Raw genomic sequence first — 42,520 nt, 5'->3', positions numbered from 1 at the left:
CTACACAAAGAAGTGCTACACAAAGAAGTGCGTCTTAGACTTGATCTTCCTCATGAAAAACTACCTATTCTTGAAGATCTCGGGATTGAACAATTAGTTCTGATTCCTTTTGACAAGGAACTATCTAAATTAAGTGCAGAAATATTTGTGAAAGATATTTTAATAAATCAATTACAAGCAAAAAACATTTCTGTGGGTGCTAATTTTAAATTTGGGTTTAGAAGAAGTGGAGACATAAATACAATAAAAAATACAATTAAAGATACAGATATAAAACTGAAAATTATTCCAATTTTAGAAGACAAAGAAGGAAGAATCTGCAGCAGTAGAATAAGAGATCTTTTAGATAAAAGTGACCTGAAAAATGCCTCCAAAATGCTTAACAGGCCTTACAGTTTTAACGGAAAGGTTGTTAGAGGTAAAGGGATTGGGAAAAGTATAGGATGGCCTACCGCAAATCTTGAAATAGATGGTAGAAAATTTTTACCTGGAGAAGGAGTCTACGCTGCTTGGACAACTATAGAAAATTCCAACCAAAAAATTAAATCTGTTATGAATCTTGGCTCTCAACCAACAATAAATCCTTTATTACCATCTGCAGTTGAAGTGCACATAATTAATAAAGACATAGATCTATATGGTTTAAATCTAACTGTAGAACCAGTTGAAAAGCTTAGATCTCAAATCCAGTTCAATAATATAAATCAACTTTCTAATCAAATTAAAGAAGATAGAGATAATGCTCTAAGAATTTTAAAACAGAACAAAAAATAAGTTTCAAATGCAAAATTTCGATACCACAAATTCTGAAGATTTAAGAATTTATCAAATTATTGACGCTAATCTAGACAGAGCTAGAGAAGGATTAAGAGTACTAGAAGATTGGGCTAGATTTGCTCTAGGCAAAGAAAAATATGTTGAAAGAATAAAAAACTTCAGACAAATTTTAGGAAAAAATCATCTAGATGTTTATAAAGAATCTAGGAATCATATTGAGGACAAATGCAAAGGATTGACTCATAAAGAGCAAATCAAAAGAAAAACTCCTGAGCAAATTATAAGTTCTAATTCAGGGAGAGTTCAAGAAGCATTAAGAGTCATAGAAGAATTCTCAAGGATACATAATTATGAGCTTTCAAAAATAGCTTCGGGAATTAGGTATGAAATTTATACTATTGAAATTGACTTATTGAATTACAGCAAGTGTAAGAAGTCGGAGGAAATATTAAAAGAAAATGACTTATATGTAATCACAGATCAAAAAGACAATTTATTAGAAATAATAGAAGATATTTTAATTGCGGGAGTAAAAATTATTCAACATAGATTTAAAACTGGAACTGATCAAGATCATCTACAAGAAGCAATTCAGATTAAAAAACTATGTAGAAGATATAATTCTTTGTTTATCGTAAACGATAGACTTGATATAGCTCTAGCATCTAACGCGGATGGAATTCATCTCGGGCAAGACGATTTAGACTTAAAAACCGCAAGAAAAATATTAGGATATTCAAAAATTATCGGTATAAGTGCAAATAATGCAATTGATATTTCAAATGCTCTTAAGGAGGGTTGTAATTACATAGGAATAGGACCAGTATTTGAAACGACAACAAAAAAGAATAAAAAACCTTTAGGTATTGAAAATATCAAAACATTAACAAAGGATTTAAATATTCCCTGGTTTGCTATTGGTGGAATCAAGTCAAATAATATTTCATATTTAAAAAGAAATGGGTTGAAAAAAGTTGCCCTAGTTTCGCAATTAATGAATTCTGAAGATCCTAAAGAAGAGGCTATTATGATTATAAAAGAGTTATCTCATGAAAATTAAGGTAAATGGAGAAGAAAAAAAAATAGAACTTGAACAAGAGAATGCTCTACTATCTCAAGCTCTTTACCATATGGGATATAAACCAAACACAATTATAGTGGAGTTAAATAATTCAATTATAAATTCAGTGAGATGGGAAAAAGTGAAGCTTAAAGATGGTGATAATTTAGAAATCGTTTCAATAGTTGGCGGTGGTTAAAGGATAAATTCTTTATACATTAGAAATCTTCATAATTTTTTAAGTTTAGGCTTGAAACAATAACCAAATTTCTCCTGTTTCCGTTTTATATTTTTAATACTTAAGTATTACAATGAAAGAAAAAATTAATAGTAATTCCAGGTCCCTTAAATGGGAGCAAAATGGTGAGTTAGCACATAAAGATCTCTCTGAGCTAATTGAAAGATTAAAAAATGTAGAAAGTGAACATACATCATCTGAGCTGTCCAGATTAGGTACAAAATCAAACATAAAAGATTAAATTTGTTACTTAGATCTTGTTTTTATAAAAATTTGTACCAAATTAAAATTACTGAATATGAAAATAAATGCCAAAAAAATTTCCTGAATGGGTAAATACAGAAGTCGTGATAAAAGCAATAAAAATGAGAGAAGAAGGAATGCTATCAAAGCAACTTAATTTATGGATAGAAAACCTATTAGAAATAGAAAAAAAGTAATTATTTAGGAAATACTTTTAATAATTCTGAGAGCCGCCATTGCTGCTCCGTAACCATTATCTATATTCATAACTGCAATGCCTGGAGAACAACTTGACAACATACTATTTAATGCAGTTTCTCCATCCTTGCTAACTCCGTATCCAACTGAGACAGGTACTGCAATTATGGGTTGTGCCAACAATCCACCGACAACCGTTGCCAAAGCTCCTTCCATTCCAGCACAAACTATTAGTACATCATATTTATTAATTTCTTCTAACTGACTCATCAATCGATGAAGTCCGGCTACTCCAACATCTATAAAAGATTGACAATTCACTCCATAAATTTCAAGTGCTAATTGGGCTTCAAGTGTTACAGCCAAATCGCTTGAGCCGCCTGAAATTATAGCAACTTTTTTATTCGTACAAATTTTATTCAGATTTTTCCCAATTGTTAGACAATTTGCTTCTTCATAGAATCGTGCATCATCATACAAATCTAAAAGATAATTAGCCTTTTCACTATTAATCCTAGTAATAAAAACAACCTCATTTTTACTTAATACATTTTCAGATAATCTCTCTAGTTGGTCGATACTCTTATCTTGCCCCCAAATAGCCTCAATGAGTCCAAGCCTATCTCTTCTTTGAAAATCAAACTTGATATCAAAATTCATCTTTGCTTATCTAATTCTCCCTCATAAATCAATTCAAAAGGATTTTCGCCTACATTTAGAGCAGCTTTAATATTATCTTCAAATTTTTGTTGAACTACATTTACTTCTGACATAGGTATGCTTTTCCATAATTTCTTACTTTTCCAATTTACCAATATTAAAGCTTCTTCTTTTTCTTTATCCCAAAATAATTGTCTTCCCAAAAAACCATCTTGAGAAGATAACCATGGCTCCCATATTTCTTTTTCAGCATTTAACCAAGCTGCTTTTACATTGGCAGGTACTTTAAGTCTTAATTCCTCTATGACCATTTCACTTTGAAAATTATCCATTGTAAGAGCTTTTAAATTAGGAATATCAGATTGAAAAATTAAAACTACTAAGCAAATCAATAATAAACAAAATCTTTGAATTTTTTTTTTCAAATTTAAATTAAATCTCATTTTTTCTCAAGTAGAACTACTGAATGGCAACTTATACCCTCTTCTCTCCCTTCTGGACCCAATTTTTCATTGGTAGTTGCTTTAATCCCAATTAAATTATCATCAATATTTAAGATTTCAGAAATGTTTTTTTTCATTAGCTTTATATGTGGCATTATTTTTGGCCTTTCAGCAACAAGAACACTATCAATATTATTTATTTCCCAACCATCTTGTCTTATCAAGTCAATTACTTTTGATAACAAAAACAAGCTATCAGCATTTTTCCATTTTTCATCAGATGGGGGGAAATACTTTCCTATGTCACCCAACGAGAGTGCTCCCAATAATGCATCCATTATTGAGTGACTTAAAACATCAGCATCACTATGACCGTCTAAACCTAAATTTTCAGGATGATGCAATTTTACACCCCCAATAATTAAATCTCTATCCTCTACTAGTTTGTGAATATCGTATCCATTACCTATTCTAAATTTCATGAATTGATTATTTTCTTTTATTATTCTCTTACTTTTTGGGGATTTTTTGTAGTTTTCATTTGAAATTAAGTCACTTCTTCTCTCCAATGTTCTTTCAAAACTTTTTCTTCTTCTCCACGATTTAATCTCTTCATGATTACCGCTCACTAAAATATCTGGCACTTTCATATCTTTAAAAGTTAATGGCCTCGTGTATTGAGGATATTCTAATAAAGAAGAATTATGACTTTCATCAACTAAGGAGTTAGGATCACCAAGAGTTCCTGGTAGTAATCTAGTCAAACCGTTAATTATTGATATAGCAGGTATTTCACCTCCAGAAAGTACATAATCGCCTATCGATATCTCTTCATCAGCTAAACATCTAATCCTTTCATCAAAACCTTCATATTGACCACAAATAATTATTATTTGATCCAAAGTGGACCATCTCGCAAGATCCTTTTGCTTTAGAACTTTACCCTGTGGGGTCATCAGCAAAGTTTTACTTTTAAGTAATTTTCTAATTGATTCATATGCCTTATAAATAGGTTCAGGTTTTAATACCATACCTGCTCCTCCTCCATAAGGCTTATCGTCAACTTGTCTGTAAGAACCTTCGCCATATTCTCTCAAATCATGTAAATTTACATCGATCAAATTCTTATCTAGAGCTTTTGTTATAACCCCTAAATTATTTATTAATTCAAAAGCTTTAGGGAACAATGTAATTACATCAAAATTAAAACAACTCATCTAGAATTTTCCTCATAACCAAACTCAATTAACCTTGATTCTTTTTTTCTCCAATTTGGAATAACTTTCACAAACAACTCTAGGTGAACTGGACCATCAATTAATTTTGACATATTTGATCTTGCTGACTGACCAATCATTTTTAACATTGAACCTTTCTTTCCTATAAGAATGCCTTTTTGAGTTGATCTTTCAACAATAATAGTAGCCAAAATAGCTGTGAAAACTTTGCCATTTTTTCTTTTCATTTTCTCTCTCTTTTCTATCTTTACTGCAACACTATGAGGTACCTCTTCTCTTGTATTTTTCAATACCTGCTCTCTGACTAAATCAGATAATAAGTTATCTAATGGTTGGTCGCAAATGGTCTCTTCGCCATAAAGTTTTGGTCCCTCCGGAAGGAAATTAAGTACCATATCGACTAGTTCAGAACATCCCTCTCCTTGAGAAGCACTTACAATTTGAAAGTTTTTATTAATTCCAAAAAATCTTCTATATTGATCTAATCGTAAATTCCTAAATTCTTTATCAACCAAATCCCACTTATTTAATGCCACAATAAACTCAGTTTTATTTGCGATTAGAAAATTCAAAATATATTCATCACCTCTACCAGGTTCCTCACTTGAATCAATTACAAAAATTACCATATCAACTCCATTAATTGCAGATTTTGCGTTTTTTACTAATATCTCTCCAAGTCGATGATGAGGTTTATGAACACCTGGAGTATCAACAAAAATTATTTGCCCATTGTCTGTAGTAAGTATTCCTTTTAATTTATTTCTAGTAGTTTGCGCTATTGGAGAAGTAATTGTTATTTTTTCTCCAATCAATTTATTTATTAGAGTAGATTTACCGACATTTGGCCTTCCTAGTAAAGTTACAAATCCAGATCTATAATTGGCCAAAGACTTTTAATGCATCAATAATAAAATTCTGATCAAAAATGGAAAAAAAAACCATAAATTTAAAAAAAGCTTCGTTCACACAAGCAATAAACATATCCGCACAATGGTGCAAAGAGTGGGGCGAAGATTTTCTCAGCGAGGAGGTTTTAGCAGATAGAATCGCAGAGCTAACTAAAACAAGAAATGGGCTAAGAGGATTTTTTGCATACGCTTTATCAGATAAAGATTGTTTTTTGTTAGATAAACTTCCTTTTTCACTAATTTACAAACTGAACGAAGGTGGTGATGCTGTAACAGAAATAGTATTAAAAAATTTAATAATGAGTTCCGCTCAAATTATTATTCATCGAAGAGATAATAATCATGAATATGAGATATCATCAGAAAACATTTCAGATAGATGCAAGGCCATTTTAAGACTACTAGATACTAAGTCAGTTACAAAGTTGGTCAATAAAGTCCTTAGAGACTTAGATGATATGGGCAATAGTTTTGATAATTCAGTAAAGTATGACTCAGACCAAAAGGAATTCATAAAAAAACAAATTCTTGATATCGCACAATAAAAAAGCGTAGAAACAAATCTACGCTTTCGGTTAGTTATTTAAGTAATGTGTTTAGTCTCTTCTTCCACCGCCTTGTAGGGCAATCATTAATCTCAAAATAAAAACAAAAAGATTTATATAAGTTAAATACATACCTAAAGCCCCTGCAAGGTATTGATCATCATTATATCTTCTTGGCATTGTATAGAAATCGACGAAAGACATTGCAACAAATAAGACAGTTCCAAATCCTGCAATTATCAATTCGAGTCCTGAACCTCCAAAAACTCCTGGAGCAAAGAATCCTCCAATTAATTGGACAAACATTGCTATTAGGAGTCCTATCAATCCAAGACCAACTACTCCACTTAGTGCTTGACCAACACTATCACTCATTCTTTGGCCGGTGTAAGAGGCTATAACGAAAGTTATACCAGTAGCTAAGGCAGCTGTTCCAACAGAACCGATACCAATTGTTCCTATTGCTAAAGCAACTATTCCACTTAAGGTGAATCCAGTTAACAAACTAAATCCTGTCAACAAGGGCAGGGCCTTCGCATTATTTGCATTATTTGCAGCGCTTGTGGCTACAAAAAACAAAATCAATTCTGCAATTAATGCAACTATAGAAAGAGGCTGGAAAAGAACAGGATTTGTTGCTATGAGTGAGACACCTGCTAAAACGCCTAAAGAAGTTAGAACCATACCTCCACCTACATAAGGTAAGGCTTTTTGAACAACATTAGGTCCAACAATTGCACTAGTTTGTGCTTCACGAATAGCTTGATTAAAATTACTACTTGCTGGCATTTTTTTATTAAATATGACCTTATTCTACTTGATTTTTAAAATTTCAGGGTACGGATCTCCAGAGTTATAAAATTATTGATAAGCCTCAATAATTTTCTGAACTAAAGGATGACGAACTACATCTTCAATATTTAAATAACAAATTTTTATACCTTCTGTTTCAGAGAAAATTCTCGATGCTTCAATGAGGCCGCTTTGCTGATCTTTTTTTAAATCAATTTGTGTAATATCTCCGTTTACAACCATTTTTGACCTCTCTCCTAGTCTGGTCAAAAACATTCTCATTTGAGAGCAAGTAGTATTTTGTGCCTCATCCAAGATAATTAGAGAATTATCTAAGGTTCTTCCTCTCATAAATGCCAAAGGAGCAACTTCAATAATTCCCTTGTCAATTAACGAATTTGTTCTATCAAACCCGAAAATACTATGTAAAGAATCAAATAGGGGTCTTAAATATGGATCAACTTTTTGTTGCAAATCACCAGGCAGAAATCCCAAACTCTCTCCAGCTTCTACAGCTGGTCTGGTTAAAACAATTTTTTCAATTTTTTTCTCGTTCAATAGCCTTGCCGCGCAAACAGTTGCTAAAAATGTCTTACCAGTTCCAGCTGGGCCAATTGCAAAAGTAAGATCAAAGTTTTCAATTGATTCAACATATTCTTTTTGCCTTATAGTTCTTGGTCTTAAAAATCTTCCCTCTTTTGAACGCGCAAGAATTTTTTTCCCAAGTTCAGCATGTGAAGACGATTCGCCCATATTTAAAGAACTTAAAGCAGCTTTAAGGTCTACCTCTGGGACTTCTAACCCTTGTTCCCAAATTGGTCTTGTTAGTTCTACTAATGCAGAGGCTCTCTCAATTTTAGATATGACACCGTTCATCTCAAGTTGTAAGCCTCTTATAGTTAAAGAAACTCCTGTAAGAGACTCAAATTTTTTTAAGAAAGAATTACCAGGTCCAGATAATGCTGTAGCAGCATCAGAGCTTGGCAAATCAATTTTGAAGTGACCAGTTTTGGAAACTTCCTTCATCTAGTTATTGAATAAGAATAAAAATTTATCAAATCACTTGCTTTCAGCTTCATTAGTCTCGCTTTCAGCTTTACTACTATCATTTTCTTCGTCTTTAGTTTTAGCCTTAGCTAATTTTTCCTTCTCTAGCTTTGCTTTACCTATTGCAATAGAGGGTCTTTCTTTTTTTTCTAATAAACCTCCTTTTTCTAATAAAGTTCTTACAACATCAGTTGGCTGAGCACCCTGAGTGAGTCTTGTTCTTAAAGCTTCTGTGTCAAGCCTGGTTTCCTTAGTTCTTGGATTATAAAAACCTAGTTCTTGTAGAGGTCTACCATCTCTTCTGGAAGTACTATTGCATGCAACAATTCTGAAACTTGCCTCTTTTTTCTTTCCAAAGCGCTTAAGGCGCAATTTAATCATTTTAAATTAATGCGTTTTTAATAATAATATCATTTAAAGGTAAGGATATAGAAACTATAAATCGGCAAAACCTTTTTTCTTTTTATTATTTTTTTGTTTTTTCATTGGCTTATTACCACTCATCCCACCCATTCCTGGCATCCCACCCATTCCTGGCATGCCACCCATTCCTGGCATTCCACCCATTCCTGGCATCCCACCCATTCCTGGCATTCCACCCATTCCTGGCATTCCTCCGTTAGACATTTGTTTCATAAAACCTCTCATTCTTTGAAAATCAGCTAATACCTTATCTACATCTTTTGCTTCATAACCGCTACCCTGAGCGATCCTTTGTCTTCTGGAGGGTTGAGCGGCAAGAACTTCGGGTTTTTGTTTCTCTTCAAGAGTCATTGACGAGATCATAGATTCTATTTTCTTAAGTTGATCTTCTCCATCTTTTATCATCCCATCATCTATTTTATTCATTCCAGGAATCAATTTAATCAATCCACCAAGTGAACCCATTCTTTTAATTAATCTCATTTGCTTTACAAAATCATTAAAATCAAAAGTCGCTTCTTGAAGTTTCTTTTGCATCGCTTCTGCATCAGCAAGTTCAACTTCTTTTTGTGCTTTTTCAACAAGTGTCAAAACATCGCCCATTCCTAAAATTCTGCTAGCCATTCTCTCTGGATGAAATGGTTGCAGTGCCTCAATTTTTTCACCTACACCTATAAATTTGATTGGTTTACCACTTATTTTTCTTATTGATAAAGCAGCTCCGCCTCTTGAGTCACCATCCAACTTAGTTAATATCGCCCCTGTGATTCCTACTTTTTCATGAAATGACTTTGTTAAGTCTGCAGCTTCTTGCCCAATCATTGAATCAACAACAAGCAAAACCTCATCAGGATTAGAAACTTCTTTTATTCGAACCATTTCACTCATCATGGCATCATCAATTTGTAGTCTTCCTGCAGTATCAATAATTATCGAATTAAAATCATTTTCACTAGCAAAATTCAATGCTTCCTTTGCTATTTCTTCTGGTTTGCTATTTTTTTCTTTAGCTGAAAAAACTTCCAATTCATATTGACTTCCCAATGTTTTAAGCTGCTCTACAGCTGCTGGTCGATAAATATCTGCAGCCACCAGAAGAACTTTTTTATCTTTTTCCTTTAAATAAAGTCCTAATTTTCCTGTTGCAGTTGTTTTGCCCGCCCCCTGAAGTCCAGCCATCAAAATGACTGTAGGACTATTTTCATTTTCGTATAATGGAGAATTTTCATTCCCCATAATGTTAATCAATTCTTTATTTACAACTTCTATAAATTTTTGACCTGGGTTTACCCCCCTAACTACTTGTTCTCCAATAGCTTTATCTTTAACATCTGTTATAAACTCTTTTACTACAGACAAACTAACATCTGCATCAAGGAGTGCTCTTTTTACCTCCTTCAAGGCATCGTTAATGTTATTTTCACTAATTTTCGCTTCGCCTCTTAAACCCTTTACTGCGTCTTCAAAGCGTGACGAGAGTTCATCAAACATTATAAAAAAGTAATTTTAATTATTATAGATGATCTTGAAGTTTACAATTACAAGCCACTCACGAAATCAACTAATTTCCATGATTTATTTGAAAAACCCAAAATATATTTAACTTTAAGGGGATTCAATGATGTCTCATTAACAAACTCTCCAGAATTCTTTATTATTCTCTCTAGATAATTCAATTCAACTAAAACAACTATCCGAGATGAAGTTTGCGATTCCAAATCTATCTTACTAATTTGGGAGTTAATTTCTTTATAAATTCCCTTTTTAATATCATTCTGTCTTTCTTCGATTGTTCTATCGATTAGACCTTTACTAACAAACTTAGAAAGATTAATTTCACTCTTTCCCGCTAAGTAATTACTTTTACTTAGAAGCCATCCATTAATTAAATTCCTTAAATCTTCCAAAGAAGGTGAAGCTATATTAAGTTCTTTGAATTCATCAGAAATAATTGAAATAGATTTCCCAGGAATAGAATTCAATTTACTTGAAGGATTTTTTTTAATTTTTTGAATAATATCTTTCTTACTAGGCTCTTGATTTTTTTCTATCGAAATTAAGGGATTTTCAACAATAGATTCGTCCTGAATAGATTTTTTAAAATTATTTCTTAAAAATCCAATACCTATACCAAATGAAAATAAGATCAAAAACGCATAAATATAAACTAAATAAGGGGACCGATTAATAATCTCTTTATCCTTTAAGAATTCCCCAAAACTAAACTTTAGTTCAGCAATTTTTTCAATTAAAAAATTATAAAACTCTATTGGTTTTTTCTTAAAGTATTCCTCATTGAATTCTATTTCTTTGGTATCAATCTTTTCATAATCTTGTTTTATGCCACCAGGCCAAGGTAATCTTCTTTCTTCAATATTACCTAATAAATTATCAAAATCTTCAGTCTTTTTTGGAGAAGATTCCTTCTCAATTTGTTGGTTTTGAAAATTTGATCTAGATGCAATTTTATTTGATTTCTTATCTAATTTCTCAATAAATTCTTGGATTTCCCTATCTTCAAACCAAGAATCTAAATCAACTTCTTTTGAATCGATATCTCTATACCCAACTAAAACATCATTCTCTAACCAATTTTTACAGAAAATGCATATTGCTTCTAATTTATTTCCAGGATAATTATTGAGCCAATCTCGTAATTTTTCATCAGAACTGCTGGAGAACCTTGCAGAGGCCTGGTCTATATCTGCCAATAACAGATCTAGACAACCAATAAGAGGCATCGAATCAAGACCTGATAAATTAAGTCTCTTTAGTATTTTCCTCGCTTCAAATAATTTTTCCGGTTTCCTTCTTGAGAAGCCTATTGCTGTTAAAGATAGAAAAGCTAAAAAGCCTGCTTCTAATGATCCTCTTTTTTGTAAATCAAGAAACAAGTCTATCTGTTCTTGTACTGTCAAAAATGGTTTAATTTGTTGAAAAAAAGCCTCAAATTCTTGCTGATTTAGATAATCTCCATATTCAGATTTATTATTTCCTTCCAAGCCGCCTCTTTTGATTATTAGATTTTCCAACATACTTAACCCTTTCTTATGTGACTCCTGTTCACTTAAGTCTCTACTAAGAAGATCTAGTATCCTGTAGGGAAGCAGCGCAATCAGGTCTTCTTCAAGTTCTTTTCTTATGTCTATAAGCTTTCCCATCCTTTGAAGAAGCTGTATACCCTCTTGTAAAAAGTCAGCAGCGTTTGAGTAGGATCTAAGCTGTTGTTCTTGAATTGCAGAATCTCTAGCTGTTAAAGCAGCTAATAAAGTTAAATCAGCTTCTCTACTACTACCTAAAGCTGGAGTTTGTGGCGGCTGCAATGCTTTTCTTGTAATTTTAAAAGCTTCTTTTGGGGAACCCGATTCCCAAAGAAGAATTAAACCTGCTACTTCTCTATTTGAAGAAAAATCTAAACCTGATGACCCGTCTAGTAACAAATTTTCGTACTCTCTCCTGCTTTCTGGATCTGTGAGTAAATCAGCAGTGAGGCGAAGCAATTCAGATCTTTGGGTTAAAACTTCGTATGTAAAACCTTCATTAGGCGTTTTATCTAATCGTAATTGAAACGCCCTTAATATTTCCTCAGGTGTTGCAGAGGGGCTTACGCCAATTAAACGAAAATGGTCTAATGGAAGTTCCAAACAAATATCCTATTGAAAATTCTTAGACAAATTTTATCAAGTTAAAAAATTTTTTCATAAGGTCTTACAGAGTTATTAAAAAAAATCATGAAAATTGACCTTCACAGCTTAGAATGTTAACAAATCAAAACTTCATTAAGGTATTTTTTTGGAAACACACGTAGAGAGGATTTCAAATCTTCAAGACATGAAAAAAGCCGAACTAGATCGCGAAACCGGATTATTTCTTTATGAAGACATGACGCTTGGTCGTAGATTTGAAGATAAGTGTGCAGAAATGTATTACAGAGGAAAAATGTTTGGTTTCGTTCATTTATATAACGGTCAAGAAGCTATAAGCACTGGAGTGATTGGCGCTATGGAAAAGAAACATGATTGGTTTTGTAGTACCTATCGCGATCACGTTCATGCACTAAGTGCTGGTGTTCCCTCATTTGAAGTGATGAGCGAACTTTTTGGTAAAGCTACAGGTTGCAGCAAAGGCCGAGGGGGGTCCATGCACCTATTTTCAAGAGAGCATCACCTGTTAGGTGGATATGCATTTATTGGAGAAGGAATTCCAGTTGCATTAGGGGCGGCCTTTTCAAGTAAATACAAAAAGGAGGTTGCTGGTGATAGTAGTAGTAATTCGGTAACTGCAGCATTCTTTGGAGATGGGACTTGCAATAATGGTCAGTTTTTTGAATGTTTAAATATGGCTCAATTATGGAAATTGCCCATAATCTTTGTTGTTGAAAATAATAAATGGGCTATTGGTATGGCACACGATAGAGCTACTAGCAATCCTGAAATCTGGAGAAAAGCGTCTGCCTTTGGGATGCAAGGTGAGGAAGTTGATGGAATGGACGTATTAGCAGTGAGAGGGGCAGCGCAAAGAGCAATTGAGCGTGCTAGAGCAGGAGAAGGGCCCACACTTTTAGAATGCTTAACTTATAGATACAGAGGACATTCTCTCGCAGATCCAGATGAATTAAGATCTGAAAAAGAGAAGGGGTTTTGGGCGAAAAGAGATCCAATTAAGAAATTAGCCCAAGAAATCATTGATGGTAAATTTGCAACTGAAGAAGAACTAAAAATTATCGAAAAGAAAATTGATGCAGAGATTTCTGAGTCAGTTAAAAATGCTATAGAAGCACCTGAACCACCTTCAGAAGAACTCACTAAATATATTTGGGCCGAAGATTAAGTTAAATACCACTGGGTAATTTTCTTGTTAAATTTCGTAATTTTCTTAATGCCTTCAGTTCAACTTGTCTAACTCTTTCCCTAGAAACTTCTAATAATCTGCCTATTTCGGCAAGGGTATGTCTTTCATTTCCATCTAGTCCAAACCTTAATTTGAGAACATGTTGCTCTTGCTCACTTAGATGACTTAACCATTTCCCAAGTTGTTCTTGATGCATTTTCTGCTCAACTTGATCTAAAGGTTCTTCACTATTACTATCTGCAATTAAATCACCTAAAAAACTCCTTCCATCATCGCCATTCACTGGTGCATCCAAACTACTTGTTGATAAGGCTTGTCTAAGAACAGAATCTAATTCCTCAACATCAATTTCCATCGCCTCTGCAATTTCAATTCTACTTGGCATAGCACCGAGTTTATGTGCTAAGTCCCTACTAACTTTTCTAATAGATGCTAACCTTTCACTTAAATGAACAGGTAAACGGATAGTCCGTGATTGACAAGCAATTGCTCTTGTCATGCTCTGTCGAATCCACCAAAAAGCATAAGTGGAAAACTTATATCCCCTTGTAGGATCAAATTTTTCAACAGCCCTCTCTAAACCCAAAGAGCCCTCCTGAACCAAATCAAGAAGTTCAAGTCCTTTGCCTTGATATTTTTTTGCCACACTGACAACTAATCTTAAATTAGCCTTCATCATTCTATCTTTAGCTCTTCTTCCTATTTTTATTGATCTTTTTTGCTCCTTTGAAAATTCTTTTGTTTTTTCATTTAACTGACCATCTTCTGTGAGAATCATCATCTTCTGGACTTGATTACCCAATTCAATCTCTTCAGCAGGTGTTAATAAAGGGACTCTACCGATATTTTGCAAATACCAACTAATTGGATCATTACCTCTTCTTTTTTGTGGTTCTGCTTGTGATGGTACTGATAAAGCCATTTTTTTGACCCAATGAGGTATTAAAACTTTCCTATATATTTTTGGAAATAGCCGAATATTTAATGCGCGCTTCAGATTTCAAGTAATATTTGTACACTTATGTGTTAAAAACTATAAATAACTCTCTTTAATTGTTTCTTTCAAGATATTTGTCTCATTTTTATATTTCTCATTAATTTTGACAATTCGTCACCAATAGCAGAAGCATTTGATCCTTTTTTGCACTTTGATGCAGCGAATGAATGCATAAGTACGTATTTAGCAAAAAAATCAGTTGTTATATTTCTACAAAAAGTTAAATCAATCGCAGAACTGCCTGCTAAAAATCCAGATAAAAGATCACCCAGTCCAGCTCGAGCCGTCTGAGAATCGGTTCCAAAAAGTTGCCATACTTTTTTGTTATCAGCCACTATGCTGTTAGCTCCCTTTAACAAAATACTAATATTGAATTCTTTTGCTGCATCAAGAGCTAGACCTAAATTGGTATCAGATTTGATATTGGGGAATAACCTTTGAAATTCTTTGCTATGTGGTGTAATCCATGTTTTAAATTTTCTCTCTAAAAAGAAATTTAACCCTAACTTAGATTCAGAAATTCTATTAAGTGCATCTGCATCCAGGATCAATAATCCTCCAAAATCCATAAGGCAGTCTTTTGATTTTTGCCAATCATCGTTGTCAATACCAATACCTGGACCTACTACTAATGAATCATATGCAGATAAATCAATTTTCTTTAATGCACTGAATAAGGATGCATCACCATTTTGATTACATTGCATAGTTCCCTTTAAAACTATTTCAGGGGCTACTTGCCAAATAGATTCTGCAACTAAATTTGGGAGGACCGCAGAGATGAATCCTGCTCCACTTGATATAGCCCCTTTTAATGCTAAGTACGCAGCGCCAGGATATTTCTCACTTCCAGCTACTAATAATGTTCTACCTCTTTGATATTTGTTGGAATTTTTTGGTAGAGAGGGTAAATCAATATTTTTTAAATCTTTGTAAGTAACCTTAAAAATCTTTTTATCAAATTTGGAAAGTTTACTAATAGGTACACCGACATCTATATGGTGCAATTCTCCAATAAAAGGTAAAGCAGAATCTTGGGTCAAACCAATCTTATGAAGACCAATGGCCAATGTATAGTCTGCCTTTACTGCATTATCTAAAAAAGGCTCTCCTTTATCAGGACATAATCCAGTTGGGATATCAATACTTATTACCTTGCCATATTTATTATGAAATTTTTGATTAAATAGTTCAATTAATTTATTATCAACTTTTCTTGTTTGATTACTACCAAAAACTGCATCAATCCAAAGCTCTTTCCCTGTTGCATCGGGGGGCTCTACTAATTTTGTGACACCAATAGATGTAAGATAATTAAGGTGGTTATTTGTTAATGTTTTTTTTATCGGGAATGGGCACCATACCTGAACATAAAAACCTTTTAAAAAAAGCTCTCTAGCTATTACGGCACCATCACCACCATTATGCCCAGGACCTATAACAACAGTTATTCCATGTTTGAGAAGAGGTTTCTTTTTGAAGAGCCATCCACTAATTTGCATACCAGCTTTTTCCATCAATGCTTCTTGTGGCATTCCATCAGAAAACATTTCTTCCTCTAATATCAACATTTGCTTTGAATCAACAATTAAATGTTCAGAGTCAATTGTTGGCCATACAATTTCATTCATAATGAGTACAAAGCAAATGAAGTTCAGTTCAAAATTTTAAACTTCCATGTTAAAGACACAAAAGGATAAAAAATTAGAGAACTTTTTTTCTTCTAATAATAAAACTAAAAAGAAGAAAAATATAATTGTAGGTCTTTCTGGTGGCGTAGATAGTTCCCTTTCAGCTGCTCTTCTTGTTGAGAGAGGTTGGAATGTTGAGGGACTAACTCTTTGGCTAATGAAAGGAGAAGGTTCCTGTTGTTCTGAAGGATTAGTAGATGCTGCTGGCCTTTGTGAAGATTTGGGAATTAATCATAAAATAATAGACTCAAGGGAAATTTTCGAAAGAGAGGTAATTAAAAAAACTACTGAAAGCTATGAGAAAGGATTCACTCCACTTCCATGTTCGATGTGCAACAAGAATGTGAAGTTTGAAGAGATGCTTAATTACGCAATAAACAAAAAAGACTTTACTCATATTGCGACCGGACATTACGCAAGGATAAAAAAATCATCTTATGCTGAAAGACTTGATTGCAAGAGCTTTGAATTTAAAGACTTCCTTCTTCTCAGAGGTGCTGACGAAAACAAAGACCAAAGTTATTTTCTTTATTCTCTTTCACAAGAAGTATTAAGCAGATTAGAATTTCCTCTTGGTGATATGAAAAAAGAGGAAACGAGAAAGGAAGCATTAAGATTAGGCCTTAGAACTGCTCAAAAACCAGAAAGTCAAGATTTATGTTTAGTTGAGCATTATGGATCAATGCAGAGATTTATCGATAAACACATTGAACCTAAAGAAGGAGAAATTGTGCATGTAAATGGGAAAGTCCTAGGAACGCACAATGGTATTCAGCACTTTACAGTAGGCCAAAGAAAAGGTTTGGGCATCGCTTGGCCCGAACCATTGTACGTAAAAAGTTTAGACAGGATAAGAAACATAGTTTTTGTAGCAGATAAAAGTGATCTATTTAATAGAGAAGCAATAATTAGTGAGGTTAACTGGGTTTCAATCGAAGAACCTAAACAAGAGATAGAAGTAGAAGCACAAATCAGATATAGAAGTCATCCAGTAAAAGGAACTTTAATACCCTTGAAAAATTTAGATAATCCAACTACAACATTTAAATTAATTTTTGAAGAGAGTCAAAGTTCGGTAACACCTGGTCAAGCTGCAGTTTTTTACAAAGGAGAAATTTTATTAGGTGGCGGATTAATTAATTAATTTTCCAAAAGAAATTTAATCCCATTAAAAATATAAACAATAAAAAGATAGGTTTATCTCCAAATTTTGTATAGAAGGTCTTATCGGATGAAAAATTAGGGAAAACTACTTTATTTTGCTCCACATTTAAATCTAGAAGTTGAATTATTTTCCCATCATCTTTAATTAAACCCGAGGGACCAGTATTTGATACAAGTAGATTATCTTTTTTATTTTCAATACTTCTCAATCTTGCCAAAGACAGAAATTGATCATAAAGCTTAGTTGGATAGGGATCTAAATTTGCTGTAGTTATTATTAGTTTTGCACCACTATTAATAGCCTTTCTTATTTTTAATCCATCACTAATTTCATAACAAATAGCCACTGCTAGAGGTTGTGTAAATTTAGGATCAAAAAATCTTGAATCAGAGCCTGGTTGAACTCCTCCTACTGCAGATAACCCTCTTGAAAAACCATCTAGAAATCTTGGTATTTTTTCACCTAATGGAACAAGTCTATTTTTATCTATAAATGAGTTAAAAGATTTATCTCCAATTTGAAATCCGAGTAAAGAACTTCTTAACTCATTATTAGAATTTCTGAATCCTCCTGCCAAGGTATTAACCTTAAAGCCTTTAGATAAATAAAAACTACTATACAGAGTCCCTTCAGGAGCGACAAGAAGTTTTGCTTGATTGGCTAAAGCATATTCTTGAGCAATAGATTGTTTTTCTTTAATAAATTCATCATCTATTTTTAATTTTTCTCTTGTTGGGATATTTGTTTGCCAAATAGCCACAGGATATTCATAACCTCTTTTAATTGGAGTTGTTAAACCCCCAAATAGATGTAAGAAAAAAATAATAAAAAGCCCGAAAACAAATATTTTTTTAAAATGAAGTTTTCTTCTCCATCTACCGTGACTGAAAAATATCCAAAATCCAATCAATATTTGTAATACGCATAAACCACTTGCGCCAATCCATCTTGCCAAACCAGCAAGATAAATATCACCTGGAACAAGACTCTCGCCTAAACCTATCCAAAAAAAAGGTGTTTGAGAAAGTATCAATTCACCAATCCCCCAAGTCAAAGATAAAAAAAATACTTTTAGGGTTAAAGGTAATATTTTCAATTTGAACACATCCTCTTTCCACAGAATAATTTCAACTAACAAACCCCATAAATAAACTAATAACCCACCCAGAAAAGCACAAAATAACAATATTGAAATGGTAATTATTAAACTTGCAAGCCATGAAAAACCTAGCCATGTTAATGGATGAAGATCATAAAGCCAAGAATGACTTATCAAAATAAAGAAAAAACCCCAACAAAAATTTGCTATCCTTCTTTCACTTTCCTTCCATAAAATGAATAATGATATCGGCATAAAAATCGGCCAAAAATGGGTTGCAACAGAAATGCCTCCTAAGATGCCACCTAAACATGGGTAAAAATATTGTTTTAAACTTTTAACTTGAGTTGGGATTAACAATCTAAAATTTCAAATTAAATTTAAAATCACCCATTTATTGTACCTTTATTCTGTAGTATTAGTTTAGTAACTTTCAGAATCTAGGTGAAAGAAGTCTTTATTAGTTTTGCAGTTTTTGTTTTTTGTGTTTCATTAACTATTTTCAGCCAATTTAATTCACCTCAAGTTGTTAATGCTGCCGAATCAGAAAATCAATTAATTCAACAACAGCCTCTTGCAAAATCATCAAATATTTCAAATAATAATTTATTTGAACTAGACCCATCAGATCAAAATCCTATACTTTTCGCTATGGCAGAAGAAACACCATCAGACAGCAATTCAAGGACTACAGAAAGTGGTCTAATTATTGTAGATATCGTAAATGGGGAAGGAGATGAAGCTATTGCTGGGCAAACAGTTACTGTAAATTACACAGGAACTTTAGAAGACGGGACACAATTTGATACCAGTATCGGAAGAGCTCCATTCAGCTTTCCCTTGGGTGCTGGACGAGTAATAAAAGGTTGGGACGAAGGCGTAGCAGGCATGAAAGTTGGAGGTAAAAGAAAATTAACAATACCTCCTGAACTTGGATACGGATCAAGAGGGGCAGGAAATGTTATACCTGCTAATGCGACTTTGATATTTGAAGTTGAATTATTAAAAGTCAATTAAATAAAGTAAGAAAAATATCTAAGACTTTTCAATTTAGTGAATCTCCAAGTAATATATAAACAACACTAAATATTTGAAATGTTAAGTAAATTCATCAATTCTTTTCTAGATAAAAATTCCCCAATGACAGTCCATGCTCACTGTGATGGTCCTTGTGGTGTTTATGATCCAGCATCTACGAGAGTTGCTGCTGAAGCAGTTCTATCAATGACAAAAAAACTTATTGCACTAGAGGCTCCATCTAGCACTGATTCAGCAGAGTGGGCTTCATACAGTAATACATTTTCTAGATATGTTGCTGTTAAAGAAGAGCAAGCAAAAGAAACAAAGAAAGAAATTCTAATTTTGTGGACAGATTACTTTAAACCAGTCCACTTAGAAACTTATCCAGACTTACATGAAACCATTTGGAAGGCGGCCAAATTATGCAGTGCATGCAAAGTTAATATTGACTTAGCCCAAGCCGAAGAACTCATGAATTATGTGGAAAAGATACATAGTATTTTCTGGGCTTCAAAAGGAAGATCAGACGCTTTTGTAAAAGCTAGTTAAAAAGAATTATTTTCAAAAGTTTTTTTGATTTTATTTTTTTTAGGTTTAAGAAGAACTGCCATTATTAGTGGAGAATCGATGCTTCCTTACCTAAAAGAAGGAGACATTGTATTTTTTAAAAAATATAAAAAAAATAAATCAATACTTAAAAATCGACAAATAGTTATTTTTAATCATCCACTTAAAAATAAAAACCTAATAAAAAGGATAAATTCAGTAAATCAAAATAATATTGAAGTTATTGGTGATAATACTGAATTTAGCGAAGATAGTAATAAATTTGGATTAATCAATAACGAAAAAATAATTGGAATTGTCACCTCTAAATTAATAATTCCTAAATTAAAAAATTTTTTAATTCAAAAAAACAGAAGCACTTTTTTGAATCCAAAATAATCCCAAAGAAAAGGAAAGCCCTCCTGCTAAAGCTATTAATCTTTTAATAAATTTTTGACTTGCTTTAAAGATGGTAAAAGATATTAAACAAGTAAAGAGATTCATACTTATTAGTGAACCAATCAAATATGAAATCAAATATAAGCAAGCGCTTATTAAAGGTAGTGCTAAAGCAGGAAGAACTGCAAGAAAATGTGAACCTCCAGCTAAACCGTGTAGCAAACCTAAACCAGTCAAAGCATGTGAGTGCTTCTTATTATTTTTTTGTTCCTTAACATGAAAGTGAAAGTGACGATGGGCGATTCCATTCTCATGCTTATGGGAATGCGAGTGAATACTTAATTGAAAAGAATTTTTTATAGCAAATACTCCAACAATTAGAAGAGAAATTCCAACTAGAAATTCGGCAATATTAGAAAATTTGTTTAATGGCGTAATATCCTTAATAAAAATCGCTAGAAAAGCTAACAAAAGGACACCTGAAGAGTGACCTACGCCCCATGAGAAACTATTTTTAAGAGCTTTTTGGGGATTATTAATCGCTGCTGGTGCCATCGCAATTAGATGATCAGCGCCACTAACTACATGCACAAATCCTGCAACTATACCTGTTAAAATTACAGCCTGCATATATATTCAGTACAACTTTGTTTATTCAATTTTATAGCACGATTTAAAGTCAATATTAAATTGAGTTAAATAATTTCTTGAACGATTTTTCAATATCAGCCTCTCTCATAAAAGTTTCACCAATTAATACTCCCTTGATTCCAATTGATCTAAGCAATTCTAAATCTTCGGCACAATTAATTCCAGATTCACTTACGGGTATAATATTTTGTTTTAAAAATATATCTGCATATGTATGCATCAATTCTAATGATGTTTTTAAATCCGTTTTAAAAGTCTTTAAGTCCCTATTATTTATGCCAATCAAATTAAAAGATTGTAAATTTAGAATCCTTTCTAATTCATGAGAGTTATGGACTTCAACAAGAACACTCATCTTTAAATTATCAGCTATTTTCTTTAAATAAATCAAATCATCATCACTTAAAATCGCAGCTATTAATAATATTGCATCAGCACCAGATACCCTGGCTTTATAAATCTGATAAGCAGAAATAATAAAATCCTTGCATAGTAGAGGAAGATTAGTTGATCTCCTCACAGTTTCGAGTATTTCATAACTACCTTGAAAAAACCTTTTATCGGTAAGTACTGAGATACATGATGCTCCTAATCTTTCATAACAAATTGCTATGTTTTCAGGGTTAAAATCTTTTCTAATAACTCCTTTACTCGGACTAGCTTTTTTTATTTCAGCAATAACTCCTGGTTTTATTTTTGACTCCAAAATATTTTTATAAAAATCTTTGGGAGTAGGAAGTTTTTCAATCTTTTTGATGAGATCTTCTAAAGAGACTATTTTTTTAAAGTTCTTAATTTCAATATCCTTGTGCCATACAATTTCTTCCAGAATATTTTTTGCTTGTGCTTCTCTATGAGGTACAGCATATTCTAAATTTTCTACCCTTACTGTTGGATTTGGTGGCCTGCGTCTTATCTCCATTAATTTTAGATATTATTTTATTTGAGAAGCCGCTTGTTTATATGCGACCTCAACTACTTCGCTAAGAGTAGGATGAGTATGAACTTCTTTAGATAATTCAATTACATCTTGGTTTCTTGAAATAGCGTTAGAAATTTCTTGAATTAAATCAGCTGCATGTAACCCAAAAATATGAGCACCTAATACTTTTCCATTATCTTTATTGAAAATCAACTTTAGCAATCCATCACTCTCCAATTCAGCCAATGCTTTTGAATTAGCCTTAAAGAAACTTTTGACAACTCCCAAAGTAAAATTTTCTTTTGCAGATATCTCTTTAGCTTCAACTTCAGAGAGACCAACTGAACTTATCTCTGGGTGAGTAAAGGTTGCTGCGGGGATACTTTTATAGTTAATTTCGACATTCCCACCGCAAATATTATCAACAGCAATAGTACCCTGCGCTGCAGCTGTATGGGCAAGCATTAGTTTGCCCGTTACATCCCCAACAGCCCAAATATTAGGTATTGTTTCATTACCATTCTTAACTCTCATTTGTTCATCTATAGGAATGAAACCTTTTACTGTTTCGATACCAACCGACTCAAGATTTAAGTTATTACTATTAGGACTTCTGCCAGTTGCAACAAGTACAGCGTCAACTTCTAAAGTTTCTACAACTTCCTTAGATTTTGCATCCGTCAGTTCTATTTTTACAGGGCATCCAGGTGTTATTTTTGTCGCAAAGACATTTGATTTTGTGTCTATATCTCTTGCTTGAATAAGGTTCTTCTTAGCAACTTTAGTGATGTCTGGATCAAATGTTGGCATGATATTCTCTAAAGCCTCGATCATCGTAACTTCACAACCAAGCGCGGTATAGACATCAGCAAATTCTAGTCCTATGTATCCGCTTCCAATAATTGCTATCCATCTTGGAAGCCACTCAAGTTTAACCGCATCATCGCTAGTAAATACGGTCCTATTATCCAAAGTTATTCCACGAGGCACAAAAGGAGAAGAGCCTGTTGCTATAACAATATTCTTACATGTGAAAATTTTATCAATTCCGTTTTTATCTCTTACACCTACTTTTTGATTTCCTTCAATTCTTCCAATGCCCAAAATAATTTCAACTCCGCTCCTTTTAAGAGTTTTTGTTAAATTTTCTCTAACATTTAAAACTAAATTATTCGCATGATCTGCAATCTTTGATCTCTCGAACCTTACTGGTGAAGCATGTATACCAAATTTTGCTAAATGTTCATAATTAGCTATTTCTCTAACTTTTCCACTTGCAGCCAAAAGGGCTTTAGATGGTACACAACCCTTGTTAACACAAGTGCCTCCCATATCAGAAGCTTCTACTATTGCAACTTTCAGTCCTTTACCAGCAGCATGTTTAGCGGCATCAAAACCTCCATATCCTGCTCCAATTACTATTAAGTCAAAATCAAAACTTGAATCAGTCACTTTTTATGAATTTATTTAGAGGTGTATGCGACTCTTTTTCGTTCTAGTAATAACGGAACTGCAACACAAGCCACATTCAATGATTCTACAATCTCACTATGCGGAATTGTAATTGTTTCATTAAAAGCTTCTTGAATTTTTTTATGAATACCTTGACCTTCATTACCCAAAATTAATGCGGTACGTTTAGACCAATCAACTTCCCAGTAAGGTTTTGGTGGTTTTTTTGAACTCTCATTGTGGCTACTAGTAGAGAAAATCTTAAATCCTACATTTGATAATTCAGACAAAGAGTTAAGCAAAGAATTTAATATTTCTTCTTCAATTCCATCAAATCTTAAAAATGGCAGGTGAAAAACTGCACCTGAGGATGCTCTTAATACCTTTTGGCCTAATGGGTGCGCACCTCCAGCTAAAAATATTGCATTAACACCCGCAGCTAAAGCGGTTCTAAATAGATTACCCATATTCCCAGGATCTTGAATTCTGTCGAGAACAAGAACAAAATCATCTTTTCTATTAAATTGATAATTAGGTATTGCAGAAATCTCTACTAAAGCTGCTATCCCATCTGGATTAATTGTTGAAATCGCAGATGCCAAGACTTCCTCTGAGACAATATTTGTTAATGACTCATGAAATTTTTTGCTTAGATTTTGATTCTTTCTTAGCCATTTTTCGGTAACTAAAATCTTGGAGGGATTTTTTCCAGACTTCAGCAATTCTTTAACGAGATGTGTACCCTCTATGCAAAAAAAGTCTTGATCTTTTGGAGATGATCCTCTTTTAAATGATCTAAATCTTTTAACTAGATTATTGTTTTTACTAGTTATTTTTAAAAAAGTATTTTCTATGAGTAATTTAAAAAATTTGTTATCAACTGTATTTTAATTACATAAATATTTTGATCAATTATTTATTAAATTTTTATTTCCCAAGAAATCCAAAAAAATATATTTTCACTTTAAATTAATATTCGTGACGTTACATAGGGTGGACTTACAAGTTTTCCTTTGTCATGATGAATTTAATAAATTAACCCTTAATGATTTGCGTAAGCAAAAAGAAGTCATATCTTAAATCTCAAAATTTAAAGATTTTTGGCCAAGGCAACTTACATGGAAAAGTTGAAATAAGTGGCGCCAAGAATTCTGCCTTAGTTTTATTGGCCTCATCATTGCTTACTAATGAAAGGATAATTCTTGAAAATGTTCCTCGTCTTACCGATATAGAAATAATGGGGCATATCCTAGAAAGTTTAGGTATTAAATTAATCCAAAAAAACAATCGCTTAGAGATAGATCCAAAAAATATTTCTATTAAAGATCTTCCATATGAACTTGTTAATGGATTAAGAGCTAGTTTCTTTTGTATAGGAGCATTGTTAAGCAAATATGGAGAGGCGAAAGTCCCCTTACCTGGAGGATGCAATATTGGTTCAAGGCCCATAGATGAGCACATAAATGGTCTTCAAGCCTTAGGAGCGGAAATTATTATTGAAGAAGGAATTGTCAAAGCAAGAATAAAGGACGAGACTAATAAACTGCATGGTACACATATTAAATTAAAGTGCCCAAGCGTAGGGGCTACTGAAACTTTAATAATGGCCGCATCATTAGCTGAGGGAAGAACTACGATTGAGAATGCTGCAAGAGAACCTGAAATTCAGGATTTATGCCAAATGCTGAATAAAATGGGGGCAAAAATTTACGACTCTGGCAAAGAAAAAATAATTATTGATGGTGTTAATAAGCTGAGCGGTTGTACTCATAAAGTAATTCCAGATCGAATAGAGGCTGGCACTTTTTTAATAGCTGCTGCTGCGACTTCCTCTTCGATAACAATTTCTCCTGTAATTCCTAATCATCTTGAAGCTGTCACGAATAAGCTTCAAGAGAGTGGAAGTAAAATTACGATTAAAGGTAATTCGATTACAATCAAGGGTAAAAAGATCAAAGGGGTAGATATTGAAACAGCTCCTTTCCCAGGATTTCCAACTGATTTGCAAGCACCATTTACAACCTTAATGGCAATAGCAAATGGTGAATCAAAAATAACTGAAACAATTTTCGAAAACAGAATGAACCACGTTCATTTACTTAACAAAATGGGTGCAAATATAAAATTAAATAAAAATATAGCGTATATCAAGGGTGTTAAAAAACTTAAGGGGATGGATCTAGTTGGATCTGATTTGAGGTCTTCAGCTGCATTAATAATTGCTGGGATTGTAGCTGAAGGCACTAGTAGAATTTATGGTTTAGAGCATTTGGATAGAGGTTATGAAAACATTGAATCAAAATTAAAAATATTGGGTATAAAAATAATTAGAGAGTTCAACAAAAAAACTATGACAAATAAGGAATTAAAGACTAGTTCAGATCCCTCAGATATTCCTCGATATAGAGCGGCTTAAGTTGCAAAGAGCGTGAGAAATAATAAATTTTTAAACGTAGGCAATATTGATCAGTGAAATACAACCTAAAAATAAGAGGAACAACACTAAAAAGCGACTAGACCAAATTTTATTTAAACCACTAATCTTTAAATTACTCATGCCCAAGTTCCGCTATTGGATCCAAATGTTGTCAATATAGTTACTGCAATAAAAAGATAAGGGACAAATTTAAAGGATAAATTTTTAGCTTGAGTTTTAGACATTTGCTTTTTTTTAAAAGTATAACACAATATTACTAATCATGAAGCTATCTCCTTTAAAAAAGAGACTTTAAGCGTATTTAAGCACAAAAATGTATCATAAATGTTTAAATTTGCTCTTTTTACCTTATTTCTTGTCAGCAAATGCAATAAATAATTCTATGTTTTTTCGAAAAGATTAAGTTTTAACAAACATTATCTTGATCACTGTTCCTTGACCAAAACAATAGTCAACAAGTTGATTTTTGTTATAATAAAAAAGTTCATTTTTGCAAAAGCCTTGGGAGCGTGGTGGAATTGGTAGACGCACCGCACTCAAAATGCGGCACCTTCGGGTATGTCGGTTCAAGTCCGACCGCTCCCACTTTGATGAATACTTATAGTCGATTCGATATATCTTTCAAGAAAGGAAAAGGTTGCTGGCTATGGGACAAAACAGGTAAAAAGTATCTTGATGCAGTAGCTGGCATAGCAACTTGTAGTCTTGGACATAGCGACAGAGTTTTAAGAAGGAGGTTATCAACTCAACTAAAAAAGATTCAGCACATTTCAAATCTCTACAACATTGAAGAACAAGAACAATTAAGCAGAACTTTAACTAATATGAGTTGTGCTGAAAGCGTTTTCTTCTGCAATAGTGGTGCGGAAGCAAATGAATCAGCAATTAAATTAATTAAAAAATATGGTAATAGAAGAAATAAAGATAAAGAATCATTTATTCTCGCAGCCGAATCCAGCTTTCATGGAAGGACACTTGCAGCCTTGAGTGCCACTGGACAACCCAAATATCAAAAAGGTTTCGAACCAATGATTCAAGGGTTCAAATTTTTTAAATTTAACAATTTTGATTCGGTAAAAAAATTATTTGAAGAGTGTGAAAATAATGATCAAAAAATCTCAGGCGTTTTAGTTGAACCAATACAAGGAGAAGGCGGCGTAATTCCTGGAAATAAAATATTTTTTAAAAGACTGCGAGAAATATGTGATAAATATAATTCTCTTCTCATTTTAGATGAGGTTCAAAGTGGAGTTGGTCGAACTGGAAAAATGTGGGGTTATGAGAATTTAGGAATTGAACCTGATGGATTCACCCTTGCTAAAGGTTTAGGAGGAGGTCATGCAATTGGAGCATTATTAGTAAAAGAAAAAGCCAACATTTTTTCTCCAGGAGATCATGCAAGCACTTTTGGAGGGAACCCATTCGCCTGTAAAGCTGCCCTAACAGTATTAGAAGAGATAAATAGAAGAAATCTCATCAATAATGTTTATCTAAGAGGGGAACAATTAAGTGCTGGGTTTGAAGAGTTGTCAAAAAAATTTCCAAATATTATTAGTGGGAAAAGAGGTTTAGGTTTAATACAAGGTCTTGTGATCAATGATGATTATGCTGATGCAAAAAAAATTACATTAAAAGCTTTTGATAAAAGATTACTGGTAGTTCCTGCAGGAGGAAATGTTGTAAGGATTGTCCCACCATTAGTTATATCTCGAAGAGAAATTAATATTCTTTTGGATAAGCTAAATTCAATTTTTGAAGAGTTATAGCAATTTAAATTTTGAAAAATGCAAATTTAAAATTTTTTGAATTATTATCTCCTAAATATGAAAGGGATAATATCAATTTAGGTTTATCAAGAATTAAAAAAGCACTTCAAGAACTTGGTAATCCTTGCAAGAATATCCCTGCGATTCAGATTATTGGAACCAATGGAAAAGGATCAATCGCATCATATTTAGAAAGTATACTTTTTGAAGCTAAGAGGAATTTCGGTGTAACGACATCTCCTCATCTTCTTGATGTATGCGAGAGGATTAGAGTTAATAAAAAAAATATTAATAAAACTGATTTTGAAAAACTCTATAGATTAATAGAAAAAAATTTTTCAACATTTGAATTAACTCCTTTTGAAAAAATCATTTGCTGCGCACTAAATTTTTTTGATTATAAAAAAGTTGAATTACTCATTCTTGAAGCTGGCTTAGGGGGACGATTAGACGCGACAACAGCCCATAAATCTAGACCAATCATTGCTATTGGGAATATTGGCTTAGACCATAAAGAATTTCTTGGAGATACGATTGAAAAAATTGCCGAAGAAAAATTAGCAGTTATAGAAAAAAACTCAATTGTCATCTCATGCAATCAAAATATTCAAGTTGAAAATTTAATAACCAAAAAAGTTAAAGAGGTAGGAGCAGAAATTATTTGGAAAGATGCAATTTCAAACAGCTATGAACTTGGATTAAAAGGAATTTTTCAAAAGCAAAATGCTTCAGTAGCTGTTGGAGCAATTGAAGCGCTGAATAATTTGGGATTTAATATAGAAGAAAAACACATATCTGAAGGTCTTAAAAAGACATCTTGGAACGGAAGGCTAGAAATAATAAAGTATTTCAACAAAGAAATTCTTGTAGATTGTGCGCATAATTATCCTGCTGCAAAAGCACTCTCTAATGAGCGAAGCAATTGGGAAAATGAAGATAAAGGCATTTTTTGGATTTTAGGTGTCCAAAGACAAAAAGATATTAACGCAATATTAAAAACACTTTTAAAGAAAAATGATCACTTATTACTTGTACCAGTTCCAAACCAACCTAGTTGGCAATTAAATGATCTCTCTCAGATTAAAGAAATTGACTTTCAAAAAACAATTGAATTTAAAACATTTGAACTTGCCATTGAGTATTTATTTTCTTTAGAAAAATGGCCAACTAATCATCCTGTTCTAACAGGTTCTATTTTTTTAGTTGCTGAATTTATTAAATTTGCGAATAAACAGAAATGTTAAATATTAAATTTTTCCCTCACTTCCCAACCTTCCAATTTCCCTGGATTTAATAGCCCTTTAGGATCAAATTTCAATTTCGCTTTTACTTGATCTGCGTCAACCACTCCAAGGCCTCCGCCTTCGACAGTTAAAACATGGGGATTAAAAATAAATGCACCAAGTTTCTTGCAATCTTCCATTATTTTATTCAATTCATCTATCCCATTCCACCTTAATAAAGGCAAAGCGGCTAATCGTGGTGATCCTTGTTGAGAAACCGCCTCTAAATGCCAAAGAACTTTTCTACCCCATTTTTTTCTCAAAAAATTAATCAATTCTAGTTCATCATTAAGTGGCAAAAGCATCTGTAAATACGTCCAATTTTTATCCTTAGACCTCATATGAAGAGTTGTATGATTCCATACGACTTCAGAAATTCCATTGACGAGTTTTTCTTCTTCCCCGAGGAGGGTAGATTCAACTTTGAATTTTTCACAAATTAGCTCGATTGTTTTTATTCCTCCAAGAGTAGATTGAATTAATATCTTGTGACTTCTAGAATTTGCTTTAAACCATTTAGGCATTTGATTTACAATTTCTTCTTCAAGTATTGCTCCTAGTTTCAGATCAATTGCTGCGCTGGTTAGAGTTTTTAATATTTCTATTGTTTTTTCAAATTCAATGCAGTCGATAACTATTGAATACCACTTACGTTTGATATCAGTAGCAAGTATTAAAGAAGTAATTATTCCATTAGTCCCATAAGCATGATTCAGAGGTTCGGATTCTTCAGCATTAAATTTTAATAATTGTGGTTTTTCATTCATCGTTACTGCCTCTAAACCAATAAGATTTCCTGGATCTCTTAAAAATCCCCACCTAATTGAACCAATGCCTCCTGATCCACCTGCAATAAAACCTCCAATTGTTGCAGTTTTCCAAGTACTAGGAAGTAACCTCAATTCCCTCCCATATTTCTCTAATTGTTTATTCAAATCACCCATAACGCAGCCAGACTGAACTTTTACAAAGCCAGTATCTGGATCAAATTCTTCTAACTTATTAAATTGACTCATCTGCATTACAACTCCTTTAAATAATGGGACGGCTTGTCCATAATTACCTGTACCTGAACCCCTTAAAGTAAGTGGGATAGATAATTCCCAACAAATTTCTGCTACTTCCTTTACCGCTTCGTGATCACTAGGTCTTACCACCAAATCAGCAATACATTCGTCTAATTTTTCAGTAAGGATTGGAGAGTAGTTATAAAAATCTTTTGAAAGTCTTTTTACATCGGATTTATTTTCAATGATCTCTAAGTTTTTGACTTCTCTAAATTTGTCTATGAATTTAAGTTTTGATATCATTAATAAAAAATTTTTATACTTTGCATATAAATTAGCTAATTAGCAATACAAATTGCCGTTTATAAATACTTTTCTCTTTAAATTGCTCGAAAAAACATCTGCCCATCTTTGTGCATCTAAAATCACAAAATCGGCAGGACAACCTTTTTTAATTAAACCATCCCATTTTAAATTTAATAATCTGCTTGGAGCTAAAAAAATAGAAGATAGAGTCATTCTCTCCCAGGGATTTAGTTGAAGCATAGGCATCGAGCAAGACAACATATAAAAAGGGTCAAAATTTCCAAATGGATACCAGGGGTCTTGAACATTATCACTACCAAGAGATACATCCACATGTGATTTTTGTAATTGCTTTATTGGAGCAACTGGTCTTTTTAATGAAGTAGTTTTATTACTTCGATTGAGCAGCCAAAAATTTGTTAGGGGTAAGGCAATAACCTTAATATTTTTCTCAGCCATTTTTTCCCCTAAATTTAAAATTTCTCTATTGTTTAGAGAAATTAGACTACTCAAATGACTACAAGTGATCGGAATACTATTAATATTTAATTTTTCTATTGTTTCTAATAAAACTTTAATTCCCGCTCCAGGTTCAATAATTGATTCATCTATGTGCAAATCAATTTCTAATTTATATTTACTCGCAAGAAGAAGCATCTTTGATAGAAATTGGCTTGTATTTTTTTTATTGAAAGGGGGGACAATTACACCTCCTAAAATGCCTCCATTAGAGGAAAATATTTTTGCCAAATCTTCTCCATCATTTGTATCCCAGAATTCCAATGGAGCTAGAGCAACGTATTGTAAAGTTAACTCAGATGAAAATTTTTTTTGTAATTTAAAAAGTTCAAACCAAATATCAATTGATTGACCTTTGTATGTATCAATATGACTTCTAATAGCACGATATCCATTCTGTATCGCAAGTTTTAATGATTTCTCAACTCTTTTAAGAACCTTATCTGTAGTTCTAGTTTTATGTTCTTCAAGATTTACTGATAATGCTCCTTCATAGTTTGATTCCAGATTAGGAAAGTCTACCCATGTAAAAGATTTATCAAAATGCGAATGCGTTTCAACAAATCTTGGGAATAAAATTTTTTTTGGTTTTGTAATTTTATTTTTTAAAGGCTTTAACTCAGAAACAAATCCATCCTCCCAACTAATGGAAACTGAACATAAATCCTCTACATCGATAATGAGGTTATCTATATTTTCTATTGAACAAAGGCTTCTGGGAATAAGAACCTCAGCCGTGGCAGAATTACTCAAATTTTTAAATTTTCTTTTATTTTAAATCATAAGAAATCTTTACTGAATTAGAAAATAATTCAAATTTCTCTAAAAGATAAAAATAACTATGAAAAATAACCCTTGAGTTGTTAAATTTATAAATGTGAGGCGGGCGTCGCCAAGTGGTTAAGGCAGCGGCTTGTGGCGCCGCTATTCGGGGGTTCGAATCCCCTCGCTCGCCCTCAAAAATATTGCACCAAAATTATTTAACTTGTAATTTTGAATTAAAGAATCATAAAAAATTCCTAGTAAAGTGCTCACAAAAACAAAATCTGACGAAAAAAAAACTCAAAAGAATTCAACTACTAGCAGTTATTGGATAACCACATTTGGATGCCAAATGAACAAGGCAGATTCTGAGAGGATGGCTGGGACTTTAGAGAAAATGGGATATACCAGAGCAGATAATGAATTAAATGCCGATTTGGTCTTGTACAACACATGCACTATTAGAGATAATGCAGAGCAAAAAGTTTATAGCTTTCTAGGGAGACAAGCAAAAAGAAAGCACAAAACACCTAACTTAAAACTTGTTGTTGCAGGTTGTCTTGCTCAGCAAGAGGGTGAGTCATTATTAAGAAGAGTCCCAGAACTAGACCTAGTAATGGGCCCTCAACATGTAAATAACCTTGAGAATCTTCTGGGGAAAGTTGATTTAGGAAATCAAGTTGCCGCGACAGAAGAATCCTTCATTTCTGAAGACATAACTAGTGCCAGGAGAGAAAGCTCTATTTGTGGCTGGGTTAATATCATCTATGGATGTAACGAAAGATGTTCATATTGTGTAGTCCCCTCTGTAAGAGGAAAAGAGCAATCAAGATATCCAAATGCGATAAAAAGTGAGATCCAAAAATTAGCTGATGATAATTTTAAAGAAATTACTCTTTTAGGTCAGAACATTGATGCTTATGGTAGAGACCTTCCAGGAACTACAAAAGAGGGAAGAAAAGAGAATACCCTAACTGATCTTTTGTATTATATTCATGATGTTAAAGGAATACGCAGAATAAGATTTGCTACTAGTCATCCAAGATATTTTTCAAAAAGGTTGATTCAAGCTTGTTATGAACTTGATAAAGTCTGTGAACATTTCCATATCCCCTTCCAAAGTGGAAATGATGAAATTTTAAAGCAAATGTCCAGAGGATACACTATCAAAAAGTATAAAAATATTATCGAGAACATAAGGTCATTAATGCCAGATGCATCAATTACAGCTGACGCGATAGTTGCTTTCCCAGGAGAAACCGAGCAACAATATCAAGATACATTAAAGCTAATATCAGAAATTGGCTTTGATCAGGTCAATACAGCAGCATACTCTCCAAGACCAAATACGCCTGCAGCAGTTTGGACGAATCAACTTTCTGAAGAGGTAAAAAAAGCTAGATTACAGGAAATTAATGATTTGGTCGAGAAAACTGCTAGGAGTAGAAATCAAAGATACATCAACAAGATCGAAAGCGTTTTAATTGAGGGTTTTAATCCAAAAAATTCTTCTCAAATTATGGGTAGAACTAGAACAAATAGATTAACTTTCGTAGAGATTCCCAAAAACATTAACTTTAATTTTTCTTTGGGAGATGAGATAGATGTCAAAATAAATGAAGCAAGACCTTTTTCTTTAACAGGCGAAGTTAATTTATGATTTTTTTCTAAATGATTGGGGGTAAGAAAAAATGTATTGGGTTAATATTTGGCGGGAATTCCAATGAACATGAAGTATCGATATCCTCTGCGAAAACAGTTTATCAAGCATTTAATTCAGAAATAAATAGTGAACGCTTTACAGTTAAAGCTTTTTACATAAACAAATATGGAGATTGGCTTGATAGTAATAATTCAGAAAAAATCCTAAATGGTGAAATTGAAAAAAATAAATCAAAAAAACAAGAAATCTTTAATCAAGAAAAAATTAATTTCCTTGACGGAATTGAATTTCAAAATATTGATGTTTGGTTTCCTCTTGTACATGGATTTAATGGTGAAGACGGATCAATTCATGGCTTACTTAGATTTACAAAGAAACCTTTAGTCGGATGTGGAATTATTGGCTCTGCACTTGGAATGGATAAAATATTAATGAAAACAATTTTCTCAAATCTTAAACTTCCACAAGTTAATTATCTAGTTTTTCAAAATGAAAATCTCCACGATAAGGAAGTAAAAAATAAAATAATTAATGAAATTTTAAAAAATTTAAAGTTTCCTATTTTTGTTAAACCATCAAACTCCGGATCATCTCTTGGCATCTCCAAAGTCAAAAATGAATCAGAAATATTACAAGCATTAGAAAAAGCTCGGGAAATAGATTCAAGACTTTTAATAGAAGAAGGTTTAGAGGTAAGGGAGATTGAATGCGGAATAATTGGAAATTCAAAACTCTTAACCTCTGAGATAGGCGAGGTAAATTACGAAAGTGATTGGTATGATTACGATTCAAAATATCACTCAAATAATAAAATAATTATCCCAGCCGAAATAGATTCTAAAATCACAAAAGAAATTAAAGAAATTGCTATCAAAAGTTGTAGAGCACTAAATATTTTCGGTTTTGCAAGAGTAGATTTCTTTTTAGAAAAATCTTCAAATAAAATTTTGCTAAATGAAATAAATACAATTCCTGGTTTTACAAAAAACAGTATGTTTCCAATGCTTTGGGAAGCTTCAGGTTTAAAAATTGAACAACTTGTGGCTAAACTGGTGGATATATCACAAGATTCATAATTCAAATCAAATGTTGCATGGACTTCTTTGGTTACCATTACTTTTAATCTTCGTTTTATTAACTGCTTTAGGATGGTTAGAAAGAAGAAGACAAAATCTTTTTAGGAGCTGGGCTAGTGGTTCTGAACTTTGTAAGTTAGATAGTTCAGGTGCAGCATCCTTAAAAGATGGAGAATTAAAATGGAGCGCATTTGAAGCTGGGAAATTCGAAGAAAAAGATAGTTTTACAATCAAAAAACTTGAATTAGTTGAATTAATGGCCCTAACTTCAGGAGAAGCACCCCTAACAAGTGAATCTCAAGGAAAGTGCAGGTTAAGATTAGTTGGCAATGGGAAAGAGATGGATGTGCCATTTTCAGATGCGGAACAAGCGAGAGGATGGATGGATCAATTGATGGAAAAAGCTAGATGTGATTTGTGAAGAACCAGAAAAGAATTAATTGCAGAAAATTTTTATTTCTAATTTTATTTTTATTTTCAACAAGCTTATTAAGCTTAAGAACATTAAAACAAGTAAATATTGAGGACATTAGAATTTCTGGGAGCAAATTATTCTCGCAAAATGATTTGGTAAATAATTCATCTTTAAAATTTCCAATCCGATTAATTTTTATTAATACTAATTTTTTAGAAAAAGAATTAAAGCAAAATTTATCTCTTAAGAATGTTTCAGTAAATAGACAATTATTTCCTTTCGGTTTAAAAATCGACGTTAATACGAGAATTCCAATTGCTTTTGGCGAGAGATTAATAAATAAAGAAAAAAAATTAGGATTTATTGATAAAGATGGAATTTTTATTGATAAACAAAATGCTGACGAAAAAAATTTGAACAACTTAACAATACAAGTTTCTGGATGGAAAAAAAAATTTAAAAATACATTATCTATAATCTTAATTGCCGAAGAGAATTATGAATTTGAGATAGTAAGAATAAATTTTTCACCAAATGGTTTTCTAACTATTGAGGAAAAAGATTTAAAAACAATCTTACTTGGATTTAATCCAAATTTAATTAACTATCAATTGCAAATTATAAACAACCTAAAAAATGAATTTAAGAAAAATAATTTTTCTAAAAAAATTGATAGTATTGACCTTACCGATCCAAATAAACCGAAAATAAAAGTGTTCAAACCCTAATATTTAGAAATAGATTTCGAATAATTTTTTTTAATTATTGTAGTGTTGATGTGGGTTTTGCATCTAAAACAAAATATTTAAAAAATAAATATTTTAAGGATTTTCCTCAACAATTTCCTACAGAAGAGCTTAGTAAGTTCATAATGCACCCAATACTAGTATTAGATTCCCTATTCAGAGATGAGCTTCGGTAACAATCCAAACTTTGATCAATCGAGAGAAATTCTTCCAAGCCAAAACGCTAAAATAGAAGTTATTGGTGTAGGCGGTGGTGGAAGCAACGCTGTAAATAGAATGATAAATAGTGACTTGGAGGGTGTATCATTTCGAGTCCTCAATACCGATGCACAAGCACTACTACAGTCTTCTGCAGATCGTAGAGTTCAACTAGGACAAAACCTTACTAGAGGTTTAGGTGCAGGGGGGAATCCAAGTATAGGTCAAAAAGCTGCCGAAGAATCTAGAGATGAGCTTCAACAGGCTCTAGAAGGATCTGATCTAGTTTTCATAGCCGCTGGGATGGGAGGCGGAACAGGTACAGGCGCAGCTCCCGTTGTCGCAGAAGTTGCGAAACAAAGTGGGGCCTTAACAGTAGGTATAGTCACCAAACCGTTTTCTTTTGAAGGGAAAAGACGAATGCGCCAAGCAGAAGAAGGAATTGCAAGATTAGCTGAAAACGTAGATACTCTTATAGTTATTCCAAATGACCGCCTAAAAGATGTAATAGCAGGAGCTCCCCTTCAAGAAGCATTCAGAAACGCTGATGATGTTTTAAGAATGGGCGTCAAAGGTATCAGTGACATAATTACATGTCCAGGATTAGTTAATGTTGATTTCGCTGACGTAAGATCTGTTATGACAGAGGCGGGAACAGCTCTTCTTGGTATAGGTATTGGTTCAGGAAGATCTAGAGCCTTAGAGGCAGCACAGGCAGCAATGAATAGTCCTTTATTAGAAGCAGCTAGAATTGATGGCGCTAAAGGCTGCGTTATAAATATTACTGGTGGCAAAGATATGACTTTAGAAGATATGACCTCCGCCTCTGAAATTATCTATGATGTTGTTGATCAAGAAGCAAATATTATCGTTGGTGCAGTGGTAGATGAATCAATGGAAGGGGAGATACAAGTTACTGTGATTGCTACAGGATTTGAAACGAATCAACCCTCAAATCAACAAAGAATAAAAAACAGATTATCAAATCAATCCTTATATAATTTATCCGATAATAAAGAATCAGGAGCAAGTATTCCTGAGTTTTTAAGAATAAGGCAAAATAAAAAAGATATTGGTTAAGAGGTAAAATAAAGTGACTCGGTTATCTCGCCTGCCTCAAGCATCCCTTGTGGCTGCTACCTTCCGGTCCTGACCAGGTTTAGGCGTTAAAACCGCGAAAGGCCGAGTCAAGATAATACTAGCAATTCTTGATTAAAAAAGATACATAAATTTCTAATGTTGCCTTCAGAACTCGTTAAGTATAAAAAAAAATCTCAAAAAATTATTGCACTAACTGCATGGGACTCTATATCAGGATCGATTGCTGAACAAGCTAATGTAGATATCGTCTTGGTAGGAGATTCCTTAGCAATGGTTTGTTTAGGATACAAATCAACATTGCCATTAACTTTAGAGAATATAATTTATCATACTAATGCTGTTTCGAGAGGATTTAAAAAGAAAATTGAAGAACAACCTTTAGTTATCACAGATATGCCTTTTCTGACTTACCAATGTGGAGAGGATAAAGCTGTCGAGTATGCAGGGAAAATCATTCAGAAGACTTATGCAAAGGCTGTAAAGGTAGAAGGGGCTGAACCAGAAATACAAAAAGTTATTTCTAGATTAATAAGAATGGGAATACCTGTTATGGGTCATATAGGTCTTACACCACAAAGCTATTTAAATCTTGGATTAAAAAAACAAGGAAAAAGCTTAGAAAGCCAAGAAAAAATCAAGAGAGAGGCTTCTATTCTTGAAGAATTAGGATGTTTTTCAATAGTTCTTGAACATATTCCTGATTTACTAGCTAAAGAAATACAAAATACTTTAACAATTCCCACAATAGGAATAGGTGCAGGTAATTATTGCGATGGGCAAGTAAGAGTTACTGCAGATTTGTTAGGTCTCAATGAGGATCAACCACCATTTTGCCCGCCGATTATTCAAGGGAAGGAATTATTTAAAGACAAATTAAAAGAATGGGTAGACTCAGAAAGACTTAATTAATATCGTCCCACCATTTAAACATGGAAATAAGAATTTGATTGCTAAGTTCCATCCCTTTTGGATCGCTTAAAAAGAACCTGTCCCCTTTTTTTATTAAAAGTCCACTTTCAAGAAATCTTTCCCATTTTTCAAGCAATTTTCTTAGGTTTCTTTTGAATATTTTGTTTTCCCAGTTTTGTTCTTTAAACACCTCGTGGATATCTATCCCCTCTTTAAGTCTCAATCCCAACATTATTTTCTCATCGATTTCTTTGAAGACAAAATCCATATTAGTTAGAGATGAATCTAGATTCAGTTCACATTGCCTAATTACCCATTCTTTATATTCTTTACTAACTCTTGGTCGAGTTAACTTTTCCCCCCAAGGCGCACTAGTCGAACCTTGACCAAAACTCCACCAACCTAATCCACTCCAATAAACTCTGTTATGTCTGGATTGATGACTGGGGAGACAATAGTTTGAGATTTCATATCTTGAGTAACCTGAGTTTTTTAAGATTAGATGAGTTGCTTCACTATTTCTAAAAGCTTCTTCATCACTTGGAAGTTCTAACTTTCCTAAGTTAACTAATTTCTTAAAAACAGTTCCATCTTCAATATTTAAATCGTAAATAGATAAATGTGGTGGTAAAAATGTTATTGTTTTTTTTAAGTCATCTTGCCACTCTTTAAATCCACTAAGTGGTAAATTTTGAATTAAATCTAAACTCCAACTTTTTATTAACCCAGAATCATAAACTTGCTTCAACCATAAACAGGATTTTTCAGCATCCTCTCTCGAATGACGCCTTCCCGAGTTTTGAAGTATCTGATTATTAAAACTTTGTACTCCGAGACTAAATCTATTTATCCCAGCGTTTATAAATCCATAAAGATCATCTTGATTAAAACTTGCTGGATCAACCTCCATAGTAATTTCAGCACCATAGTCAATTCCATAATTCTCTCCAAAAAGATTAATTAATTCTTTAATTTGCTGTGGATCTAAAATTGATGGCGTACCACCACCTATATAAATTGTCGAAAGAGGTGATTTATGCTTAATTGACAATATTTCTTTATGTAAAAAATACAAATATTCTTTAACAGTTTTACTTCCATATCCTTTTAAAGTTTCAACTTTGTTTCCTAATGGAATGACTGCAAAATCACAATAAAAGCACCTTCTGTGGCAAAAGGGTATATGCACATAAGCACTTCTTGGAAACTTATTCATAATCTAAATACATTTTAAGCTCCAAAAAAAGTATTAAGGATTGAAAAAAACTAAATCCTTATTTACTCAATTAATAAATACTAGTAGATTATAGATATGACAGATATCTTGGTATTAATTTTATTTGTATTATCTGGGGCCGCTTCAGGATGGCTTGGAGTTGATTTATTACCAGTAGACATACTCAAACAAGTATCTAACGTAGAGGGTTTTAGAATTGTTTTAGCTATAATAGGTTTGTTTATAGGGTTAGCAGCAGGTTTTGTCTTTCTTCAACTCAGGAAGACTTTTCTTGATCAAATTAGGACAATGCCTACAGACTTATTAATAAGTAGGTCGGTTGGTTTAATTTTAGGATTGCTAGTAGCAAATCTCCTACTTGCTCCAATACTATTAATTCCCTTCCCTAGGGAAGTCTTTTTTGCAAAACCTTTAGCAGCAATACTAAGCAATATTTTCTTTGGTGCTCTTGGTTATAAGTTAGCAGACACTCATGGGAGGACACTATTAAGATTATTTAATCCAAATAATACTGATGCATATCTAGTAAATGAAGGAATACTTCCTGCTGCAAGTCCAAAAATTCTTGATACAAGTGTAATTATTGATGGCAGAATAAATGGCTTATTAAGTTGTGGATTGTTGGAAGGACAATTAATTGTTGCTCAAAGTGTAATTGATGAATTACAAACTTTAGCTGACTCAAGCAGTAATGAAAAAAGGTCTAAAGGCAGAAGAGGTTTGAAATTGTTAAAAGAATTAAGAGATTTATACGGGAGAAGACTTGTAATAAATCCAACAAAGTATGAAGGTAATGGGGTAGATGAAAAGCTCTTGAAAATTACTGAAGATATGACAGGAACACTAATTACAGCCGATTATAATCTCTCTCAGATTGCGGAAGTTAAAGAACTAAAAGTTATGAATTTGAGTGATTTAGTCATTGCTTTAAGGCCAGAAGTACAACCAGGAGAATCACTTAATATAAAAATTGTAAGAGAGGGTAAAGAAAAAATGCAAGGTATTGGATATTTGGATGACGGAACGATGGTTGTAATTGACGAAGCAAAGAATTTTGTGGGAAGCAGATTAGATATTATTATCACAGGAGCACTACAAACTCCAACTGGAAGGATGGTATTTGGAAAACTAATAAATAATCCTGAGTCAAACAAATCTTTTAAATCACCAGCGACACAGGGCTAAATCTAGCTAGAATCAATTCATTATTAATTTTGTCATACAAATGACTGTATCTGCTCCTTATTACGGCGAGAACACCGTTATGAGGACCCCGCCCCCTGATCTCCCATCTCTTTTACTTAAAGAGAGAATAGTCTATCTTGGTTTACCATTATTCTCAGATGATGATGCCAAAAGACAACTAGGAATGGATGTTACTGAGCTAATAATTGCTCAACTCCTTTATCTTGAGTTTGAGGATCCAGAAAAGCCTATCTATTTCTATATCAATTCAACAGGGACAAGCTGGTACACTGGCGACGCAGTTGGTTTCGAGACAGAAGCTTTCGCTATCTGCGATACCATAAGCTATATTAAACCTCCAGTACACACAATATGTATTGGACAAGCGATGGGGACCGCTGCAGTTATCCTTTCATCTGGTACTAAGGGGCAAAGAGCCGCTCTTCCTCATGCCTCTATTGTTTTACATCAACCTATAAGCGGAGCAAGAGGTCAAGCAACCGATATCCAAATAAGAGCTGAAGAGGTTTTGAAAAATAAAAAATCAATGCTGGAGATTCTATCTCGTAATACTGGAAAGACTATTGAAGAACTCTCTAAAGACTCTGACAGAATGAGTTATCTTAACCCTCAAGAAGCCCTAAATTATGGCGTTATCGATAGAATACTTACAAGTCAAAAAGATTTACCAAATAAAATTTAACTCTCACAAACAACTACTTTAAAATCATGCCAATAGGAACTCCAAGTGTGCCTTACAGACTTCCCGGAAGTCAATACGAAAGATGGGTTGACATATATACAAGACTAGGTGTTGAAAGGATTCTTTTTCTTGGACAAGAAGTGAATGATGGTATTGCTAATAGCCTTGTTGCACAGATGCTCTATCTTGATTCTGAAGACAATTCCAAACCAATTTATTTATATATAAACAGTCCAGGAGGATCAGTAACTGCTGGCTTGGCTATTTACGATACTATAAAATACGTGAAAAGTGATGTGGTAACCATTTGCGTAGGCCTCGCAGCCTCAATGGGCGCGTTCCTGTTGGCCGCTGGCACAAAAGGGAAAAGAGTTGCGTTGCCCCATAGCAGAATAATGATTCATCAACCTCTAGGAGGAACTTCTCAACGCCAAGCTAGTGATATTGAAATAGAAGCTAAGGAAATTCTGAGAATTAAAGACATGTTAAATATGTCTATGGCAGATATGACAGGCCAATCATTTGAGAAAATTGAAAAGGATACTGATAGAGATTATTTTTTAAGTGCGGAAGAAGCAAAAAACTATGGACTAATTGATAGAGTAATCAAACATCCAAGCGAAGCAAGTCATTCTTAATTTTCTAAATAAATATTTTAATTTTAATTTTTAAATTAATAATTTTTTGGTTTATTTACTCCTTTAATGTCTAAAATATTAATTATCAAATGCAAAGAAGTTACAACTAATGACCCAACTCTTTTACGACACAGATGCCGATCTAAGTCTTTTAAATAATAAAACAATATCGATAATAGGATATGGTTCACAAGGTCACGCGCATGCTCTAAACCTTAAAGATAGTGGTTTAGATGTAATTGTCGGATTATATAAAGGAAGCAAGTCTGAAAGCAAAGCTATTAGCGATGGTCTGCAAGTATTTAGCGTTTCTGAAGCTTGCGAAAAAGCAGACTGGATTATGATTCTCCTCCCAGATGAGTTTCAGAAGGATGTTTACCTTAAAGAAATAGAACCAAACTTAAAAGAGGGAAAGATATTAAGTTTTGCTCATGGCTTTAATATTAGATTCGGACTTATCAAACCTCCTAGTTTTGTGGATGTTGTAATGATTGCTCCAAAAGGGCCTGGACACACTGTTCGTTGGGAATATCAGAATGGTCAAGGTGTTCCAGCTTTGTTCGCAGTTGAGCAGGATTATTCTGGAAGTGCAAGATCTTTAGCAATGGCTTACGCTAAGGGGATTGGAGGAACGCGAGCTGGGATACTTGAAACTAATTTTAAAGAAGAAACAGAAACTGATTTATTTGGCGAACAAGCGGTTTTATGTGGAGGATTATCAGAACTCGTTAAATCAGGCTTCGAAACTCTTGTAGAGGCAGGATATCAACCAGAACTTGCATACTTCGAATGTTTACATGAAGTTAAACTAATTGTTGATCTAATGGTAAAGGGAGGCTTATCTCAAATGAGAGATTCCATTTCCAATACCGCAGAATATGGAGATTATGTAAGTGGCAAAAGACTTATTAATAGTGATACGAAGAAAGAAATGCAGAAAATTCTAAAAGATATTCAAGATGGGACTTTCGCAAAGAATTTTGTGGAAGAATGCGATAAAAACAAACCCTTAATGACAAAATTAAGAGAAGAGAACTCAAAACATGAAATTGAGAAAGTAGGTAAAGGACTGCGCTCGATGTTCAGTTGGCTGAAATAAATTTATTTTTAATATTTCTTGGATCGATTGGTTTTGATTTATTGATTGGCGACCCAAGATCCTTAATACACCCTGTTCAAATAATCGGCTTTTACATAAAAA

General features: G+C 33.1%; 43 protein-coding genes, 2 tRNA genes, 1 other RNA gene and 1 pseudogene. 27 read left to right on the top strand and 20 right to left on the bottom strand.

Features of this window, described 5'->3' with window-relative positions; genetic code table 11:
- The 5 genes from ribF to EV01_RS10015 form a co-directional block, all read left to right on the top strand.
- Positions 1–774 (top strand): riboflavin biosynthesis protein RibF (gene ribF, locus EV01_RS05405; protein ID WP_032523289.1); only part of this gene is annotated, 774 nt, incomplete at its 5' end.
- A 7-nt stretch (positions 775–781) separates the two neighbouring features.
- Positions 782–1,837, top strand: coding sequence for a thiamine phosphate synthase (locus EV01_RS05410; RefSeq protein WP_032518261.1), 1,056 nt, complete (start codon positions 782–784; stop codon positions 1,835–1,837).
- On the top strand, positions 1,827–2,036 hold the full coding sequence (gene thiS / locus EV01_RS05415; RefSeq protein ID WP_032518260.1) for a sulfur carrier protein ThiS: 210 nt from the start codon (positions 1,827–1,829) through the stop codon (positions 2,034–2,036). Before EV01_RS05410 ends, thiS begins: the two co-directional genes overlap by 11 nt.
- Positions 2,037–2,148: 112 nt before the next feature.
- The gene (locus tag EV01_RS09705) at positions 2,149–2,316 is read left to right on the top strand and encodes a hypothetical protein (protein ID WP_193741424.1); all 168 of its coding nucleotides are present in this window, start codon (positions 2,149–2,151) and stop codon (positions 2,314–2,316) included.
- A 67-nt stretch (positions 2,317–2,383) separates the two neighbouring features.
- The gene (locus tag EV01_RS10015; RefSeq protein ID WP_275040835.1) at positions 2,384–2,515 is read left to right on the top strand and encodes a hypothetical protein; all 132 of its coding nucleotides are present in this window, start codon (positions 2,384–2,386) and stop codon (positions 2,513–2,515) included.
- A 4-nt stretch (positions 2,516–2,519) separates the two neighbouring features.
- Here the strand turns inward: EV01_RS10015 and larB are convergent, their stop codons facing one another.
- Genes larB through era form a run of 4 tightly spaced genes read right to left on the bottom strand, consistent with a single transcriptional unit; the run spans position 2,520 to position 5,747 of the window.
- Complete coding sequence (gene larB / locus EV01_RS05420) at positions 2,520–3,176, bottom strand: nickel pincer cofactor biosynthesis protein LarB (RefSeq protein WP_032518259.1); 657 nt, start codon at positions 3,174–3,176, stop codon at positions 2,520–2,522.
- Entirely contained in the window at positions 3,173–3,619 is a 447-nt protein-coding gene (locus EV01_RS05425; RefSeq protein ID WP_032518258.1) for a TIGR03792 family protein, read from the bottom strand. The genes larB and EV01_RS05425 overlap by 4 nt, the downstream gene beginning before the upstream one ends.
- Positions 3,616–4,836, bottom strand: a complete 1,221-nt coding sequence (gene trmD / locus EV01_RS09350; RefSeq protein ID WP_072013477.1) for a tRNA (guanosine(37)-N1)-methyltransferase TrmD — start codon at positions 4,834–4,836, stop codon at positions 3,616–3,618. The genes EV01_RS05425 and trmD overlap by 4 nt, the downstream gene beginning before the upstream one ends.
- Entirely contained in the window at positions 4,833–5,747 is a 915-nt protein-coding gene (era, locus tag EV01_RS05430) for a GTPase Era (RefSeq protein ID WP_032518257.1), read from the bottom strand. The genes trmD and era overlap by 4 nt, the downstream gene beginning before the upstream one ends.
- Positions 5,748–5,785: 38 nt before the next feature.
- On the opposite strand from era, the gene EV01_RS05435 reads away from it, so the two are divergent.
- Positions 5,786–6,313 (top strand): hypothetical protein, encoded by a 528-nt coding sequence (locus EV01_RS05435; protein ID WP_032518256.1) that lies wholly within the window; start codon positions 5,786–5,788, stop codon positions 6,311–6,313.
- Between the two features lie 51 nt (positions 6,314–6,364).
- Here EV01_RS05435 and EV01_RS05440 read toward each other — a convergent pair whose 3' ends face one another.
- From EV01_RS05440 to EV01_RS05460, 5 genes are all read right to left on the bottom strand, one after another.
- Positions 6,365–7,102, bottom strand: coding sequence for a Bax inhibitor-1/YccA family protein (locus tag EV01_RS05440; RefSeq protein WP_032518255.1), 738 nt, complete (start codon positions 7,100–7,102; stop codon positions 6,365–6,367).
- A 72-nt stretch (positions 7,103–7,174) separates the two neighbouring features.
- Positions 7,175–8,131, bottom strand: a complete 957-nt coding sequence (locus EV01_RS05445) for a PhoH family protein (RefSeq protein ID WP_032518254.1) — start codon at positions 8,129–8,131, stop codon at positions 7,175–7,177.
- 33 nt (positions 8,132–8,164) lie between these two features.
- Positions 8,165–8,533 (bottom strand): 30S ribosomal protein S16, encoded by a 369-nt coding sequence (gene rpsP / locus EV01_RS05450; RefSeq protein WP_032518253.1) that lies wholly within the window; start codon positions 8,531–8,533, stop codon positions 8,165–8,167.
- A gap of 54 nt (positions 8,534–8,587) precedes the next feature.
- Entirely contained in the window at positions 8,588–10,066 is a 1,479-nt protein-coding gene (ffh, locus tag EV01_RS05455; RefSeq protein ID WP_032518252.1) for a signal recognition particle protein, read from the bottom strand.
- Positions 10,067–10,113: 47 nt separating this feature from the next.
- Positions 10,114–12,219, bottom strand: coding sequence for an IMS domain-containing protein (locus EV01_RS05460; protein ID WP_032518251.1), 2,106 nt, complete (start codon positions 12,217–12,219; stop codon positions 10,114–10,116).
- 148 nt (positions 12,220–12,367) lie between these two features.
- Between EV01_RS05460 and pdhA the strand changes: the two genes are divergently transcribed.
- Positions 12,368–13,405, top strand: coding sequence for a pyruvate dehydrogenase (acetyl-transferring) E1 component subunit alpha (pdhA, locus tag EV01_RS05465; protein WP_032518250.1), 1,038 nt, complete (start codon positions 12,368–12,370; stop codon positions 13,403–13,405).
- A gap of 1 nt (position 13,406) precedes the next feature.
- Here pdhA and EV01_RS05470 read toward each other — a convergent pair whose 3' ends face one another.
- Positions 13,407–14,348 carry an RpoD/SigA family RNA polymerase sigma factor gene (locus tag EV01_RS05470; RefSeq protein ID WP_032518249.1) on the bottom strand — a complete coding sequence of 314 codons (942 nt, stop codon included), beginning with the start codon at positions 14,346–14,348 and terminating at the stop codon, positions 13,407–13,409.
- Between the two features lie 140 nt (positions 14,349–14,488).
- Positions 14,489–16,054, bottom strand: coding sequence for an NAD(P)H-hydrate epimerase (locus tag EV01_RS05475; RefSeq protein WP_032518248.1), 1,566 nt, complete (start codon positions 16,052–16,054; stop codon positions 14,489–14,491).
- Between the two features lie 46 nt (positions 16,055–16,100).
- On the opposite strand from EV01_RS05475, the gene mnmA reads away from it, so the two are divergent.
- Complete coding sequence (gene mnmA, locus EV01_RS05480) at positions 16,101–17,258, top strand: tRNA 2-thiouridine(34) synthase MnmA (protein WP_032518247.1); 1,158 nt, start codon at positions 16,101–16,103, stop codon at positions 17,256–17,258.
- Here mnmA and EV01_RS05485 read toward each other — a convergent pair.
- Entirely contained in the window at positions 17,251–18,738 is a 1,488-nt protein-coding gene (locus EV01_RS05485; RefSeq protein WP_032518246.1) for an acyltransferase, read from the bottom strand. The genes mnmA and EV01_RS05485 overlap by 8 nt on opposite strands.
- An 84-nt stretch (positions 18,739–18,822) precedes the next feature.
- On the opposite strand from EV01_RS05485, the gene EV01_RS05490 reads away from it, so the two are divergent.
- The 3 genes from EV01_RS05490 to sodX all read left to right on the top strand — a co-directional run bounded on the left by EV01_RS05490 (position 18,823) and on the right by sodX (position 20,343).
- The gene (locus tag EV01_RS05490) at positions 18,823–19,395 is read left to right on the top strand and encodes an FKBP-type peptidyl-prolyl cis-trans isomerase (RefSeq protein ID WP_032518245.1); all 573 of its coding nucleotides are present in this window, start codon (positions 18,823–18,825) and stop codon (positions 19,393–19,395) included.
- Positions 19,396–19,473: 78 nt separating this feature from the next.
- A complete protein-coding gene (sodN, locus tag EV01_RS05495) occupies positions 19,474–19,947 on the top strand; it encodes a superoxide dismutase, Ni (protein WP_032518244.1) in 474 nt (157 codons plus the stop codon).
- Between the two features lie 24 nt (positions 19,948–19,971).
- A complete protein-coding gene (gene sodX / locus EV01_RS05500; protein ID WP_413680974.1) occupies positions 19,972–20,343 on the top strand; it encodes a nickel-type superoxide dismutase maturation protease in 372 nt (123 codons plus the stop codon).
- On the opposite strand, the gene EV01_RS05505 is transcribed toward sodX, so the two are convergent.
- From EV01_RS05505 to EV01_RS05520, 4 genes are read right to left on the bottom strand one after another with little or no spacing between them, the layout of a single operon-like run.
- Entirely contained in the window at positions 20,302–20,973 is a 672-nt protein-coding gene (locus EV01_RS05505) for a hydantoin utilization protein A (protein WP_032518242.1), read from the bottom strand. The two genes, sodX and EV01_RS05505, sit on opposite strands and share 42 nt — an antisense overlap.
- A gap of 55 nt (positions 20,974–21,028) precedes the next feature.
- Positions 21,029–21,916, bottom strand: a complete 888-nt coding sequence (gene trpC / locus EV01_RS05510) for an indole-3-glycerol phosphate synthase TrpC (protein ID WP_032518241.1) — start codon at positions 21,914–21,916, stop codon at positions 21,029–21,031.
- Positions 21,917–21,928: 12 nt separating this feature from the next.
- Complete coding sequence (gene lpdA, locus EV01_RS05515; protein ID WP_032518240.1) at positions 21,929–23,368, bottom strand: dihydrolipoyl dehydrogenase; 1,440 nt, start codon at positions 23,366–23,368, stop codon at positions 21,929–21,931.
- Positions 23,369–23,379: 11 nt separating this feature from the next.
- The gene (locus tag EV01_RS05520; RefSeq protein ID WP_342625987.1) at positions 23,380–24,222 is read right to left on the bottom strand and encodes a TrmH family RNA methyltransferase; all 843 of its coding nucleotides are present in this window, start codon (positions 24,220–24,222) and stop codon (positions 23,380–23,382) included.
- Between the two features lie 191 nt (positions 24,223–24,413).
- Between EV01_RS05520 and murA the strand changes: the two genes are divergently transcribed.
- The 4 genes from murA (at position 24,414) to EV01_RS05540 (ending at position 28,815) form a co-directional block, all read left to right on the top strand.
- Positions 24,414–25,784, top strand: a complete 1,371-nt coding sequence (gene murA, locus EV01_RS05525) for a UDP-N-acetylglucosamine 1-carboxyvinyltransferase (RefSeq protein ID WP_032518238.1) — start codon at positions 24,414–24,416, stop codon at positions 25,782–25,784.
- Between the two features lie 524 nt (positions 25,785–26,308).
- A tRNA-Leu gene (locus EV01_RS05530) sits at positions 26,309–26,390 on the top strand.
- Between the two features lie 5 nt (positions 26,391–26,395).
- Positions 26,396–27,571: an aspartate aminotransferase family protein gene (locus EV01_RS05535; RefSeq protein ID WP_032518556.1), complete on the top strand. Its 1,176-nt coding sequence runs from the start codon at positions 26,396–26,398 to the stop codon at positions 27,569–27,571.
- An 11-nt stretch (positions 27,572–27,582) separates the two neighbouring features.
- Entirely contained in the window at positions 27,583–28,815 is a 1,233-nt protein-coding gene (locus EV01_RS05540; protein WP_032518237.1) for a bifunctional folylpolyglutamate synthase/dihydrofolate synthase, read from the top strand.
- Here the strand turns inward: EV01_RS05540 and EV01_RS05545 are convergent.
- On the bottom strand, positions 28,812–30,164 hold the full coding sequence (locus EV01_RS05545; protein ID WP_032518555.1) for an FAD-binding oxidoreductase: 1,353 nt from the start codon (positions 30,162–30,164) through the stop codon (positions 28,812–28,814). The two genes, EV01_RS05540 and EV01_RS05545, sit on opposite strands and share 4 nt — an antisense overlap.
- A gap of 39 nt (positions 30,165–30,203) precedes the next feature.
- Positions 30,204–31,439 carry an amidohydrolase family protein gene (locus EV01_RS05550; RefSeq protein ID WP_032518235.1) on the bottom strand — a complete coding sequence of 412 codons (1,236 nt, stop codon included), beginning with the start codon at positions 31,437–31,439 and terminating at the stop codon, positions 30,204–30,206.
- Positions 31,440–31,568: 129 nt separating this feature from the next.
- Here EV01_RS05550 and EV01_RS05555 point away from each other — a divergent pair.
- The 6 genes from EV01_RS05555 (at position 31,569) to ftsZ (ending at position 36,626) form a co-directional block, all read left to right on the top strand.
- Positions 31,569–31,641, top strand: a tRNA-His gene (locus tag EV01_RS05555).
- Positions 31,642–31,713: 72 nt separating this feature from the next.
- Positions 31,714–33,108 carry a tRNA (N6-isopentenyl adenosine(37)-C2)-methylthiotransferase MiaB gene (gene miaB / locus EV01_RS05560; RefSeq protein WP_032518234.1) on the top strand — a complete coding sequence of 465 codons (1,395 nt, stop codon included), beginning with the start codon at positions 31,714–31,716 and terminating at the stop codon, positions 33,106–33,108.
- Positions 33,109–33,119: 11 nt separating this feature from the next.
- Positions 33,120–34,187, top strand: a complete 1,068-nt coding sequence (locus EV01_RS05565) for a D-alanine--D-alanine ligase family protein (RefSeq protein ID WP_032518233.1) — start codon at positions 33,120–33,122, stop codon at positions 34,185–34,187.
- A gap of 10 nt (positions 34,188–34,197) precedes the next feature.
- Positions 34,198–34,608, top strand: coding sequence for a hypothetical protein (locus EV01_RS05570; protein ID WP_032518232.1), 411 nt, complete (start codon positions 34,198–34,200; stop codon positions 34,606–34,608).
- Entirely contained in the window at positions 34,605–35,330 is a 726-nt protein-coding gene (locus EV01_RS0108840) for a cell division protein FtsQ/DivIB (RefSeq protein WP_032518231.1), read from the top strand. The genes EV01_RS05570 and EV01_RS0108840 overlap by 4 nt, the downstream gene beginning before the upstream one ends.
- 180 nt (positions 35,331–35,510) lie before the next feature.
- Positions 35,511–36,626, top strand: coding sequence for a cell division protein FtsZ (ftsZ, locus tag EV01_RS05575; protein WP_032518230.1), 1,116 nt, complete (start codon positions 35,511–35,513; stop codon positions 36,624–36,626).
- 12 nt (positions 36,627–36,638) lie between these two features.
- Here the strand turns inward: ftsZ and ffs are convergent.
- An RNA gene (gene ffs, locus EV01_RS09345) (signal recognition particle sRNA small type) lies at positions 36,639–36,735 on the bottom strand.
- Positions 36,736–36,782: 47 nt separating this feature from the next.
- On the opposite strand from ffs, the gene panB reads away from it, so the two are divergent.
- Positions 36,783–37,556 (top strand): 3-methyl-2-oxobutanoate hydroxymethyltransferase, encoded by a 774-nt coding sequence (panB, locus tag EV01_RS05580; protein ID WP_032518229.1) that lies wholly within the window; start codon positions 36,783–36,785, stop codon positions 37,554–37,556.
- On the opposite strand, the gene hemW is transcribed toward panB, so the two are convergent.
- The gene (gene hemW, locus EV01_RS05585) at positions 37,549–38,772 is read right to left on the bottom strand and encodes a radical SAM family heme chaperone HemW (RefSeq protein WP_032518228.1); all 1,224 of its coding nucleotides are present in this window, start codon (positions 38,770–38,772) and stop codon (positions 37,549–37,551) included. The genes panB and hemW overlap by 8 nt on opposite strands.
- 96 nt (positions 38,773–38,868) lie before the next feature.
- On the opposite strand from hemW, the gene EV01_RS05590 reads away from it, so the two are divergent.
- The 5 genes and pseudogenes from EV01_RS05590 to EV01_RS09970 all read left to right on the top strand — a co-directional run.
- The gene (locus EV01_RS05590) at positions 38,869–39,978 is read left to right on the top strand and encodes a PIN/TRAM domain-containing protein (protein ID WP_032518227.1); all 1,110 of its coding nucleotides are present in this window, start codon (positions 38,869–38,871) and stop codon (positions 39,976–39,978) included.
- A 40-nt stretch (positions 39,979–40,018) separates the two neighbouring features.
- Positions 40,019–40,681, top strand: a complete 663-nt coding sequence (locus tag EV01_RS05595) for an ATP-dependent Clp protease proteolytic subunit (RefSeq protein WP_032518226.1) — start codon at positions 40,019–40,021, stop codon at positions 40,679–40,681.
- 26 nt (positions 40,682–40,707) lie between these two features.
- The gene (locus EV01_RS05600; protein ID WP_032518225.1) at positions 40,708–41,319 is read left to right on the top strand and encodes an ATP-dependent Clp protease proteolytic subunit; all 612 of its coding nucleotides are present in this window, start codon (positions 40,708–40,710) and stop codon (positions 41,317–41,319) included.
- Between the two features lie 109 nt (positions 41,320–41,428).
- Complete coding sequence (gene ilvC, locus EV01_RS05605) at positions 41,429–42,418, top strand: ketol-acid reductoisomerase (protein WP_032518224.1); 990 nt, start codon at positions 41,429–41,431, stop codon at positions 42,416–42,418.
- Positions 42,406–42,520: pseudogene (locus tag EV01_RS09970) on the top strand (cobalamin biosynthesis protein); the annotation flags it as partial. The gene ilvC and the pseudogene EV01_RS09970, both read left to right, overlap by 13 nt.

Origin of the sequence: Prochlorococcus marinus str. MIT 9401, from assembly GCF_000760095.1 — a bacterium.
Lineage (GTDB): Bacteria > Cyanobacteriota > Cyanobacteriia > PCC-6307 > Cyanobiaceae > Prochlorococcus_A > Prochlorococcus_A marinus_I.
Note: the sequence above shows the minus strand (reverse complement) of the source record. Positions and strands in the feature narration are given on the sequence as shown.

Bases quoted from the DNA above. Each gene is read 5' to 3' on its own strand.
- ilvC (WP_032518224.1), top strand. From the start codon at position 41,429: ATGACCCAACTCTTTTACGACACAGATGCCGATCTAAGTCTTTTAAAT.
- larB (WP_032518259.1), bottom strand. From the start codon at position 3,176: ATGAATTTTGATATCAAGTTTGATTTTCAAAGAAGAGATAGGCTTGGA.
- mnmA (WP_032518247.1), top strand. From the start codon at position 16,101: ATGTTAAAGACACAAAAGGATAAAAAATTAGAGAACTTTTTTTCTTCT.
- murA (WP_032518238.1), top strand. From the start codon at position 24,414: ATGATTTGCGTAAGCAAAAAGAAGTCATATCTTAAATCTCAAAATTTA.
- EV01_RS05505 (WP_032518242.1), bottom strand. From the start codon at position 20,973: ATGCAGGCTGTAATTTTAACAGGTATAGTTGCAGGATTTGTGCATGTA.
- EV01_RS05440 (WP_032518255.1), bottom strand. From the start codon at position 7,102: ATGCCAGCAAGTAGTAATTTTAATCAAGCTATTCGTGAAGCACAAACT.
- EV01_RS05565 (WP_032518233.1), top strand. From the start codon at position 33,120: ATGATTGGGGGTAAGAAAAAATGTATTGGGTTAATATTTGGCGGGAAT.
- hemW (WP_032518228.1), bottom strand. From the start codon at position 38,772: ATGAATAAGTTTCCAAGAAGTGCTTATGTGCATATACCCTTTTGCCAC.
- ftsZ (WP_032518230.1), top strand. From the start codon at position 35,511: ATGAGCTTCGGTAACAATCCAAACTTTGATCAATCGAGAGAAATTCTT.
- rpsP (WP_032518253.1), bottom strand. From the start codon at position 8,533: ATGATTAAATTGCGCCTTAAGCGCTTTGGAAAGAAAAAAGAGGCAAGT.
- EV01_RS05425 (WP_032518258.1), bottom strand. From the start codon at position 3,619: ATGAGATTTAATTTAAATTTGAAAAAAAAAATTCAAAGATTTTGTTTA.
- sodN (WP_032518244.1), top strand. From the start codon at position 19,474: ATGTTAAGTAAATTCATCAATTCTTTTCTAGATAAAAATTCCCCAATG.
- ffh (WP_032518252.1), bottom strand. From the start codon at position 10,066: ATGTTTGATGAACTCTCGTCACGCTTTGAAGACGCAGTAAAGGGTTTA.
- trpC (WP_032518241.1), bottom strand. From the start codon at position 21,916: ATGGAGATAAGACGCAGGCCACCAAATCCAACAGTAAGGGTAGAAAAT.
- EV01_RS05590 (WP_032518227.1), top strand. From the start codon at position 38,869: ATGACAGATATCTTGGTATTAATTTTATTTGTATTATCTGGGGCCGCT.
- trmD (WP_072013477.1), bottom strand. From the start codon at position 4,836: ATGAGTTGTTTTAATTTTGATGTAATTACATTGTTCCCTAAAGCTTTT.
- EV01_RS05410 (WP_032518261.1), top strand. From the start codon at position 782: ATGCAAAATTTCGATACCACAAATTCTGAAGATTTAAGAATTTATCAA.
- EV01_RS05595 (WP_032518226.1), top strand. From the start codon at position 40,019: ATGACTGTATCTGCTCCTTATTACGGCGAGAACACCGTTATGAGGACC.
- panB (WP_032518229.1), top strand. From the start codon at position 36,783: ATGTTGCCTTCAGAACTCGTTAAGTATAAAAAAAAATCTCAAAAAATT.
- EV01_RS05470 (WP_032518249.1), bottom strand. From the start codon at position 14,348: ATGGCTTTATCAGTACCATCACAAGCAGAACCACAAAAAAGAAGAGGT.
- EV01_RS05535 (WP_032518556.1), top strand. From the start codon at position 26,396: ATGAATACTTATAGTCGATTCGATATATCTTTCAAGAAAGGAAAAGGT.
- EV01_RS10015 (WP_275040835.1), top strand. From the start codon at position 2,384: ATGCCAAAAAAATTTCCTGAATGGGTAAATACAGAAGTCGTGATAAAA.
- EV01_RS05435 (WP_032518256.1), top strand. From the start codon at position 5,786: ATGGAAAAAAAAACCATAAATTTAAAAAAAGCTTCGTTCACACAAGCA.
- thiS (WP_032518260.1), top strand. From the start codon at position 1,827: ATGAAAATTAAGGTAAATGGAGAAGAAAAAAAAATAGAACTTGAACAA.
- EV01_RS05600 (WP_032518225.1), top strand. From the start codon at position 40,708: ATGCCAATAGGAACTCCAAGTGTGCCTTACAGACTTCCCGGAAGTCAA.
- EV01_RS09705 (WP_193741424.1), top strand. From the start codon at position 2,149: ATGAAAGAAAAAATTAATAGTAATTCCAGGTCCCTTAAATGGGAGCAA.
- EV01_RS05475 (WP_032518248.1), bottom strand. From the start codon at position 16,054: ATGAATGAAATTGTATGGCCAACAATTGACTCTGAACATTTAATTGTT.
- EV01_RS05545 (WP_032518555.1), bottom strand. From the start codon at position 30,164: ATGATATCAAAACTTAAATTCATAGACAAATTTAGAGAAGTCAAAAAC.
- EV01_RS05445 (WP_032518254.1), bottom strand. From the start codon at position 8,131: ATGAAGGAAGTTTCCAAAACTGGTCACTTCAAAATTGATTTGCCAAGC.
- EV01_RS05570 (WP_032518232.1), top strand. From the start codon at position 34,198: ATGTTGCATGGACTTCTTTGGTTACCATTACTTTTAATCTTCGTTTTA.